Source organism: Mesorhizobium sp. M6A.T.Cr.TU.014.01.1.1 (assembly GCF_004022765.1).
Taxonomy (GTDB): domain Bacteria; phylum Pseudomonadota; class Alphaproteobacteria; order Rhizobiales; family Rhizobiaceae; genus Mesorhizobium; species Mesorhizobium mediterraneum.
Genome location: NZ_RZPG01000035.1, coordinates 1 through 55,900, shown reverse-complemented (window position 1 = coordinate 55,900; position 55,900 = coordinate 1). Strand labels below are relative to the sequence as shown.

57 protein-coding genes and 1 tRNA gene are annotated in these 55,900 nt (G+C 62.7%); 23 read left to right on the top strand and 35 right to left on the bottom strand.

Annotation, left to right across the window (positions count from 1 at the left end; all coding sequences use genetic code 11):
• The first annotated feature begins 119 nt into the window (after positions 1-119).
• Positions 120-668: a gamma-glutamylcyclotransferase gene (locus EN885_RS29470; RefSeq protein ID WP_095485953.1), complete on the top strand. Its 549-nt coding sequence runs from the start codon at positions 120-122 to the stop codon at positions 666-668.
• Positions 669-750: 82 nt separating this feature from the next.
• On the opposite strand, the gene EN885_RS29465 is transcribed toward EN885_RS29470, so the two are convergent.
• Positions 751-1,731, bottom strand: coding sequence for a zinc-binding dehydrogenase (locus EN885_RS29465; protein WP_128243824.1), 981 nt, complete (start codon positions 1,729-1,731; stop codon positions 751-753).
• A gap of 169 nt (positions 1,732-1,900) precedes the next feature.
• On the opposite strand from EN885_RS29465, the gene EN885_RS29460 reads away from it, so the two are divergent.
• From EN885_RS29460 to EN885_RS29450, 3 genes are all read left to right on the top strand, one after another.
• Complete coding sequence (locus EN885_RS29460; RefSeq protein WP_095485955.1) at positions 1,901-2,869, top strand: helix-turn-helix domain-containing protein; 969 nt, start codon at positions 1,901-1,903, stop codon at positions 2,867-2,869.
• A gap of 152 nt (positions 2,870-3,021) precedes the next feature.
• Positions 3,022-3,969, top strand: coding sequence for an aldo/keto reductase (locus EN885_RS29455; RefSeq protein ID WP_128335242.1), 948 nt, complete (start codon positions 3,022-3,024; stop codon positions 3,967-3,969).
• Positions 3,970-4,113: 144 nt separating this feature from the next.
• Positions 4,114-4,731 carry a LysE family translocator gene (locus tag EN885_RS29450; RefSeq protein ID WP_128243825.1) on the top strand — a complete coding sequence of 206 codons (618 nt, stop codon included), beginning with the start codon at positions 4,114-4,116 and terminating at the stop codon, positions 4,729-4,731.
• A 24-nt stretch (positions 4,732-4,755) separates the two neighbouring features.
• Here EN885_RS29450 and EN885_RS29445 read toward each other — a convergent pair whose 3' ends face one another.
• Positions 4,756-5,550, bottom strand: coding sequence for a 1-acyl-sn-glycerol-3-phosphate acyltransferase (locus EN885_RS29445; protein WP_095485958.1), 795 nt, complete (start codon positions 5,548-5,550; stop codon positions 4,756-4,758).
• 81 nt (positions 5,551-5,631) lie between these two features.
• Positions 5,632-6,543 carry a LysR family transcriptional regulator gene (locus tag EN885_RS29440; RefSeq protein WP_095485959.1) on the bottom strand — a complete coding sequence of 304 codons (912 nt, stop codon included), beginning with the start codon at positions 6,541-6,543 and terminating at the stop codon, positions 5,632-5,634.
• Positions 6,544-6,649: 106 nt separating this feature from the next.
• On the opposite strand from EN885_RS29440, the gene EN885_RS29435 reads away from it, so the two are divergent.
• The 3 genes from EN885_RS29435 to EN885_RS29425 all read left to right on the top strand — a co-directional run bounded on the left by EN885_RS29435 (position 6,650) and on the right by EN885_RS29425 (position 8,428).
• A complete protein-coding gene (locus tag EN885_RS29435) occupies positions 6,650-7,201 on the top strand; it encodes a carboxymuconolactone decarboxylase family protein (protein ID WP_128243826.1) in 552 nt (183 codons plus the stop codon).
• Between the two features lie 116 nt (positions 7,202-7,317).
• The gene (locus EN885_RS29430; protein WP_095485960.1) at positions 7,318-7,788 is read left to right on the top strand and encodes a DUF1348 family protein; all 471 of its coding nucleotides are present in this window, start codon (positions 7,318-7,320) and stop codon (positions 7,786-7,788) included.
• A 13-nt stretch (positions 7,789-7,801) separates the two neighbouring features.
• Positions 7,802-8,428, top strand: coding sequence for a pyridoxamine 5'-phosphate oxidase family protein (locus EN885_RS29425; RefSeq protein WP_128243827.1), 627 nt, complete (start codon positions 7,802-7,804; stop codon positions 8,426-8,428).
• 14 nt (positions 8,429-8,442) lie between these two features.
• Here the strand turns inward: EN885_RS29425 and EN885_RS29420 are convergent, their stop codons facing one another.
• From EN885_RS29420 to ftsE, 3 genes are all read right to left on the bottom strand, one after another.
• Positions 8,443-9,165 carry a YdcF family protein gene (locus EN885_RS29420; protein WP_127288543.1) on the bottom strand — a complete coding sequence of 241 codons (723 nt, stop codon included), beginning with the start codon at positions 9,163-9,165 and terminating at the stop codon, positions 8,443-8,445.
• A 77-nt stretch (positions 9,166-9,242) separates the two neighbouring features.
• On the bottom strand, positions 9,243-10,232 hold the full coding sequence (locus tag EN885_RS29415; RefSeq protein WP_127288544.1) for an ABC transporter permease: 990 nt from the start codon (positions 10,230-10,232) through the stop codon (positions 9,243-9,245).
• Positions 10,225-10,884, bottom strand: a complete 660-nt coding sequence (gene ftsE / locus EN885_RS29410) for a cell division ATP-binding protein FtsE (RefSeq protein ID WP_010911739.1) — start codon at positions 10,882-10,884, stop codon at positions 10,225-10,227. The genes EN885_RS29415 and ftsE overlap by 8 nt, the downstream gene beginning before the upstream one ends.
• A 192-nt stretch (positions 10,885-11,076) precedes the next feature.
• Between ftsE and EN885_RS29405 the strand changes: the two genes are divergently transcribed.
• The 3 genes from EN885_RS29405 (at position 11,077) to EN885_RS29395 (ending at position 12,930) form a co-directional block, all read left to right on the top strand.
• On the top strand, positions 11,077-11,718 hold the full coding sequence (locus EN885_RS29405) for a hypothetical protein (RefSeq protein ID WP_128243828.1): 642 nt from the start codon (positions 11,077-11,079) through the stop codon (positions 11,716-11,718).
• Positions 11,719-11,743: 25 nt separating this feature from the next.
• Positions 11,744-12,286, top strand: a complete 543-nt coding sequence (hpt, locus tag EN885_RS29400) for a hypoxanthine phosphoribosyltransferase (protein WP_128243829.1) — start codon at positions 11,744-11,746, stop codon at positions 12,284-12,286.
• Positions 12,287-12,558: 272 nt separating this feature from the next.
• Positions 12,559-12,930, top strand: coding sequence for a response regulator (locus EN885_RS29395; protein WP_095485966.1), 372 nt, complete (start codon positions 12,559-12,561; stop codon positions 12,928-12,930).
• 20 nt (positions 12,931-12,950) lie between these two features.
• Here the strand turns inward: EN885_RS29395 and EN885_RS29390 are convergent, their stop codons facing one another.
• A complete protein-coding gene (locus EN885_RS29390) occupies positions 12,951-13,901 on the bottom strand; it encodes a DMT family transporter (RefSeq protein WP_095485967.1) in 951 nt (316 codons plus the stop codon).
• 228 nt (positions 13,902-14,129) lie between these two features.
• Here EN885_RS29390 and EN885_RS29385 point away from each other — a divergent pair, with 228 nt between their 5' ends.
• A complete protein-coding gene (locus tag EN885_RS29385; RefSeq protein ID WP_095485968.1) occupies positions 14,130-14,987 on the top strand; it encodes a LysR substrate-binding domain-containing protein in 858 nt (285 codons plus the stop codon).
• A 13-nt stretch (positions 14,988-15,000) separates the two neighbouring features.
• On the opposite strand, the gene EN885_RS29380 is transcribed toward EN885_RS29385, so the two are convergent.
• The 3 genes from EN885_RS29380 to EN885_RS29370 form a co-directional block, all read right to left on the bottom strand.
• Positions 15,001-15,369 carry a glyoxalase superfamily protein gene (locus tag EN885_RS29380; RefSeq protein WP_128243830.1) on the bottom strand — a complete coding sequence of 123 codons (369 nt, stop codon included), beginning with the start codon at positions 15,367-15,369 and terminating at the stop codon, positions 15,001-15,003.
• A gap of 41 nt (positions 15,370-15,410) precedes the next feature.
• Positions 15,411-18,041 carry a TIGR02302 family protein gene (locus EN885_RS29375; RefSeq protein ID WP_128243831.1) on the bottom strand — a complete coding sequence of 877 codons (2,631 nt, stop codon included), beginning with the start codon at positions 18,039-18,041 and terminating at the stop codon, positions 15,411-15,413.
• Between the two features lie 174 nt (positions 18,042-18,215).
• On the bottom strand, positions 18,216-19,157 hold the full coding sequence (locus EN885_RS29370; RefSeq protein ID WP_127288548.1) for a threonine/serine dehydratase: 942 nt from the start codon (positions 19,155-19,157) through the stop codon (positions 18,216-18,218).
• A 50-nt stretch (positions 19,158-19,207) separates the two neighbouring features.
• Between EN885_RS29370 and EN885_RS29365 the strand changes: the two genes are divergently transcribed.
• Complete coding sequence (locus tag EN885_RS29365) at positions 19,208-19,510, top strand: metalloregulator ArsR/SmtB family transcription factor (protein ID WP_126104748.1); 303 nt, start codon at positions 19,208-19,210, stop codon at positions 19,508-19,510.
• Positions 19,511-19,604: 94 nt separating this feature from the next.
• Here the strand turns inward: EN885_RS29365 and lysA are convergent, their stop codons facing one another.
• The 3 genes from lysA to argH all read right to left on the bottom strand — a co-directional run bounded on the left by lysA (position 19,605) and on the right by argH (position 22,660).
• Positions 19,605-20,873 carry a diaminopimelate decarboxylase gene (gene lysA / locus EN885_RS29360; RefSeq protein ID WP_128243832.1) on the bottom strand — a complete coding sequence of 423 codons (1,269 nt, stop codon included), beginning with the start codon at positions 20,871-20,873 and terminating at the stop codon, positions 19,605-19,607.
• 111 nt (positions 20,874-20,984) lie between these two features.
• Entirely contained in the window at positions 20,985-21,191 is a 207-nt protein-coding gene (locus EN885_RS29355) for a lipoprotein (protein ID WP_095485974.1), read from the bottom strand.
• Between the two features lie 68 nt (positions 21,192-21,259).
• A complete protein-coding gene (gene argH, locus EN885_RS29350; RefSeq protein ID WP_127288551.1) occupies positions 21,260-22,660 on the bottom strand; it encodes an argininosuccinate lyase in 1,401 nt (466 codons plus the stop codon).
• A gap of 35 nt (positions 22,661-22,695) precedes the next feature.
• Between argH and EN885_RS29345 the strand changes: the two genes are divergently transcribed.
• Both EN885_RS29345 and EN885_RS29340 read left to right on the top strand, forming a co-directional pair.
• Complete coding sequence (locus tag EN885_RS29345; protein ID WP_128243833.1) at positions 22,696-23,382, top strand: TlpA disulfide reductase family protein; 687 nt, start codon at positions 22,696-22,698, stop codon at positions 23,380-23,382.
• A 41-nt stretch (positions 23,383-23,423) separates the two neighbouring features.
• Entirely contained in the window at positions 23,424-23,906 is a 483-nt protein-coding gene (locus EN885_RS29340; protein WP_281035171.1) for a TOBE domain-containing protein, read from the top strand.
• Positions 23,907-24,045: 139 nt separating this feature from the next.
• Here the strand turns inward: EN885_RS29340 and EN885_RS29335 are convergent, their stop codons facing one another.
• The 5 genes from EN885_RS29335 to EN885_RS29315 all read right to left on the bottom strand — a co-directional run bounded on the left by EN885_RS29335 (position 24,046) and on the right by EN885_RS29315 (position 29,966).
• The gene (locus tag EN885_RS29335; RefSeq protein ID WP_127288553.1) at positions 24,046-25,128 is read right to left on the bottom strand and encodes an ABC transporter ATP-binding protein; all 1,083 of its coding nucleotides are present in this window, start codon (positions 25,126-25,128) and stop codon (positions 24,046-24,048) included.
• Entirely contained in the window at positions 25,125-26,711 is a 1,587-nt protein-coding gene (locus EN885_RS29330) for an iron ABC transporter permease (RefSeq protein ID WP_164897939.1), read from the bottom strand. The genes EN885_RS29335 and EN885_RS29330 overlap by 4 nt, the downstream gene beginning before the upstream one ends.
• Before the next feature lie 176 nt (positions 26,712-26,887).
• On the bottom strand, positions 26,888-27,895 hold the full coding sequence (locus EN885_RS29325; RefSeq protein ID WP_128243835.1) for an iron ABC transporter substrate-binding protein: 1,008 nt from the start codon (positions 27,893-27,895) through the stop codon (positions 26,888-26,890).
• Between the two features lie 209 nt (positions 27,896-28,104).
• Positions 28,105-29,310, bottom strand: coding sequence for a cytochrome P450 (locus EN885_RS29320; RefSeq protein ID WP_128243836.1), 1,206 nt, complete (start codon positions 29,308-29,310; stop codon positions 28,105-28,107).
• Complete coding sequence (locus EN885_RS29315) at positions 29,307-29,966, bottom strand: GNAT family N-acetyltransferase (protein WP_128243837.1); 660 nt, start codon at positions 29,964-29,966, stop codon at positions 29,307-29,309. The genes EN885_RS29320 and EN885_RS29315 overlap by 4 nt, the downstream gene beginning before the upstream one ends.
• Positions 29,967-30,052: 86 nt before the next feature.
• Between EN885_RS29315 and EN885_RS29310 the strand changes: the two genes are divergently transcribed.
• From EN885_RS29310 to EN885_RS29295, 4 genes are all read left to right on the top strand, one after another.
• Positions 30,053-31,072 (top strand): hypothetical protein, encoded by a 1,020-nt coding sequence (locus EN885_RS29310; protein WP_128243838.1) that lies wholly within the window; start codon positions 30,053-30,055, stop codon positions 31,070-31,072.
• A gap of 105 nt (positions 31,073-31,177) precedes the next feature.
• On the top strand, positions 31,178-31,747 hold the full coding sequence (locus tag EN885_RS29305) for a sigma-70 family RNA polymerase sigma factor (RefSeq protein ID WP_095485983.1): 570 nt from the start codon (positions 31,178-31,180) through the stop codon (positions 31,745-31,747).
• Position 31,748: 1 nt separating this feature from the next.
• Positions 31,749-32,387: an NrsF family protein gene (locus EN885_RS29300; RefSeq protein WP_128243839.1), complete on the top strand. Its 639-nt coding sequence runs from the start codon at positions 31,749-31,751 to the stop codon at positions 32,385-32,387.
• A 162-nt stretch (positions 32,388-32,549) separates the two neighbouring features.
• A complete protein-coding gene (locus EN885_RS29295; protein ID WP_095485985.1) occupies positions 32,550-34,274 on the top strand; it encodes an adenylate/guanylate cyclase domain-containing protein in 1,725 nt (574 codons plus the stop codon).
• Positions 34,275-34,784: 510 nt separating this feature from the next.
• On the opposite strand, the gene EN885_RS29290 is transcribed toward EN885_RS29295, so the two are convergent.
• The 7 genes from EN885_RS29290 to EN885_RS29260 all read right to left on the bottom strand — a co-directional run bounded on the left by EN885_RS29290 (position 34,785) and on the right by EN885_RS29260 (position 40,352).
• On the bottom strand, positions 34,785-35,663 hold the full coding sequence (locus tag EN885_RS29290) for a 3-hydroxybutyryl-CoA dehydrogenase (protein WP_095485986.1): 879 nt from the start codon (positions 35,661-35,663) through the stop codon (positions 34,785-34,787).
• A 117-nt stretch (positions 35,664-35,780) separates the two neighbouring features.
• Positions 35,781-36,710, bottom strand: a complete 930-nt coding sequence (locus EN885_RS29285) for an electron transfer flavoprotein subunit alpha/FixB family protein (RefSeq protein ID WP_095485987.1) — start codon at positions 36,708-36,710, stop codon at positions 35,781-35,783.
• Positions 36,711-36,868: 158 nt separating this feature from the next.
• Entirely contained in the window at positions 36,869-37,618 is a 750-nt protein-coding gene (locus tag EN885_RS29280) for an electron transfer flavoprotein subunit beta/FixA family protein (RefSeq protein ID WP_095485988.1), read from the bottom strand.
• A gap of 213 nt (positions 37,619-37,831) precedes the next feature.
• Positions 37,832-38,635, bottom strand: a complete 804-nt coding sequence (locus tag EN885_RS29275) for a rhomboid family intramembrane serine protease (protein WP_128243840.1) — start codon at positions 38,633-38,635, stop codon at positions 37,832-37,834.
• A 25-nt stretch (positions 38,636-38,660) separates the two neighbouring features.
• Positions 38,661-39,242, bottom strand: coding sequence for a cob(I)yrinic acid a,c-diamide adenosyltransferase (locus EN885_RS29270; RefSeq protein WP_128243841.1), 582 nt, complete (start codon positions 39,240-39,242; stop codon positions 38,661-38,663).
• 28 nt (positions 39,243-39,270) lie between these two features.
• Positions 39,271-39,462: a twin transmembrane helix small protein gene (locus tag EN885_RS29265; protein WP_095485991.1), complete on the bottom strand. Its 192-nt coding sequence runs from the start codon at positions 39,460-39,462 to the stop codon at positions 39,271-39,273.
• 23 nt (positions 39,463-39,485) lie between these two features.
• Positions 39,486-40,352: an SDR family oxidoreductase gene (locus EN885_RS29260; protein ID WP_128243842.1), complete on the bottom strand. Its 867-nt coding sequence runs from the start codon at positions 40,350-40,352 to the stop codon at positions 39,486-39,488.
• A gap of 57 nt (positions 40,353-40,409) precedes the next feature.
• Between EN885_RS29260 and EN885_RS29255 the strand changes: the two genes are divergently transcribed.
• On the top strand, positions 40,410-41,261 hold the full coding sequence (locus EN885_RS29255) for a YihY/virulence factor BrkB family protein (protein ID WP_127288563.1): 852 nt from the start codon (positions 40,410-40,412) through the stop codon (positions 41,259-41,261).
• Here the strand turns inward: EN885_RS29255 and EN885_RS29250 are convergent.
• Both EN885_RS29250 and gluQRS read right to left on the bottom strand, forming a co-directional pair.
• Complete coding sequence (locus EN885_RS29250) at positions 41,231-42,133, bottom strand: DMT family transporter (RefSeq protein WP_128243843.1); 903 nt, start codon at positions 42,131-42,133, stop codon at positions 41,231-41,233. The genes EN885_RS29255 and EN885_RS29250 overlap by 31 nt on opposite strands.
• A 145-nt stretch (positions 42,134-42,278) precedes the next feature.
• On the bottom strand, positions 42,279-43,154 hold the full coding sequence (gene gluQRS, locus EN885_RS29245; RefSeq protein ID WP_127288565.1) for a tRNA glutamyl-Q(34) synthetase GluQRS: 876 nt from the start codon (positions 43,152-43,154) through the stop codon (positions 42,279-42,281).
• A gap of 92 nt (positions 43,155-43,246) precedes the next feature.
• Here gluQRS and EN885_RS29240 point away from each other — a divergent pair, with 92 nt between their 5' ends.
• The gene (locus tag EN885_RS29240; RefSeq protein WP_128243844.1) at positions 43,247-43,888 is read left to right on the top strand and encodes a DNA-3-methyladenine glycosylase; all 642 of its coding nucleotides are present in this window, start codon (positions 43,247-43,249) and stop codon (positions 43,886-43,888) included.
• A gap of 129 nt (positions 43,889-44,017) precedes the next feature.
• The gene (locus EN885_RS29235) at positions 44,018-44,575 is read left to right on the top strand and encodes an HNH endonuclease (RefSeq protein WP_095485996.1); all 558 of its coding nucleotides are present in this window, start codon (positions 44,018-44,020) and stop codon (positions 44,573-44,575) included.
• 156 nt (positions 44,576-44,731) lie between these two features.
• Here EN885_RS29235 and EN885_RS29230 read toward each other — a convergent pair whose 3' ends face one another.
• Entirely contained in the window at positions 44,732-45,250 is a 519-nt protein-coding gene (locus EN885_RS29230; protein ID WP_128243845.1) for a disulfide bond formation protein B, read from the bottom strand.
• Positions 45,251-45,300: 50 nt separating this feature from the next.
• Positions 45,301-45,888 carry a YqaA family protein gene (locus EN885_RS29225; protein ID WP_095485998.1) on the bottom strand — a complete coding sequence of 196 codons (588 nt, stop codon included), beginning with the start codon at positions 45,886-45,888 and terminating at the stop codon, positions 45,301-45,303.
• 273 nt (positions 45,889-46,161) lie between these two features.
• Here EN885_RS29225 and EN885_RS29220 point away from each other — a divergent pair.
• Positions 46,162-46,246, top strand: a tRNA-Leu gene (locus tag EN885_RS29220).
• A 105-nt stretch (positions 46,247-46,351) separates the two neighbouring features.
• Here EN885_RS29220 and EN885_RS29215 read toward each other — a convergent pair.
• From EN885_RS29215 to EN885_RS29200, 4 genes are all read right to left on the bottom strand, one after another.
• A complete protein-coding gene (locus EN885_RS29215) occupies positions 46,352-46,960 on the bottom strand; it encodes a hypothetical protein (RefSeq protein ID WP_128243846.1) in 609 nt (202 codons plus the stop codon).
• 353 nt (positions 46,961-47,313) lie between these two features.
• Positions 47,314-48,594, bottom strand: coding sequence for a GNAT family N-acetyltransferase (locus tag EN885_RS29210; protein WP_128243847.1), 1,281 nt, complete (start codon positions 48,592-48,594; stop codon positions 47,314-47,316).
• Complete coding sequence (locus EN885_RS29205; protein WP_128243848.1) at positions 48,594-49,994, bottom strand: lipopolysaccharide biosynthesis protein; 1,401 nt, start codon at positions 49,992-49,994, stop codon at positions 48,594-48,596. Before EN885_RS29205 ends, EN885_RS29210 begins: the two co-directional genes overlap by 1 nt.
• Positions 49,995-50,186: 192 nt before the next feature.
• Positions 50,187-51,101: a hypothetical protein gene (locus tag EN885_RS29200; protein WP_128243849.1), complete on the bottom strand. Its 915-nt coding sequence runs from the start codon at positions 51,099-51,101 to the stop codon at positions 50,187-50,189.
• Between the two features lie 206 nt (positions 51,102-51,307).
• Between EN885_RS29200 and EN885_RS29195 the strand changes: the two genes are divergently transcribed.
• Positions 51,308-51,970 carry a hypothetical protein gene (locus EN885_RS29195; RefSeq protein WP_128243850.1) on the top strand — a complete coding sequence of 221 codons (663 nt, stop codon included), beginning with the start codon at positions 51,308-51,310 and terminating at the stop codon, positions 51,968-51,970.
• Here EN885_RS29195 and EN885_RS34400 read toward each other — a convergent pair.
• A complete protein-coding gene (locus EN885_RS34400; protein WP_245493166.1) occupies positions 51,903-52,061 on the bottom strand; it encodes a DUF6471 domain-containing protein in 159 nt (52 codons plus the stop codon). The genes EN885_RS29195 and EN885_RS34400 overlap by 68 nt on opposite strands.
• 748 nt (positions 52,062-52,809) lie before the next feature.
• On the bottom strand, positions 52,810-55,542 hold the full coding sequence (gene secA / locus EN885_RS29185) for a preprotein translocase subunit SecA (RefSeq protein ID WP_128243851.1): 2,733 nt from the start codon (positions 55,540-55,542) through the stop codon (positions 52,810-52,812).
• Positions 55,543-55,900: the final 358 nt, after the last annotated feature.

Below are 55,900 nucleotides of genomic sequence, written 5' to 3'. Positions count from 1 at the left end.
CTGCGGCTCTCGTTAACGCGTGTTGCAGAGGGGACTGTCGTTTCCGGCAACATCGGGTAGACGGAGACGGATTTTAAAAACACCGATTCCAGTGCGGTGCTGCAACCAGGCTTGGCGATATGGGCGATTTTTGGGTTTTTGGCTACGGCTCGCTGATCTGGCGGCCGGGATTTGCGCATGTCGAGACGCGGCGCGCGCGTCTTCACGGCTATCGCCGGTCGCTGTGCGTCTACTCCTTCGTGCATCGCGGCACGCGCGAACGACCCGGGTTGGTGCTCGGCCTCGACCGTGGCGGCTCCTGCATCGGGCTGGCTTTCCGCGTCCCCGGCGATCTGCGCAACGAGGTCATCACCTATCTGCGCGAGCGCGAGCTGGTCACCAATGTCTATCTCGAGCGCACACTTAGCATTCGCCTCGACAATGACGGTATGAACGTGGGCGATACGAACGGGGGCGAGATTGTCCCGGCGGTCGCCTATGTTGTCGACCGCACCCACGAGCAATATGCCGGCGCGCTCGATGCGGCGGATGCCGCGACCGTCGTTCGCGGCGCCGTCGGCCAGTCAGGAAAGAACGAGGACTACGTGTCCAGCACGCTGGAGCACCTCGAGGCGCTGGGGATCCGCGACCACTGGCTGGAAGAGGTGGCGAAACGGATCGGGTCGTGATCGCTTTCGCTGTTGACCATGATCTTTTCCGAAAACCGGTTCCCACTTTTTCGCTGACCTTCGGTTCGGGTGATGGTCCGGGCTACATCCTGAAAATCTGTTTTCCGAGATCGGCGCGGTCCAGGCTGTTTGTCACGGCGAGCTTGAACTCCGACAGCGGATGGATGCCGCCGACAGGGACATGGAAATCGGGTTGGCCGAAGGTATCGACAATCTCGTGCAACACTGGCCGGTCGGCTTCGACAGGCGGCGAAAAGAAGTAGCGGTAGATATTTGCCCTGATCTCGACGCCGCTCAGCAGCACGTCGAAATTGTGCAGTTCGAAACGCTCGGCGCTCATGCCGCCATTGATGACCATCTGCCCGCCCATCGCGAGGGCGCGGATCAATTCGCCACTGACGGGTCCGCCGACATTATCGATGATCCCGTTCAGCCCGGCGCCATCGGTCATTTCCATGACTGCTTCCCTGATACCGACCTTCAAACCAGACAGATCGAGGATGGCCGTGGCACCAAGTCCCTTCAGGTCGAGCCTGTCGTGGGAGCGTCGCACAAGCGCGATCACCTTGATGCCGCGCCGTTGGGCAAACTGCATCACCATCGTCGAAACCGATGAATAGCCGGCCGTGACGGCCAGCCACTGTCCAGGCTGCACGCGGGAGTCCGGCAAGAGGTCCCAGGCGGTGATGGGATTCACCATCTGCCCGGCGCGTTCGAGCGGATAGTCGGCGGGCAGCGGGATCAGCCATTCGGCCGGAACGGCCGCATATTCGGCCCAGCTGTCGTAGTAGCTGAACGCGACAAGCGTGCCCGATTTCAAAGCGACGTTCGCGCCAACGGCCTCGACAACGCCGGCGCCATGGTTTCCGGCCACCTGCCGGGGGAAATGCGGCTTCTTCGGTTCGGGGTAGAGGTTCTGAATGAACAGGAAGTCGCCAGGGTTGACCGAGGCGGAGACCATCTTGACCAGCACCTCGCCGTCGCCAATTCGCGGCATGGGCAGGTCGCCGAGATAGAGCACGTCCCGCGGCGAGCCGATTGCGTCGAATACAATTGCTTTCATCTTGGTCTCCAGTAACGGCGGATCTGGGGCTAGCAGCCTGGACGTCACCAGATTGCAGCACCGGTGTTTGCATCGGTGTCGCGGAACCTAAGGTCGCTGGCAAAAATCGGAATTGGCAGATTTGACAATCTATATGCTAAACTTGCCATAGCTGTTCAAAGGAGGCATCTTGGACAACCGCCCCCTCCATGCCGTGATCTGGCTGCCGTCGACCTTCTATTCGGCCGTCGCCGCGACACTTGTCGAAATGTTCGAGCTGGTGAACACCATTCGCGGCGCGCCGGCGATTTCCTTCGAATTCGTGGCGCGGCAGGCTGACGCCACGACGACGCCTGGGATCTCCTTTCACACCAGACGCGAGCCCTCGCAGCGCATGGACCTGCTGATCCTGCTGGCCATGCCCGGCATGCAAATCCCGGAGCTTGTTGCCGCGCTGGAGGAAGAGAGCCGCCACGCCGCACCGCTTATCGCAAGCGCGCAGCGCGACGGCGCCATCATCGCCGCGCATTGCGGGGCCGGTTACTTCCTGGCAGACGCCGGTCTTCTCGACCGAAAGCGCGCGACGATCTCCTGGTGGCTGAAGACGGATGCCCAGCGCCGCTTTCCAAAAGTGCGGTGGGACGCTTCACGTGTGCTGATCGGGGACGGACGGATCTACACTTGCGGCGGCGGCTTTTCAGGCCTGGAGCTCGGCAAGGCGCTTCTGCGCGATCTTGGCTTCGCCAGGGAGGAGCGCCTGGTTCGCAAATTGCTGGTGCTGCCACCGTCGCGGCAGATCCAGACACCTTACGAGTTCCCGCTCGCCGATCTGCCGCCTACGCAAGAGGCGTTCCGCGACCGGCTCGAAGCCTTGTCCAGGAAACAGCTCGGAGCGCTCGACCTTGCGTTCCTTGGTGCGCAACTCGGTCTGTCGCCGCGAACGCTGGCGCGCCGGTTTTTCGATGAATTGCACACCACTCCCGGCCGATGGATTCAGGACCGGCGCCTTGAGGCCGCGAAAACACTTCTTGAAAGCACCAAGCTCGGCATTGCCGAAATATGTTACCAGGTCGGATACCGGGATACGGCGTCATTCAGCCGGCTTTTCAACCGCGTGGTCGGGTTGCCGCCTGGTGAATACCGGCGCCAAAGCCAGTAGACATCGGCTGGAACGTCGAGCGCGGCGGTCGCGCCTTTGTGAAGGCTGGCTGGTCGGAAAAGTTGGCCAGGCCTTTGACGTTGCCACGCCGCGACATAGGTTAAGCGAGGGCTTCTCGCCCCCATTCTTTCCATTCCCCACGGAGATCAGTCTTGCAGAAACGTCGTCTCGGTCAAACCGACCTGTCCATCGCGCCGCTGGTTCTAGGTGGCAACGTCTTCGGCTGGACCGCCGACGAGAAAACCTCTTTCGACCTGCTCGACCGCTTCGTCGGCGCCGGCCTCAACGCCATCGACACCGCCGATTCCTATTCGCGCTGGGTTCCCGGCAACGAGGGCGGCGAATCCGAAACGATCATCGGCAAATGGATGAAGAGCCGTGGCAACCGCGACGAAGTCGTGGTGATCACCAAGGTCGGATCGGATATGGGGCAGGGCAGGAAAGACCTCTCCGCCGCCTATATCGAGAAGGCCATCGATACGTCGCTGATGCGGCTGCAGACCGATGTCGTCGATCTCTATCTGTCGCACTGGCCGGACCCGACCACTCCCTACGAGGAGACGCTCGGCGCCTACGAAAAGCTGCTCGCCAAGGGCAAGATCCGCCACGTCGGCGCCTCCAATCTCGATGCCGGCCAGTTGCGCGCCGCGCTCGACGTGGCAAGCCTGCGGGGCCTGCCGCGCTACGCGGTGCTGCAGCCGGAGTACAATCTCTATGACCGCGCCGCCTTCGATGGGCCGCTCCGCGATCTGTGCATGGCGGGGGATATCGGCGTCATCACCTATTTCAGCCTCGCCAAGGGGGTTTTGAGCGGCAAGTACCGCAGCGAAGCCGATCTCGGCAAAAGCGCGCGTGGCGACGACGTGAAGACCTATCTGAACGTGCGCGGCATGCGCATCCTGGCGGCACTCGACGCGGTGTCGGCGCGTCACTCGGCCAAGCCGGCGGACGTGGCGCTCGCCTGGGTGATTGCGCGGCCCGGCGTCACGGCGCCGATCGCCAGCGCCACGACGCTGGACCAGGTCGACAGCCTCGTCCGCGCCGTATCGTTGAATCTCAGTCCTGACGATATCGCCGATCTCGACAGCGCGAGTGCATAGAAGCTAGCGCGAAGCGGCGGCCGCTCAAACGCCAGCCAAGGATCGTGCGCGGCCTGCGCCGGACGGCTCCGCACGATCGTTCAAGACGCCCTGGTCTGCCCTGCCATACGATTGGTCGCATCGCGTCGGGATACTGGTATACAGATGGCCGAACAGGTCTTTTCCCATCCGGAACTATGGCAGCAATTGCTCGCGCTCATCCTGGCATCGGCGGTCGTGATGGGCAGTCCGGGGCCGGCGACGATAAGCGTCACCGCCGTTGGTGCGGCCTTCGGTCTGCGCGATTCGCTCCGCTACGCCTCGGGCATTATCCTTGGCACGGTCGCCGTGCTTTTGGTCGTGGCGACGGGCATCACGGCCATGCTTGCCTCTGTGCCGAGGCTCACACCGCTTTTGGCGGTGGCATTCGCAGCCTACATCCTCTACCTCGCCTTCAAGATAGCAACGGCTCCGCCTCTGGCTGCGCGTACCGGCGGGGCGGCACTTCCCACCTTCCTGGGCGGGTTTCTTCTGGCCGTCGCCAACCCGAAAGCCTATGTGGCGATTGCCGCCGTGTTCGCCGGCACGTCGGCCGCCGGTGAGCTCGATGCAGGGCTCAAGCTGGCGGTCCTCGTCTCGATGATCGTCGCCATCCATGTCATTTGGCTTCTCGCCGGTGCCGCGTTTGCGCGCTTTCTGCGCAAACCGCTGGCCTCGCGGATCATCAATCTGACGTTTGCGGCGACACTGCTTCTGACCACGGCGCTGGCCGTGATTCCCTAGGGATCTGCCGGTCAGACGGGCGGTTCAGGCCAGGTTATCGGGGGCCAATTCCCTCAGCCGCTTCACCGCCGTCGGCGGCATGGGCGGCGGGTTCGGCGCACGGGACGCATCGACGAGCAGCTGGTCGCAGGCGGCTTCCGTCTCGCCGATCAGCCGTTCCATGAATTCCTGCTTGTCCAGCCCCGGCGGGATCGGCGGCAGGAACCGGGCCTTGATCGTGCCGGGATAGCGCAGGAATTTCCGCCGCGGCCAGTAGAGGCCGGCGACATGGGCGACCGGCACCACCGGAATGCCAAGCTGCGCATAGATCTCGACGATGCCGTATTTGTAGGCCGGCTCGTCGCCCGGCGCCCGGCGTGTGCCCTCGGGATAGATGATCAGCTGGCGGGGATTGCGCGCCAGCTCCTGTTTGGTCGCGGCGACCACCGCTTTCAACGCCTTCGAGCGGCTGCCGCGGTCGACCGGGATCATCCGCATTTTCAGGATGTACCAACCGAAGAACGGGATCCAGGTCAGTTCCCGTTTCAGGATGTAGATCGGATCCTGCAGGAAGGGGAAGAAGGCGATCGCGTCCCAGAAGGATTGATGCTTGGGCGCCAGGATGAAGGAACCCTCGGGCAGGTTTTCCTGGCCGGTGATCTCGCTTTTGGTGCCGGCGATCTTGTCGTAGAGCCACATGCTGGTGCGCGACCAGAATTTCGGCACGAACCAGGCGCGGTGGCGCGGCGACAGGAAATAGTACGGAGTCCAGATGATCATCTGGACGATCAGATTGACGTAGAAGACGAGGTTGAACGCCAGCGAGCGGATATGGAGCATGTGGGAAGTGCCCGGTGAGGAGGTGTGCGTTGGTTACACCAAGCGCAGGTAAAAAGGAAACGGTGCGAAGGCCCCTGTTCGTCAGGCCTGCCATGTCGCTTGCACGAGCCGCGTCTTCAGGCGTGGGGCGGCGAAGTCGAGGAACGCACGCAGTTTCACCGGCAGCAGACCTTGGCCGGCATGCACGAGGCTGACCGGCCATGGCTGCGGCTCGAATGCCTCCAGCACGGTGCGGAGTGTGCCGGACCGCACCGCAGCAGTGATCTGATAGGAAAGCACCCTCGTTATGCCGACGCCGGCAATCGCGGCATCGATCGCCGCTTCCGCGGTGTTGACCCGAAGCCGTGAGCGGATCGGAACAGGGAGTTCGGTCTTGCCGGTGGCAAAGGTCCACGTGGCGGGAGCGGTGAGCCCCTCGAAGGTGATGCAGCTGTGTGACGCAAGGTCTTTCGGGGTCTCCGGCGTGCCGCGCTCGGCCAGATAGGCCGGCGTCGCGCAGACAACGCGCCGGATCGAGCCGATACGGGTGGCCACCAGGCTCGAGTCGGGAAGCTCGCCTATGCGGACGGCGAGATCGATGTGCTCCTCGGTCAACTGGGTTATCCGGTCGGCGAGCATCAGGCGAATAGCCACGTCGGGGTAGACGGCGAGGAAGCCGGTGACGACCGGCAGCACATGCAGGCGGCCAAAGACGATCGGCGCGGTGATGATCAATTCGCCCGTCGGGGCGCTGTATTCACCGGCGGCGGTCCGCTCGGCCTCGCCGACCTCGTCGAGAATGCGATGGCAGGCAGCGAGATAGGCATGACCCGCGTCGGTCAGCGTCAGCTGGCGCGTCGAGCGGTTCAGGAGACGCGTCTTCAGATGCCGCTCCAGGTCGGAGACCTTGCGGCTGACCGTCGCAAGCGGGATGCCGAAACGGCGTCCGGCGGCCGAAAGGCTGCCGGCCTCCACAGCGGCGACGAAAAGCGACATAGCCTCGAGGCGATCAATGCTTCTCCCGGAAAATGGAAGGATTGATTGCAAATATGACAGCTACATCCAAAACATGGAAGGGGCCATGTTTGACGGCGAAGCTGATCAACGAGAAGGAATGCCGATGCCCCGTATCCCTACACCCGCGTCCATAGAGGCCGCGCCTGCTGCGTCGCGGCCGATGCTGCATGCCGTCGAGAAGCAACTCGGCGTCGTCCCAAACCTCTTCAGGCTCGTTTCCAATAGCCCGGCTGCGCTTGAAGGCTATCTCGGTCTGTCCGGAGCGCTTGCCAAGGGCCGCCTGCCCGCGCCGACGCGCGAGCGCATCGCTCTGGCGGTCGCCGAGATCAACGGCTGCAGCTACTGCCTTTCCGCCCATACCTATCTCGGCAAGAACCTCGCCAAGCTTGACGATGCCGAGATGGTCGCCAATCGTGCGGGCGGGTCCAACGATCCCAAGGCCGCCGCGGCCGTGCTTTTCGCCGCCAAGATTGCGCGCGACCGCGGCCATATCGGTGACGAGGATCTCAGCGCCGTCAGGCTCGCAGGCTACGACGATGCGCAGATCATCAAGATCGTCCAGCATGTCGCTCTCAATGTCTGGACCAACTATGTCAATGAGGTTGCCAGGACGGAGATCGACTTTCCGGTCGTTTCTGTCCGCAAGGCAGCCTGAAATTTCAGCGACCAGTGTGTCGGTTTTGGAAAATCCGATGCTCAAACAAAAGAGATAGAGCGGCGGTACGGTTCGACTTGAAAGCCCGCCGCTCTAGCCCATCACAAGGAGTTCCCATGTCTGAAAGCCGCCCGCCGCTCCCGCCATTCACCGCCGAGACTGCCGCACAGACGGCACGCATGGCGGAGGATGCGTGGAACTCCCGTGATCCGACACGGGTCGCGCTTGCGTACACAATCGACAGCCGCTGGCGCAATCGGGCCGAATTCCTGCAAGGGCGCGACGCCATCCAGACCTTCCTCACACGCAAATGGGATCGCGAACGCGACTACCGGCTCATCAAGGAGGTCTGGGCGTTCCGCGACAATCGTATCGCCGTGCGTTTCGCTTATGAATGGCACGACGACAGCGGCTCGTGGTTTCGCAGCTACGGCAATGAGAACTGGGAGTTCGATGAACATGGATTGATGCGCTTGCGCATCGCCAGCATCAACGACCTGCCGATCCACGAGGCCGACCGCAAGTATCATTGGCCGCTTGGCCGCCGGCCGGACGATCATCCCTCTCTGTCGGAGCTCGGCCTTTGAAGGAGGCTTTTCCATGAATGCTCACGTCTTCACCAGCGATGTCGCCTTTACCCCAACCGTCAAGGCGATCCAGGCCCGCAAAGGCTCACGAGACGCCTATGCCCGTGTCGAGGAGCGTGGCGGCTGGCAAGCTGATATCACGCCCGATCTCGCCGCTTTCATCGAGGCGCAAACCAGCATCTTCTTGTCGACGGCCAATGGTGAGGGCCAGCCCTACATCCAGCATCGCGGCGGGCCGGCCGGCTTCCTCAAGGTGCTCGACGAGCGGACGATCGGCTTCGCCGATTTCTCCGGCAACAGGCAATTCATCACCCAGGGCAATCTGGACGACAACCCCCGCGCATTCCTGTTCCTGATCGACTATGCGCACCGGCAGCGCATCAAGATCTGGGGCAACGCGCGTGTCGTCGAGGACGACGCCGAACTGATGGCGAAGCTGATGCCGGAAAGCTACAAGGCGCGCCCCGAGCAAATCATCCTGTTCACGGTTTCGGCCTGGGATTCCAATTGCCCGCAGCACATACCACAGCGTTTCGAAGCAGCCGATGTGGCGGCGGCGCTGGCCGAACGGGACAATCGTATCGAACGTCTCGAACAGGAGATCGCGCGCCTGCGCGGAGCCTCTAGCGCCAAGGAATGATACCGCTGCCGGTTTCAGATCGGCTCAGCAGCCTCGGCCAGCGCGATGCCGGTTGGCGTTGGCTTCACCGGCACGATGCCCCGCGCCAGCGCCAGCAGATATTTGTTGTATTCGGTGAACAGCACGCGCAGCGCCCTGGGCTTGGTCAGCCAGCCGCCATTGCCAAGATTGCTGTTGACCACCGGATAGGGTTCGAGCTTGGCCTTGTGCAGCAGCCGGCCCATTTCCAGCAGGCTGCGCGGCATGTGATAGTTGTTGGTGACGAGGATCACGGTGCCATAGGCGTGGTCCTCAACCCATTTGGCGCTTTCCTCGGCATTGCCGATCGTGTCGAGCGCGGCGCGGTCGATGTCGACGCAGCAGGAAAACAGTTTCTTGTCGCCACGGGTCGCGACCTGAAGCTGGCGGCGGCTGGCGGAAGGATGCACGCCGCTGATCAGCAGCCGCTCGCCCTTGCCGGACGCAAGCAGACCCATGGCGGCGTCGAGACGCGAATGGCCGCCGGTCAGCACGATGATGGCATCGGCTTTTGCCGGATTGGTAGGCGTCGCGAGACGGCTGACGGTGTTGGCGAACCAGCCGAAGCCGCCGGCAAACAGCGTTGCCAGCACGAGCAGAAAGAAAGCGGAGATGCGCAACGCGCCCGCCAATCGGCTGGGCTTGGCGCGCTCGCGGGAGCGCGTAATTACCAAGGGCAACTGTCCAGCCATTCCGCTCGAGTCGCGCGCGTCCATCATCGTATCGTTAACCCCGAAATGCGGCGTTTAGTAGGTGAAAAAGCACACATTACGTTACGCTAATTCTCTATCCGTGATCACCCCGCGTCGGGTTGGCGGACATCGATGTCGCTGAGATAGGTGACGACGGTGACATGGGAGGTTGCCGCCGTCAGCGCACCGATGACCAGCACCATGAGGACGACGCCGAAATAGCCTGCCGAACCGATGGCGAAATTGCCGAACAGTGCGGTTGCCTGATCGGCCTGCGGTGTTGCCATGTTGCGCGATGACCACCATGAGAAGACGATGAAGACGAGCACCGCCGCCGCACCCCCGGCGGCTGCGCCCTTCATGCCGGTAACAAGAAAGTGGTGGCGGAATTCGCGCGCGATGAAGCGCGCTTCGGCGCCGACGAAATGCAGCACCTCGATGATGTGGCCGTTGCCGGCCATTGCGCCGCGCGTCGCAAACACCACGGTCAGCACGGTTGCCGACAGCATCAGCGCCAGCACGGCGATGCCGATGGTCACCGTGGTGCGGGCCATGGCCACCAGCCGGTCGACCCAGGTGCGATGGTCGTCAAGCGAGGCACTAGGCAGTTTCGGCGTGATCGCGGCGCGCATTGCGGCGAAATCGGGCGGGTTGCTCTCGTCTATGGTGACGATGATCAGACGCGGCACCGGCAAGTCGTCGATATTGAGACCCGAGCCGAGCCATGGCTCCAGTAGCCGCGCCGTGGCGTCGCGGTCGACGATCCTGGCGCTCTTGACGCCAGGAAATTCGCCGGCGATCTGCGAGGCCTGGGCAAGCGCTGCCTCCATGTCGAGGCCGTCTATCGGCTTGATCTGGATCGTCGCCTCGCGTGAGATCTGGTTCTCCCAGACCGAGGCGGTATCACGCACCAGCGTCACCGCGCCGAAGGTCAGACAGGAGAGGAACGTCATGATGGCGATGACCAGGACCAGCGCCCGGCCGGCGATGTTCTGTGCCGGCACGATCGGCGCCATCTTGCGCTGAACGCGCTGCGTCGTCCCCGCCCTCTCGGCGTGTTGGTCTTCGGCGTGTTCAACGGAAAGGTTAGTCATAGATATCCAGCCTTCCGCCGGCCAGGATCATGCGCCGTGCATCGACCTGTTCCATCAGGCCGAGGTCGTGGGTTGCAATCACCACTGCGGTGCCCAGCCGGTTGAGTTCGATGAACAGCCGCAACAGGCGCCGCGCCAGCGGCGGGTCGACATTGCCGGTCGGCTCGTCGGCAAGCAGGATCTCGGGCTGCTCGATCAGCGCCCTGGCGATTGCGGCGCGCTGCTTCTCGCCGCCCGACAGCACCGGCGGCAGCACATGCATGCGCTCGCCAAGGCCGACCCATTTCAAGAGCTCGGTCACGTCGGTGCGATAGCTCGCTTCCTCGCGCCCGCGTACCCGCAACGGCAAGGCCACATTCTCATAGGTCGTCATGTGGTCGAGCAGGCGAAAGTCCTGGAACACCACGCCGATGCGCCGCCGCAGATGCGGCAGCTCCGTGCGCGAGATGCGCGAGCGGTCCTTGCCGAAGATGGTGATCAGCCCGCGCGTCGGCTTGAGCGACATGAACAAAAGCCGCAGCAGTGTCGTCTTGCCGGCGCCCGAAGGGCCGCTCAGGAACTGGAAGGAGCGCTCCGGTATGTGCAAGGAAATGTCGCGGAGGATTTCCGGACCCATGCCATAACGGAGGCCGACATTTTCGAAGCGGATCACGTTCGACGACCTGAAACTTGCGGCGGCGACGAGCCAGCCTTCTCTGAGAAAAGACCATCGGCCGGCATGGTTAACCGGCGGTTAATTCTGGGTTTTTTTGGGCGCGTCACAAGGGTTCCGATGGGGAAGCGTTAACCATTTCCGTTTACGCAAAAGAAACGAAGAGCGAACAAGTGCTGCAGTGCTGGGGCCGTGATGGCTGAGGATCGAACCGCGCGCCCGGTTTCCGGCGAAATCATGGCCGACACGGCCGGCCCGGAACGCATCATGCGTGATCCAGCCGGTGACATCGTCGACGCCGACTACGAGGTGCTGCCGCGCTTTACCGGCAGCATGGAACCTTCACCACCGCTTTCGCGTGTGGTCGCCACGCCAGCGATCGAAGGCATGGAGATGCTGCGCAAGCCCGAAACCGCTACGGGACGGCCGCTGATGTCGCGCGGCGGGCCGATCTTCTGGATCGCCGGCCTCAGTGCCGCGTTTGCAGCCTTCTGGATCTCGGGCGGCCACGCGCTGGTGCGCCAGGCGCCGCTTCTTCTCGCGGCCCAGGAAACGGGCGCTGCACTCACCATTTCAGGCGTCACGTCGCGTATCGATGCGTCCGGGCCGGAACCTGTCCTGTTCGTCGGTGGTGAGGCCGCGAATGACGGCGCCGGCCCGTCGCCGTTGCCGCCGCTGGAGATCCGGGTCACCGGCAATGACAGGCGCACAATCCGCTATACGCTGGGGACATTTAACCGTTCGCTGGCGCCCGGCGAAAGATTTGGCTTTTCCAGCCGGCTCGACGTGCCTAGAAACGGGGTCAAGACCGTTTCGGTCACCTTCGCCAACTAGGGCGATCATTCTGGAAGGCGGCCAAATGCCAGTCGTGCGCGGCAAGGATATCGAGGTTCTGTTTTCGGCGTCGGCGATTGCCCGCCGCAATCTGGAGCTCGCCAAGGAGATCGCCGGGCACGACTATCAGGACCTTTTGGTGATTTCGGTGCTGAAAGGATCGTTCATTTTCGCTGCCGATCTCATCCGCGCCATGCACGATGTCGGCCTGTCGCCCGAGGTCGAGTTCATCTTCATCTCCAGCTACGGCGCCGGCACCACCAGCGGCGAGGTGAGGGTGCTGCGCGATATCGACAATGAGGTCGCCGGCCGCGACGTGCTGTTGATCGACGACATCCTCGAATCCGGCAAGACGCTGTCCTTCACCCGCGACCTGATGCTGTCGCGCGGCGCCAAAAGCTGCGCCATCGCCGTGCTGCTCGACAAGCGCATGCGCCGCCAGACCGCGCTCAACGCCGACTATGTCGGTTTCGATTGCCCCGACTATTTCGTCGTCGGCTATGGCATGGATGTCGCCCACGCCTTTCGCGAACTGCCGTTCGTCGGCGTCGTCAAGGGCGACGCCTAGGGTGTGTTGATATTCAGGTGAGGCCGGCCTGCAAACAGCGGCTTCCTGCGCTTCCGGTGCTCACGTACCCAAAAGTACGCTCCGCTCCGGTTCTCGGAAGCCGCTGTTTTCGACTCGGCCTGACCTGAATCTCAACACACCCTGGTGCTCGATCCCGGTGCGCGGGCTTGGAATCGCTGTACGCAACTTTTCGATGCGGCGCGCTCCGGATTTCTCCCTGATCGCGTTTGCGGTTCAGGAAAAGTCAACTTTTCCCCGCCAAACATTCCGCTATGGCAAAGCTCCTGATCGTCGAGGACGATGAATCCGTCCGCACTCTCGCCGCTCGTGCGCTCGAACGCGCCGGGCATATGATCGACATCGCCGCCGACGGCGCGCAAGGGCTTGCCCTGATCCGCGCGGCACGTGGCGGCTACGATCTTGTCGTCTCCGATATCCGCATGCCGGAGATGGACGGCATCGCGATGGCCAAGGCGGCGGCGTCGCTTTTCCCGGCGATGAAGATCTTGCTGATGACCGGCTATGCCGATCAGCGCGAGCGCGCCGAGGAATTGAATGGCGTCATTGTGGACGTTGTGCAGAAACCGTTCACGCTGGCCGAAATCCGCGCGCGTGTCGAACAGGCGCTCGCCTGCTTTGCCTAGAGCCTAAGGCCTGACCGCGGTCAGGCCGGATCGCAGGTCGCCGCGATTGCCGGCGCGCTGCTTCGGCGCCGGCTGGCATCGAGCGCGAACAGACCGGCGCCGATGATGAGCGCAGCGCCGACGACGGTGGTCGATCGCGGCACTTCGGCAAAGAACAGGAAACCCCACAGCGGCGACCAGATGATGCCGGTATACTCGAAGGTGGCGACGCTGTTGGCGGGCGCCAGCCTGTAGGCTTGCGACAACAGGATCATCCCGGCCGAGGCGACGAAGCCGCAGGTTGCCATCTTGAGGAAATCGATTGGCGTCGGCCAGATCCATGGCCTGACCAGGAATTCGAGGCTTGGATGCGTGGCGTGAGCTATTCCTGCCAGCCAGAACAGCCCGGCGACCAGTGCAGCGCCCAAGAGGTAGACGCCATTCTGATAGAACGCCATGACCGTGGACGATTCGGTGTCGCCGATCTTGCGGGCCATCAGCTGCGAAAAGCCGTACAGCACCGCTGAGGCCAGCGACAGCAGCGCCGCCCAGTCGAACAGCCCGGCGCCGGGCCGCAGCATCACCAGCACGCCCAGCATCCCGACCATGACGGTGACCAGCGTCTGCCATGCCACCCGTTCGCCGAGATAAGGGCCGGCAAGCGCCATGATGAACAGCGGTGCCATGAAATAGAGCGCCACCGCGTCGGCAAGCGGCAGGGCGGCGATTGCCAGGTAGTAGACCGTGTAGGAGGTGAACAGGATCAAGGCGCGCATCGTCAGCATGCGAAAACGCTTCGAAAAGATCGCGCTGAGCCCGACATCGACATGAACGAGCACGAGAAGAATGGGCAGGGCGACGATCGAGCGGATCGCCATCACTTCGGTCACCGGGTATGTGCCCGATACGGCCTTGATCAGCGGATCCTGGAGCGAGAACACCAGAACGCCGAGGCAAAGACTTGCCATGCCGAGAACGATCCGGTTCTGCATGTCGTTCAACGGGCTCCTTGCATGTGCGGCCCGAAAGCCGGGCCTGCGGTTTGGGCAAAAAGAACCCGCCACCGTTTCGGGCAGCGGGTACGAGTGAGGACTCTGTATTGGTCCGCGGCCGATTTCGCAGCCGCATATCCAATGGGTGAAGCAACTATCATCCGACGTTTGACATGTTGCAAACGAATTGGAATGATGCCAGCAATCAGATTTTCTTATGGCGAACAAATGAAGTCCACGCTCGACAGCGATCTGCTGCGCACCTTCGTCGCGGTTGCCGATACCGGCAATTTCACCAAGGCAGCGGAGCAGGCCGGCCGTACCCAGTCGGCGGTTTCGATGCAGATGAAGAGGCTCGAAGGTGTGGTCGGCGACAGCCTGTTCGAGCGCGGCTCGCGTGGTGTGGCGCTGACCCGCCGCGGCGGCGAACTCATCGTCAACGCCCGCCGGATCATATCGCTGCTCGACGAGACGGCGGCATCGATGGTCGCGGCGCCGCTTGGTGGGCCGGTGCGCATCGGCATCCCGGAGGAATATGGCCACGCCATCCTGTCGCGCGCGCTCGGCGCCTTTGCCAAGCGCCATCCTCAGGTCGAAGTCACCGTCCGCTACGCGCATTCCGGCGCGCAGATCGCGGCGCTCGCGGCCGGCGAGCTCGATCTGGCGGTGGTGTTCGAGTGGCAGGATCTCTTCGGCGGCGAGGTGCTGATGCATGATCCGACCGTATGGGTGACGTCGGAGCTTCACCACATGCATGAGGAGCGGCCGGTGCCGATCGCGCTCTACAACCGTGCCGGCTGGTGCAAGGATTTCGCGATAAAGTCGCTGGAACAGCGCGGTCTAGCCTATCGTGTCGCCTATACCAGCGATACCAATGGCGGACTACGGCTCGCCGTCACGTCCGGGCTGGCGATTGCGCCGATCTCGCGCAGCAACATCCCTGCCGGCTGCCGCGAACTTACGGCCGCCGACGGGTTCGGCGACATCGATTCCTCGAACGTGGTTTTGCGGCGCAATCCGAATGCTTCCGGCGAGGCGATCGACGGCATGCAAGAGGCGATCCGCGAGGCGTTCACCAATCGCTAAAGCCTGGCAGCCGCTATGCGACGTTTTCGTAGAAGGTCAGCCGATTGCCGAACGGATCGCCGACGGTGACCTCCCTTGTCTGCCAAGGTGTCTCTTCCACTCCCGGCCTGGCAAAACGGTACTTCTTCGCTATCAGTTCGCGGTGCAGCGCCGCGATGTCGCCCGCTTCGACGCGGATATGAGCGCCCGGCGCGCCGTCGCCGTGATGTTCGCTCAGATGCAGCACGCAACCATCGCGCGAAATTCCCATATAGAGGGGAGCGTTGTCGTCGAAGCGGTGCTCGAACTGCACTTCGAAACCGAGCAAGCCGACATAGAATTCATGCGCCTTGGCGATGTCGAAGATGCGCAGGATCGGAGTGACGGCGCCGAGTTTCACCATGGTAGTCTCAATGGTTCGATGCTTGAGGCGATAGAAGAGGTTTACTTCAGCTCCAGCAGCCGCTCCAGGTAGCTGCGCTCGATGTCGGGGCTGAGCGCGTTGCCGAGCCGCTTGCGGATCGCTTCGAGGATCTGGCGCGCGCGCTGCACGTCGATCTCGTCCGGCACTCTCACCGAACTTCCATCATCAGGCCCCTCGGTGGAGCGTGGCCGGCCGAGCGGATCGCGGTCGGCGTTCTGCTGGCGGCCGCCCCGCTCGCCTTCGCCCTCGTCGCCCTGCATGGCCTGCAGTTGCTTCATCATGTCCTTGGCGCCCTTGCGCAGCGCTTCCAGCGCGCGGCCCTGGTGGCCGACGGCCTGGTCGCCATCGCTGTCGCCAAGCGCCTGTTCGGCACTGCCCATGGATTTGCCGGCGTCGCCAAATCCTTCATTGGGCTCGAGCCCCATACCCTCAAGACCTTTCCTCAGCTGGTCGAGGTCGCCCTGCAGCTTGCCCTGACCTTCCTGCAACTGCTTCAGCGCGTCTGCGAATTCCTCCGGCGTCATCGGCTTCGGCCGGCCGAGCGGATCGCGGTCTTCACCTGGGCCGGGCTCGCCCTGTTCGCCCATTTGGCCCTGCTCGCCGTTCTCGCCGAGCTGTTCGTCGCGGTTCTGCCCGCGCTGTTGCTGGCCGCGCTGCATCTGGTCCATGCGGAAGGTCTCGTTCATCATCTCCTGCTGGCGCCGCATGATCTCGCCGAGCTTGTCCATCTGCTGGCGCATCTCGCTGTTCTGCTGGCCGCCTTGCTGCTGACGTCCGGCCTGCAGATTGTTCATCATGTCCTGCAGTTGCGAAAGCAATTGCTGCGCGCTGTCGCGGTCGCCGGACTTCGCCAGATTCTCGATCTGGTCCATCATGCGTTCGATGTCGCTCTGGCGCAGTTCCTGGCCGTTCTGCTGCATCTGCGGCGCGTTCGGATTCTGCTGCGCACGCTGGGCGAATTCCTGCAGGAACTGGTTCATCGCCTCGCGCAGTTCCTTCATCGCCTTGTCGATTTCCTCGTCGCTGGCGCCGTTCTTGATGGCGTCCTGCAGCGCCTGCTGCGCCTGGCGCAGCCGCCTCTCGGCCTCCGAAAGATTGCCTTCCTCGATGCCGAGCGCGATCTCCCAGAGATAGGCGACCTCGTCGCGCAACTGATCGTCGCTGTCGGCCATCTTCAACCGCGTGCGGGCGCTCATGATGGCGAGGTAGTGTGCCATGTTGTCGAACGTGTCTTCGGGCCTGAGCGTGATCGCGTCCATCAGGTCGAGCACGCGGCTCTTGGCGTTGGCGTCGAGCGCCAGCACGCGGCGCTGCTCGATCACGGCCCTCGCAAGCGGATTGGAGAAAGGCCGCTCCGGCATCACCAGCGTCTTGGTTTCGCTGGTTGCCGTATGTCCGGCATCGTCGGTGGCGACAAGCGTGAGGTTGATGTTGCCGCCGGCCCAGACATGCTCGGTCAGGTCCTTCGTGGTCTTGGCGGCATTCCCCTTGGCGCCGCGGCGCGGCAGCGACAGCGGCATTTCGGGCGGGCCATAGAGCGGATGCGCATTCGGCGCCGGCGGGTCGGCCAATACGAAATCCGCCTTGGCGGAGGCCGCGCCATAGTCGTCGTCGATCTGGTAGTTGAGCTCGAAGGAGCCATTGACGGCGCGTTTGGGCTCGCCGACGAAGCGGATCTGCGGCGGCTTGTCCGGGATCACCGCGAAGGCCCAGTTGCCGAGTTCGTCATTGCCCGAGCTCAGCGTCAGCGTGCCGTTGGCCGTCAGCTTTCCTGTGAACTGGCGCACCGTGGAGGGCGTTGCCGCCGCCGGCTTGGCCTTGTCGGCCTGCTGCCCGGTCGGCTCGATGGTGCGGGCATTGCCGTCGGCGTCGGCGTAGCTCAGCGTTTCCTCGCCCGACCCGCCGGTGACGCGCAGCGACACGTCGCTGCCTTCCGGAACGGTGAAGGTGGACGCAGCCTGATTGCCATTATTGGCGAGGGTTGGGTTGGCGAGGGCTGGGGAGGTGAGGAAGACCGGCGGCCTGCCGGTGTAGGCCGGCGGCGTCACCCAGGCGTCGATGCGCGGCGGGACAGTGTCGCGCGCCGCGTGGGCACTGAACCCGTCTGCTATGCGGCCGCCCGACGGTCCGAAGGAGAAGGCAAAGGCGGTGACCAACAAAAGCGCCGCCACGGCGCGCAGCCCCCACGGGTCGCGCTCCGGGACCCGGGTGCGTGGCAGGTCGCCACCGAGGTCGCCGAGTTTTTCGGCCATGCGTTTCTGGTGCTCGCGCCACAGCGCTTGCGAAAAAATGCTTTCCCTGCCGCTCGGCCGGTCGGTCTGCACCAGCACCGGGCTGTGCAGCAACTGGTTGGCCGCCTCGATGCGCCGATCGATCTCGGCGCTGGTCGGCACCCGGAAGAAACGCAGGGGATAGAGTGCGGCAAGGGCTGCGATGCCGAACGCCGCCACGAGACCGATGCGCGCCATATCGGGCAGCAGATGGAAGAGGCCGAGCCACGAGATGCTGAGGAACAGGCTGGCGACGATGACCAGCGGAAGCAGCAACGGCCAGCCACGCTCGACCGTCATCGAGATCCGCGTCGCCAGCCGGCTCAGAGCAAGGCGCCCGGCCAGGCTGCGATCACTGGTGGAGGTGGGTCGTTGCGTCATCGGCCCTTCCTGATTCGGGCGGGATAACCCGAACCTCACAAATCTATCGCACCGGCCCGAAAATCGGATGCGAAGGACTCAAAGTCTTAGATGCTCGTCGCTCCAAACATACCAAGAAACACGGCGAAGGCGAGGCAGTTCCCTAAAACGTGAACAGGACTGCCCCTGTTATCGTCAGAATTTAGCCGGATTGGCGTTTGCACCGCAGACGAGCACGGCGACACGCTCGCCTGCAGCCGGCGCGTAGCGGCCGGACAGGACCGCCGCGAAAGCCGCAGCGCCGCCCGGCTCGGAGATGATTCGCACCCGGTCCCAAAGCGCCGCCTGCGCGGCGATGATCTCGTCGTCGCTGACCAGTATGGAACGCTCGACGAAAGCCTCGGCGATTGGAAACATCATTTCGCCGACGCGCTTGGGCGCCAGCGAGTCGGCAGCGATGCCTTCCGCCGGCGCGTCGACGGGCCGGCCGGCCTCGAAGGCGCGATAAAGCGTCGGCGCACCTTCGGGCTCGACCGCGATGATCCTGATGCGGCCGGCAAACCAGGCGGCAATGCCGCCGATCAGGCCGCCGCCACCGACGGCGACCAGCAGCGTGTCGAGCTCGGGCAGGTCGGCCTCGATCTCGAGGCCAAGCGTGCCTTGACCGACCAGCGTTTCCTCCTGGTTGAAGGCGTGGATCTGCAGCGCGCCGGACCTTTCGGCAAAGTCTTCACTGGCGGCCAGCGCTTCGGCATAGCGCGCGCCGCCGACGACCAACTCGGCGCCGTAGCCGCGGATGCGTTCCAGCTTGGCCGGCGGGCTCACTTCGGGAACGAAGATGGTCGCCTTGTGGCCGAGCCGCATGGCGGCATAGGCGACCGCGGCACCATGATTGCCGCCCGATGCGGCGACGACGCCAGCCTTGGGAACCGGCCGCTCGAGAAGATTGGTGAACGCGCCGCGAGCCTTGAACGAGCCGGAATGCTGCAGACATTCGAGCTTCAGGTCGAGGCTAAGAGGCGGACGGCCGAAATCGGCCATGTCGACACGCAGCACCGGCGTGTGGCGCACGAATGGCCGGATGCGCGGTTCCATTGCGGCGATGCGTTCGCGTGTGATCATATTGCCGTTCAGCATGGCCTGCTCCCAAGGGTTGACATCACTTAGTAACTTAGCAAAATGGCTAAATGCAAGAGGTTGATGTCTTCAAGGCGATCGCCAACGAGCGCAGGCTGCAAATCCTCGATTGGCTGAAGGACCCGCGCGCGCATTTTCCACGCCAAGCGGATGGCGACCTGGTCGAGGACGGCGTCTGCGCGCTGCTGATCGCCGAAAAGCTTGGGATCACCCAAGCGACGCTCAGCGAGCATATGCGGGTGCTGACCCAGGCGGGCCTTCTCAGCAGCAAACGCATCAAGCAGTGGACATTCTATCGCCGCGACGAGGGCAGGATTGCCGAGACCAGGGCGTTGATTCAGCACCGGCTGTAGCGCTGCCGGCGCTCTATTTTTGTTTGACCATGATCGTTTCCGAAAACCGGTTCCCACTTTTCGCAGACGCGGACCTTCGGTTCGGGATCATGATCTATTCCAGCCAATCTGGCAGCGAATCCAGCCCGATCAGCTCGTCATACGTCTGGCGCGGGCGCACGACATGGAAACGGTCGCCGTCGACCAGGACTTCGGGCACCAGCGGCCTGGTGTTGTAGGTGCCGGCCTGCACCGCGCCATAGGCGCCGGCGGTGGCGATGGCGATCAGGTCGCCGGCCTTCAGCCGGGGCAGATCGCGGTCGAGGCCGAGATAATCGCCGGTCTCGCAGACCGGGCCGACGACGTCGACCGTCATGCGCGGTGCCGCAGGCGGCTGCTGCACCACCGGCTTGATGTCATGGAAGGCGTCGTAAAGCGTCGGCCGGATCAGATCGTTCATCGCGGCGTCGACAACCAGGAAATTCTTGGCGTCGCCCTCTTTCACGAAGATCACTTGCGAGACAAGGATGCCGGCATTGCCTGATATCAGCCGGCCCGGCTCGAACATCACCTTCAATCCCAGCTTCGTGACGTGCTTCTTGACGATCTGGGCGTAAGCGTCTGGCAAGGGAGGCGGGCTGTTATCGACGCGGTAGGGAATGCCGAGGCCGCCGCCGAGATCGATATGCTCGATGGTGTGCCCGTCGGCGCGCAGCACGCCGACCAGCTCCACCAGCAGCGCGAAGGCATCGTCGAAGGGCTGCAATTCGGTGATCTGGCTGCCGATATGGGTGTCGACGCCGGTGACCTTGATGCCAGGCAGTTCAGCTGCGCGGGCATAGACCTGGCGCGCCTTCTGCCAGGGGATGCCAAACTTGTTCTCGGCCTTGCCGGTGGAGATCTTCTTGTGGGTCTTGGCATCCACATCCGGGTTGATGCGCAGCGAGACCGACGCCACCTTGCCCAGTGCCGTGGCGCGGGCCGACAGCAATTCAAGCTCCGGCTCGGATTCGACATTGAAACACAGAATGCCGGCCGAGAGCGCAAAATCCATTTCGCGTGCGGTCTTGCCGACGCCCGAAAACAGGATCTTGTTGGCCGGAATGCCGGCGGCTAGCGCGCGGCGCAGTTCGCCTTCCGAGACCACGTCGGCGCCGGCGCCGAGCTTTGCCAGGATCTTTAGCACCGCTTGGTTGGAATTCGCCTTCATGGCATAGCAGACCAGCGCGTCGAGCCCGGCAAAGGCCTGCGCAAACACGCGGAAATGCCTGGTCAGCGTCGCCGTCGAATAGCAATAGAACGGCGTTCCGACGCTTGCAGCGATATCTGGTATCGCCACGTCCTCGGCATGCAGCACGCCGTCGCGGTAGTCGAAATGGTTCACAAGAGTGGTTCCGGAAGTTGGAGCACGATGAGATCGGCCGATCTCATCGGCTCTAGATCTTGTTTTTTCGCGTGATCTTGTCCGAAAAGTCTGCAACTTTTCGGGATCACGCTAGAGCAGCGGGTCGAGAATGAACTTCTTGTCCTCGACCGGTTTTTCCGGCTCGGGCGGCACGGGCTGCTTGGCCTTTTCGGCGTCCTTGCGAGCCTGCACGGCCGCCTCATAGGGCGTGTCGAGCCCGGACTTCCTGCCACAGGCCGTTACGGTCGCCAGCGCCGCCAGCAGCGTCAGCGTCACCAAAATCCTGCTTGCGGTCATTCGTGCCATCCGTCCGAAACTTTTGCCCGCCGCTTTTAGCTGAGTTTTGCTGGCATTGCACCCCGGCATCACGCCTTGGCGATGCGCTTTTTCCAGTACCGAATCTGCTTCCTCACTTCCGACGGCGCGGTGCCGCCGAAGCTCGTGCGGCTCTTCACCGAATTCTGCACGGCAAGCACCGAAAACACGTCCGCGGTGATGCCTGGGTGAATGGACTGCAAGTCTTCCAGCGGCAGCCTGTCGAGCCCGATCTTCTTCTCTTCGGCCAGCGCCACCGCGCGGCCGGTGACATGGTGCGCCTCGCGGAACGGCAGGCCGAGCGTGCGCACCAGCCAGTCGGCAAGGTCGGTCGCGGTCGAATAGCCGGCACCCGCCGCCTTTTTCATGGTGGCAGCGTTCACCGTCATGTCGCGCACCATGCCGGTCATTGCCGCCAGCATCAGGTCGAGCGTCTCGGCGGCGTCGAACACGGATTCCTTGTCCTCCTGCATGTCCTTGCCGTAGGTCAGCGGCATGCCCTTCATGACAGTCAGCAGGCCGACCAGATGGCCGGTGACGCGGCCGGTCTTGCCGCGCACCAACTCGGCGGCGTCGGGGTTCTTCTTCTGCGGCATGATCGAGGAGCCGGTGGAGAATGAGTCCGACAGCCTGACGAAGCCGAATTGCGGCGTCGACCAGATGATGATCTCTTCGGCCAGCCGCGACAGATGCGTCGCGCAGATTGCCGCCAGCCCTAAGAATTCCAGCGCGAAATCGCGGTCCGAAACGCTGTCCAGGGAATTGCGCATCGGCTCGCGGAAGCCGAGCGCCTTGGCCGTTTGGTGCCGGTCGATCGGAAAGCTGGTGCCGGCAAGGGCGGCAGCACCGAGCGGGCTTTCGTCCATCCGCTCGATGGCGTCACGAACACGCGACAGGTCGCGCGAAAACATCTCGACATAGGCCATGCAATGGTGGCCGAAGGTCACCGGCTGCGCCGCCTGCATATGGGTAAAACCCGGCATCACCGTTGCCGCATGCTCCTCGGCCCGTTCCAGGAACGCCGTGATCAGGCCCTTCAGCGCCTCGGCGACGCGAAAGCACTCGTCCTTGACCCATAGCCTGAGATCGACCGCCACCTGGTCGTTGCGAGAGCGAGCGGTGTGCAGGCGGCCGGCAGCCGCGCCGATCAGCTCGGCAAGGCGAGCCTCGACATTCATGTGGATGTCTTCCAGCCTGGTCGAGAACTCGAACTTTCCCGCCTCGATCTCTGCCAGGATCGTGTTCAGCCCGTGGGCGATTTTTTCTTGATCGGCCGCCGAAATAATGCCCGTTTGCGCCAGCATCTCGCTATGGGCGATCGAGCCTCTGATGTCCTGCGCGTAGAGTTTGCGGTCGAACGAGATCGACGCATTGATCGCTTCCATGATCGCGGCCGGACCCGAGGCAAAACGTCCGCCCCACATCTGGTTGCTGGCCTTCTTGTCGCTCATCGCTATAACCCGTGCTCCGGAGCAGTTTTTAGAAAATGGCAGACGGCAATAAATTTTTCCCGGCCCCGCGCCTCATCCTCGCCGCTTTGGTGGCGGGCGTGCTGGCCGGCGCGGTCGCGGTATATGTCAGCGAGAGCGGTTCTGGCAACAACGCGCCCGCTCAAGTTGCCGTTGGCGACAGCAAGGACGATGTCGCCTGCACTGCCAAGGCCGATCGTGCCAAGACGGTCGCGGCGGCTGCTACCGGCCAGGTTGCCGCACTTTTGCCGGCCGATCCGCCGCAATCGCTGAAAAACCTCGCCTTCAACGACCCCGGCGGCAAGCCGATGACGCTCGCCGACCATGCCGGCAAGACGGTGCTGCTCAATCTATGGGCGACATGGTGCGCGCCCTGCCGAGCCGAAATGCCGGCGCTCGACGCGCTGCAGCAAGAAATGGGCAGCGACGCCTTCGAAGTCATCGCGGTCAACGTCGATGCCGGCGACGACGCCAAGCCGAAAAAGTTCCTCGAGGAAACCGGCGTCGAGGCGCTCGGCTACTACCGCGATTCGACAATGGCGCTGTTCAACGATCTCAAGACGCGCGGCCTGGCTCTCGGCCTGCCGGTGACCATGCTGATTGACGGCGAAGGCTGCCTGATCGCCCATATGAACGGCCCGGCCGAATGGTCAGGGCCGGATGCGAGGCGGCTGGTCGAGATGGCACTCGCCAAGTCGGACTAGGCGCCCCTGGGCGCACGGCAATCGCAACGGATTTGGTGGTGATGAATGGCGGCCGTGTCGAGCAGGTCGGCACGCCTGGCGAAATCTACAAGCGCCCGGCAAGCCGTTTCGTGGCGACCTTCATCGGCGCGCCGGCGATGAATATCCTGGAAGGCGCCGTCGAGCTCGATGGCCTGTCGTTGCTCGGCGGCAGCCGGCGTCTGGCCATTCCGCGGGTGGGCCTGCCGGTGGGGACGCTGGTCGCTGCCGGCATCCGGCCGGAAGCCGTGCGTCTAGTTGCGCCCGGCACGCCGGGCGCGCTCAAGGCCACGGTCGACCTCGTCGAGGAATTGGGTGCTGGCCGGGTGGTTTATGTGGATCTCGACGGGGCATCCTTTTGCGCGGTGACATCGGAAGCCGTCCATCCGGCACCCGGAACGGCGGTCGGGCTCATGTTTTCGCCTGATGAGATGCATTTCTTCTCGTCGCAAACGGGGAGCCGTCTCGATACGTTCAAGGCTTCCGTGCCGGTCCCCGCACACTGATTTGCAATCACCAGCAAGCTCGTTGCCGCCCGCTCCGGGTGGCCGGCAAGCAAAGGGAGGGGACGATGCCGCCGCTGTTTCGGCCAGAACCGTCGAAGTTTGCTGCCGGATAGCGCTAGGGCGCGGGCCGGGCGCCCATTCAGGCGAACACATGCGCCTTGCCGGAAACAGTCAGCAGGACGATCTCGCCAACGGCAGGCGTGTCCATGCCGGGCTTGCGCAGGATCAACGGCGTGTTGCCGATTGCGGCGGCGTCCGGCGGATCGGGGCTGTTCAAGAGCCGCACCGCGATGGTGCACATCGAGCCGGCGAATTCGGACTCGGTCACCTCGCCGAACAGCATATCCGGCGTGCCCGACATGCCTTCACGCGACGTCCGTTTCAGCAGCACCTGTTCCGGCCGCAGCATGATGCGGACGATATCGCGCCGCTCGGTGCTGTCGACGGCGATGCGGCCGAGCGGCGAGCTGGCGAAGCCATCTGATATCTTGGCCGGCAGGATGATGGCATCGCCGAGGAATTCGGCAACCATCCTGTCTTTCGGCTTGAGATAGAGCTCGCGCGGCGTGCCGATTTGCGAGAACTTGCCGTCGCGCATCACCGCGACCTGGCTGGCAAAGGACAGCGCCTCGGCCTGGTCGTGCGTGACCAGGATCGTGGTGATGCCGGCGGCCTCCAGAAGCTCGGCCACAGCCTTGCGCATCGAGGCGCGCAGACCCGTGTCGAGCGCCGAGAACGGCTCGTCGAGCAGCATCAGCCGAGGCTTCATGGCCATGGCGCGGGCTAGCGCCACACGCTGCTGCTGGCCGCCGGAGAGCTCGTGCGGCCGACGCTTCAGGATCGCCTTGTCGAGCCCGACGATATAGGCGAGCTCGACGATGCGCTCGGTGCGCTTGTCCTCGTGGCGTCCCATGCCGAAACCGATATTGGCGGCGATGGTCAGATGCGGGAACAGGGCGCCGTCCTGCGCCACCACGCCAATGCTCCGCCGATATGCGGGCACGGCGGCGCCGCCATTGGCCAGTACCTCGCCGTCGAGCACGATGCGGCCCTGGTCCGGCGGCTCGAAGCCGGCGATCAGCCGCAGCAAGGTCGTCTTGCCGCAGCCGGACGGCCCGACGATCGCCGTGCGGCTGCCACTGGCCACGCTGAGATCGACGCCGGCCAGTGCGGCCACCGGGCCGTAGTGCTTGTGCACATTGGTGAGTTCGAGGAAGCTCATCGTCCGGCCATCCGCTTCGACTGGACATAGAGCAGCCAGGTCAGGGGCAGCGACATCGCCACCATGATGAGAGCGTAGGGTGCGGCGGATGCATAGTCGATCTCGCCGCTGTGGGCCCAGAACGCCATCGCCAGCGTGCGGGTGCCGTTGGGCGCCAGCATCTGCGTGGCGGTCAATTCGTTCATGATGCCGAGCGCCACCAGCGCCATGCCCGCCGCGGCACCCGGCGCCGACAGGCGGATCGTCGTCGACCATAGCGCCTTGAGCGGTGATCGGCCGAGACTTGCGGCGGCGCGTTCGAGCTCGACCGGCGCCTGCGCGATCGATGCCCGCAGGCTGATCAGGGCGCGCGGCAGGAACATCAGCGCATAGGCAACGAGGATCGTGAACAGGGTCTGGTAGAGCGGCAAAGCGATGCGCACCGTGATGGTGACCAGCGCCAGCGCCACGACGACGCCGGGCAGCGATCCAACGATGTAGTTGCAGCCTTCCAGAAGACGCTGCAGCGGTCCGGGCGCGCGGATCGAGATCCAGGCCATCGGCATGGCGGCGACGGTAGCGAGCAGGGCGCCGGCGAGCGCCAGGAACAGGGTCTGGCCGAGCGCCAGGCCGATCTCGTCGAGGCGCCAGACATCGGCACCGCCGGCCACAAGCCAGCGGCCGATGGTGACGAACGGTACGCCCAGCGCCAGCAGTGCGGTGACGACCGGCAGCAGCAGGCACGGGATCGTGGCGCGGCCGAGCCTTGTGCGTTGCAGGGGACGCGCTGCGCCCGAGCCGACGCGGGCATAGCGCTCCTCGCCGCGCACGAGCACTTCGATCCCGAGCAGCACGAAACAGCATGTCACCAGCACCGCCGCCAGCATGTTGGCGGCCGGTCCATTGAAGGTCGACTGGAACTGGTCGACGATTGCCGTGGTGAAGGTGTCGAAGCGGATGAACACGTAGAGGCCGTATTCGGCCAGGAGATGCAGGCCGACCAGCAGCGAGCCGCCGCAGATGGCGAGCCTGAGCTGCGGCAAGACCACCCGCCGGAACACGCGCCACGGCCCGAGGCCGACGGCTGCCGCAGCATCTTCGAGGGCAGGATCGAGCCGGCGCAAAGCTGCCGCCACCGGCAGATAGAGGAACGGGAAATAGGCGACGACGGAAACCAGGACGCCGGCCCACAGGCCGTGCAGTCCCGGGACCAGGGTGATCCAGGCATAGGAGTGGACGAAGGCGGGGATGGCGAGCGGCGCCACCGACAGCCAGGCCCACAGGCGGGCACCGGGAAGATCGCTGCGTTCGGTCAGCCAGGCCAGCGCCACCGACAGCACGATGCAGATCGGCACGGCCAGCGCCACCAAAAGCAGGGTGTTGACCAGGAGTTCGCCGACGCGTGGCCGAAAGACCAGTGCCGATACGGTTTCCCAGCCGGTCTGCACGGCAATCCAGATGATAAAGGCGAGCGGCAGCAGGGAGAAAAGTGAGACCAGGATGGCGGCGAGCGAAATCCAGGATACGGGCCGCCGGCGCGTCCATTGCCCAGCCACCATGCCGGTCGGCGAGCCTGAACGTGCAAGATCGGCCGCAGACTGCATCAGCTCAGACGCCGCGCCGCTGCCGCCCGGTGGCGGAAACGATCGAAGGGTCGCAAACGCGGCCAAAAACGCAGTCTGTCGTCATGGACGAATGCCATCTCGAAAAACAGAGCGCTCCTGCGGAAAGCGAAGTCCCGCAGGAGCGCAGTCGGTTGCCCTTTTAGGACGAACGCCGACTAAAGCAAGCCGGCTGCCGTCATCAGATCGGTCACCTTCTTGGAGTTCAGCGTCGTCGCGTCGACCTTCGGCGCCTGCAGATCGGCTAGCGGCACCAGCGCCGGATTGGACTCCGCGCCCTTGCCGACCGCGTATTCGAAGGAATTGCCGGTCTTCAGCACCTCCTGACCACCCTTGCCGGTCACCCATTTCAGGAATGCCTGGGCTTCCTTCGGGTGCTTGCTGGAGGCCAGCACGCCACCGCCGGAAACCGAGACGAACGCGCCCGGATCCTGGTTCTTGAAATAGTGGAGCCCGATGTTCTTGCTGTTTTCACCGGTCTTGGCCTGGTCGCCGTAGTAGTAATAGTGATAGATCACGCCGCCTTCGACCTCGCCGGCATTGACCGCCTTCATCACCGTGCTGTTGCCCTTGTAGGCGGTGAAGTTTTCCTTCATCGCCTTCAGCCAGTCGGCCGTTGCGGCCTCACCCTTGAGCTGCAAAAGCGCGCTGACGATCGCCTGGAAATCGGCACCGGAGGGCGAAGCGGCCCAGCGTCCCTTCCAGCTTGGATCGGCGAGATCAAGCAGCGACTTGGGCAACTGCTCGGCGCTCAGCTTGGTCTTGTCGTAAACAAAGACGGTGCTGCGCGCGGCGACGCCCACCCAGTTGCCGCTGGCCGGCTGATACTCCTGCGGAATCTGCGCCAGCGTGTCGGCATCGACCGGCGCGAACAGGCCTGATGCCTCGACCAAGGCCATAGCCGGCGAATTCTCGGTCAGGAACACGTCCGCCGGCGAGGCGGCGCCTTCGGCGACGATCTGGTTGGAGAAATCGCTGTCGCCGCCGTGGCGAACGGTGACCTTGATGCCGGTTTCCTTGGTGAAACCTTCCACCCAGGCATTAGTCAGGCTCTCATGCTGGGCATTGTAGACGACGATGCCGCCGTCCTGGGCCATCGCCGGGCCGGTGATCAGGCTGATTGCAAGTGCTGTGGCACCGGCAAGGGCGGAAAGAGCATATTTCATGGACGTCATCCCTCTCGATCTCGATGGTCTTGATTTAGCAAGGCTGCACCTATCAATTCCTGACCGGTGTAGTCAACATTGGCCGCTGCGTTAATCAAGCGTCGAAACGCGAAAGCCACGCCGGACGGACAATTTTGTGTGAGCAGGCACGTGTCTGCTCTGTCCGCAACAAAGCGTCGCCGCGAAGGGATCGTGTTCCCCGGTGTTTTCTACGCGAAAATCAGGGGAGCGGTCTGCAGGCCGTAAAGCAGCACCGAGGGTCGTCTGACAACCCTGAGAAGGTCAAGGCGCCAACCCCCGGCCTTTGTGAACAGTGCCTCCAGCAGGGCGGCTAGCTCCAGCCGGGCGACATGCTGCCCGAGACAGACATGCAAGCCAGTGCCGAAGGTGAGGGTAGCGGAGACGGTGGCGTTCAGGTCCAGCTGGTCGCCTGCCGGAAAAACCGCCGCATCGCGATTGGCGCTGGCAAGCACTGGGACGACAGCCTGTCCGGCACGGATGGCGACACCGTCAAAATCGAAGTCGTTCGCAGCGATCCGTGCTCCGGCATAGTGAACCGGAGCGCAATAGCGAAGTAGTTCTTCCGCTGCGGACAGCCAGCTTATGCGTCCGTCTTCAAGAAGTTTCCGCTGGTCGGGGAAGCATTGAAGAGCAACAAGCGCGTTGCCGAACGTGTCGACAACCGTCGCCTGTCCGGCAAAAAGGAGAAACACGATGTTGGCAACGGCGTCGTCGCGGTGCCAGCGGCCGGCTTCGACCTCTGCTAGCATCTGCGCGGCCATGCCGTTTGGCCGTATCGCACCCTTGTCGATCGCGGACGACACCCAGAGTTCCAGCCGGCGGCAGGCATCATTGGCGTCGGGGTCCACGCCTTCAGGTCTCATCTCCAGTGCTTTGGCCATGCATTGTGCATCCTCTCCCATCGACCACGGGTTATCGATATCAATGCCGAGGATGTTCTCCAAAGTTGAGAACGACAAAGGGACGGCCAGATCGCGCACTGCGTCGAAGTCTGGTTTTTCCGTGGCCTTTTGCGTCAAATGTAATGCTGTGGACAAGAGGCTGTCGAAGAGACGCGCACTCAGGGATGGCGTCAGCGCTCCCGCGAGCGGGCGGCGAAGTTGTAGATGTTGCGGAGGATCCGACAACATCATGGATTTCGTCAGCAGATCGAGCGCGTAATTAGCGGTGATCTTTTGCCGGGTCGCCTGGTAAGCGCCGGGCGGCGCTTGCAAAAGCGACGGGTGTTTCAGCGCCTTCGAAACCAGGGCATGGCTGAACACGTAATACGCTTGGCCCACTTCGGGGTAAGGTGCTTCGCCCCAAGCTGCTCCCCCGGTCGCCCGGCGCCGCGCGAATTCTGGAAACCGATCGTTGCCGAGAGCGAAAGGGTTGAAAAGCTTGGCTGATATCATTGGGTGACATCCACCGCAAAGATAACGCGATAGCCCCCGGAGCTTGCATCCTCCGGCAGAAATCCAGGCGCCAGATGCAGAAATTCGCAGTTCAGTACCCGTCGGTAGAATCGCAGCAGCGGATCCCGGATTATGGATTTCACCGGAGGCGTCACGCCGGTACGGTGCCAGTCGTCGATGGTCGCGCGAAACCTCTGATCCGGAAGCACCTTGTCGGGAGTGTCGTGCTGCGCGCCTGCGTAGGACGGACAGCGTCCGTCTCCCACCAACCAGCGTGCACCGACCCGGCGTCCGTGCTCGATCAATTCGGAAAGCAGACGACGCGCGATATCGGTTCCTCTGAACTCCGGACGCACACCGAGATTATAGACATAGAGCGAAAGCGCAGGATCACTTCGGGCCATCGAAGAATAGGCGGAGAAGGTCTTTGGAAACTTTGCGGTGTCGTGCGGATCCTGATTGGTCTCTACGAAGCAGATTGCGCCTGCGACAAGACTATCAATGGAGGCCGCGATCATCGTATGCCCTAGGGAAAGTCGACGACGGATAGTGTCCGCTCCGGCACCAAGCGGTCCCCATGCGGCATTCTCCATCTCGGCCATCCGCGGCACGTCTTCTTTGTCGAGGGGATGAAATCGGATGTTTTTCGTTGTCATGAAGAGCAGCCCGCCAATGTCGTATAGAATGCATAATCTCTATTTGCTAGTCGTGCATGCGCGACCCCGCAACGGCGGATTTTCCGATGATTTTTTATGTTTGCCATCGCCTGCATACCTACACCCAGGCGAGCTTTCTTCTCTATTATCGAAAAGATATGCAGAACTTTTTTCGCCTGGTTCCCTACGAACAGGCAACTCTTCTAGGGTCGCTTTCTGCGGGAACGGTAATCTGGTCCGACATGGACCGACTGAGCGAGGTTGAAATCGATGCGGCCTCGGAGCTCGGCCGCAAGATGGAGCTGCAACAACCTCACGTCGTTCAGCTCAATCATCCGCGCGAGAGTTTTCAGCGTTTCGACCTGCTGCGCAAACTATTTGCGGATCGCATCAACACTTTCCAGGTCCACCGGCCAGATGCTCTGCCCGACGATATACGCTATCCCGTTTTTCTACGCGACGAGACAGGCGCCGCTTACAAGGCGCCACGGCTATTGCAAGCGCGTCGCGAGCTGGACAATGCTCTCGCCGCCCTGCCTGACATGAAGTTCGTCCGACCAATGGTGGTCGAATTCGGATCGAAGGCCGGCCCCGATGGCCTGTACCGAAAATACGCGGCCTATCGCGTCGGCGATCGGACCTACGCACAGCATTGTTTTGCCAACGAAGAATGGTTCATCAAGGACCCTGGAAGGGGCATTCTGAAAGCTACAAGAAAACAGCACCTGGACTATGTAAGGGACAATCCCCATGCGCCGGATCTGATGGCGATTTTCGAAAAGGCCTCGATTACATATGGTCGGGTCGACTACACGATCGTCGATGGCCGCATTCAGGTCTTCGAGATCAACACCAACCCCACCGTCCTGAGTTATCCGCCAACACCTTTCGACAAATATGATTCAATGCCCTACGCCAACATGCATGCCGATGCTCTTTTGGCGCTGCCGCATGCGCGCGACCCGTCATCGACTGCGGAACTCGATAGAACGCATTTCGAAGTTCTTGCGGTGCTGCGGCGCGAGTACCGGAAAAGGCGCAGGAAGTTGGTCGTCCGAAAAGGTTTGAGGTTTGTCCGGGACGCGGTGCTCGGCTCTAGGCACTGAGCCGTCTGCAAATCTTCGTGATATTCCCATAGTTTGGCTTGGACATTATTTCGCCGGCCACGTAACAAATCAGCGCCGAGGCGCGAATATCGGGAGTGAACTCTTGTGACCGGCAAGGACGAGGCCGAGCTTTCCCGGCTGATGCGGGCCGCGATCGCGGGAGATGAAAGGGCTTACGCCGACTTTCTGCACCGGACGGCTGCTCTCGTTCGCGGCTTTGTCAGGCGCAAGATCGTCCACGGCGGGGTCGATCCCGAGGATGTCGTGCAGGAAACCTTGCTGGCCATTCATGTGAAACGGCATACGTGGCGTCAGGATCTGGCTGTGCTGCCCTGGGTCTACGCCATTGCGCGCTTCAAGCTGATCGACGCCTTTCGGCGGCGCGGGCGGCGTGTCGAGATCGAGATCGACGAGATCGCCGAGACCTTCGCCGAACCGGAGGCCGAGACAGTCAGCGAGCGCGACATCAACCGGGCGCTGGACGGCCTGCCGCCGGCGCAGCGTTCCGTGGTCTCGTCTGTATCGGTCGAAGGCCGTTCCATCGGCGAGACGGCAGCGAAGTTCGGCATCAGCGAGACGGCGGTGCGCGTGTCGCTGCATCGCGGACTTGCCGCCATTGCCAAACGGTTCGGGGCCAAACAATTCGGGCGGGCCAAACAGTTCAAGCGGGAATGACATGAGGACCGACGATCTCATCAAGGCGCTCGACGCCGATGCCCGCAGCACGGCGATGCCGCTTGGCTCGGCCTGGTGGCTGGCCGCCGGTGCGGCTACCGTGATCGCGGCGGTGGTTTTCTGGCTGACGATCGGTCCGCGTGCCGACATCGCGACCGCCATGCACACGATGCGCTTCCTCGCCAAGTTCGTCTTCACGACCGCTCTGGCCGTCAGCGCCTTCGCCTTGATCCGCACCCTGTCGACACCCGGTGCATCGACAAGCAGGGCGGCAGCCTGGATGGTTGCCGCACCGCTGCTGGTGATCATTGCGGTGGTTCTGGAGCTTCTTTCCGTGCCTGCGGCCGACTGGGGCGCGCGGTTGGTCGGCAGCAATATGGTTATCTGTCTGACGTCCATTCCGCTGATCGGCATCGGTCCGCTTGCCGTCTTCATAGCGGTGCTGCGCTATGGCGCGCCGACGCGGCCGGTGCTTGCGGGAACGGTGGCGGGCTTGCTCGCCGGTGGGCTGGCGGCAACTTTCTATGCCGCACACTGCTTCGACGACTCGCCGCTTTTCGTCGCCACCTGGTACACGATGGCGATTGCCGTCCTCGCCGCGCTCGGCGCGCTCGGCGGGCGGCTTTTCGTACGCTGGTAGCGACGGCCCGCGAGCCGAGACTGTGATGCTCTAACGTCAAAACTCATTTCATTTCTGAACGACCTCGTTCGACCCCGTTGGTAGCCGTTCTCGTTGCTGGCCACGATGGACTCTTCCGTGCGGCGCAAATACCATCGATCTAACCAGTGAGGCGATCACTTAATGGCTGATGAACGCGTCAAGCGCCGTCTTGCCGCCATCGCTGTGGCCGACGTGGTCGGCTACAGCCGAATGATGGAGGCGGATGAGGCGGGTACGCTGGCGGCACTGAAGGAGCGGCGCAAGGCGATCCTGGAGCCGATCGTTCGCGATCGCGGCGGGCGGATCGTCAAGCTTATGGGCGACGGCGTGCTGATGGAGTTCACCAGCGCGGTGAACGCGGTCGAGGCTGCAGTCGAACTACAGGCCAAAATGGCGGAGGCCAACCAATCCCTCACCGAGCACCGCCGCATATTGCTGCGTATCGGCATCAATCTGGGCGACGTGATCGGTGAGGGCTCGGACATCTATGGCGACGGTGTGAACGTTGCGGCTCGCCTCGAAGCCTTGGCAGAGCCAGGCGGGGTCTGCGTATCGGCCAAGGTTCATGAGGAATTGCGAGGCAAAGGCAACGCTGCCTTCGAGGACATGGGCGAGGTGGAGCTCAAGAATATCGTCAGACCGGTGCGGGTTTACCGTGTGGAAACGAGTACTGGTCAAGTGGGCGGGCGGGCCGCAACGACGTCTGCTGCCAGGCCCTCCATTGCCGTTTTGCCATTCGACAATCTGAGCGGCGATCCCAGTCAACAATACCTTTCGGACGGCATCACGGAGGACATCACCACCGAGTTGTCGCGGTTCAAAAATCTTACCGTCGCGGCGCGTCACGCTTCGTTCCATCTTGCCAGGATGGGCATCAACCCAATGCAGGCCGCCCGCGATCTGGGCGCGAACTACGTCATCGAAGGTAGTGTGCGGAAGGCGGGCGAGCGGATTCGCATTACTGCACAGTTGATCGACGCAAGGACAGGCAACCACGTCTGGGCGGAGCGGTATGATCGCGAATGCCACGACATTTTTGCTGTGCAGGACGAAGTCGTGGCAGCAATCGTGACGACGCTCGAGGGGCGAATGGTGGCCGCTGCTGCTCTTCAGGTGCGCAAGCGGCCAACGTCGAGCTGGACGGCCTATGACTTTTTCCTGCAGGGCCGGGAGCTGGCCGACGCCAACATGGAGAAGGAGGCCGTTCCGCTTTTTTCCCGCGCGACGGCGATCGATCCCGATTTTGCGCACGCTCACGCCTGGCTGGCGATCGCTCTCCTCGCCCGCTACTGGTTCGACACCGATCCACGAACGCTGCACGAAGCGTCACTTGCCGCACAAAGAGCCATGGAGTTGGACAGCAACGATCCAACGGTCCACCACGCCAACGGCATGGTCATGGTGTGGCTCCGCGAATACGAACGGGCCGGCGTCCATTTCGACCGCGCCGTCGCTCTCAATCCGGCCGATGCGCAAATTCGCGCGGACCGAGCGAATTGGTTGCGATACGCCGGCCGGCCGGAGGAGGCTCTGGCTTCAATCGACGACGCGCTGAAGAGAACCCCGTTTCCACCACACTGGTTCTGGGTAATTCGCGCCAAAATTTTGTTGGAACTGAGGAGATATGGCGAAGTCGTAGCGGCCTTGGACAACATGCCAAAAAAGGATCACCCCGCTTGGCTCACACTGGCGGCCGCCCATGACCATCTCGGCCATGCCGCTCTCGCTGCGAATGCGCTGGCGAAGGCTCGCGAACTTAGACCCAGCATCTCATCGCGGGAACTGATCGCTGTGAATCCTTATGCTCACCGAGATGCGCTCAAACCTCTGCTCGATGGCCTGCGCAACGCCGGATTGCCGGAGTAAGTAGGCCGCCAATGGGACATTGAAAATTTACACCACGCGGCGAGTTCACCGGAACGCATGCGGATGGCTTCGCGGTCGCAAACGATAGTCCGTCCGTTGAGGTTGCGGAACACCGCGCCTCTTGCCCCGGCCGTAGGATACGCGCGGAGTGGGTGACGAATGCGGCGTTTCGCGTTCGTATCGTGAATGCCCAAAGATGGCGCTGCCTACTCGTTCCGATTGGCGAGGCGGAGGGCAGAAACCATCCATCTCGGCTATTGGCGGCATCCCGCTGATTGAGTTTTGACTCTAAAGCGGAATGCGTTTGGATTGATCCGGCATTCCGCTCTATCTTTGTTTTAGTTGCGTTTGTGCGACGCCAAGTGGTTCCTGTTGGCCGCAAAATGCTCGACGTGAAACGCTCTGCCGGGCTGGTTTGAGCCAAATCCATCGGGCTTCGGGCAAGGATCAGCCCGACGCGGTCTTCACTCAGCGCGACCGAGCGCGATGTCCGTTGGCTCGTATCGCCGGTCAGCGCGTCGGAACGGGATGCTCGCCGCGATAGTCGTAGAAGCCGCGCCCGGTCTTGCGGCCGAGCCAGCCGGCCTCGACATATTTCACCAGCAGCGGGCAGGGGCGGTATTTCGAATCCGACAGGCCGTCATGCAGCACCTGCATGATCGACAGGCAGGTGTCGAGGCCGATGAAATCGGCGAGCTGCAGCGGTCCCATCGGATGGTTGGCGCCGAGCCGCATGGCGGTGTCGATCGCGTCGACCGAGCCGACCCCCTCATAGAGCGTGTAGATCGCCTCGTTGATCATCGGCAGCAGGATGCGGTTGACGATGAAGGCCGGAAAATCCTCCGAGACGGTGATCGTCTTGTCGAGATGGTTCACATAGGCCTTTGCCGCTTCGAAGGTCTGGTCCTCGGTGGCGATGCCGCGCACCAGTTCGACCAGCTTCATCAGCGGAACCGGATTCATGAAATGGATGCCGATGAAACGCTCCGGCCTGTCGGTCTGCGCGGCGAGACGTGTGATCGAGATCGACGAGGTGTTCGTCGCCAGGATGGCTTCGGGATTGAGCTGCGGACAGAGTTGGGCGTAGATCTTGCGCTTGACCGTCTCGTCCTCGGTCGCCGCTTCGATCACCAGATCGGCACCCGCAAGGTCGGCCATGGTGGGCGCTGCCGAAATGCGCGCCATCGCGTCATTGCGCAGCTTTTCCTCAAGTTTGCCGGAGCCGACCTGGCGGGCCATGTTGCCGCTGATCGTGGCGATGCCCTTTTCGATGCGGTCGGGTGAGATGTCGTAGACCAGCACTTTGTAGCCCGCAAGCGCAGACACATGGGCGATGCCGCCACCCATCTGGCCCGCGCCGATGATGCCGATCGTCTCGATCTTGCTCATTACACCGATCCCGTCAAAAGGCCTTTGCGGCCTGCTTTTTGTGCGGTGCAAACTAAAAGGGCGGGGTGACTTCGTCTACCCCACCCCTCACTATTTAATACGCTTTGCCAGATAGCGTCAAAGCGCCTTTTGCAGTTCCGGCATAATGACGAAAAGGTCGCCGACGAGACCGTAGTCGGCGACCTGGAAGATCGGCGCTTCCTCGTCCTTGTTGATGGCGACGATGACCTTGGAATCCTTCATGCCGGCGAGGTGCTGGATGGCGCCGGAGATGCCGACGGCGATGTAGAGATCGGGGGCCACCACCTTGCCGGTCTGGCCGACCTGCCAATCGTTCGGCGCGTAGCCGGCGTCGACAGCGGCACGAGAGGCGCCGACGGCGGCGCCGAGCTTGTCGGCGACCGGCAGGATGACCTCCTGGAATTTCTCCGAAGAGCCCAGCGCGCGGCCGCCCGAGATGATGATCTTGGCCGAAGTCAGCTCCGGACGATCGGTCTCGGAAAGCCTGTTCTCGACGAAGATCGACAGGCCGGGATTGGCCGCCGCCTGGACCGTCTCCACCGGGGCGGAACCGCCCTCGGGTGTGGCCTGGAAGGAGGCAGTGCGCACGGTGATGACCTTCTTGGCGTCGCTCGACTGCACCGTCTGGATGGCGTTGCCGGCATAGATCGGCCGCTTGAAGGTGTCTGACGACACCACTTCGATGATCTCGGACACCTGCGCGACATCGAGCAGAGCCGCCACGCGCGGCGCGACATTCTTGCCCGACGAGGTCGCCGGCGCGATGATCGTGTCATAGGCACCGGCTATGCTGACGACGAGCGCCGCCAGCGGTTCGGCGAGGCGCTCGGTGAGCTCGTCGGCTTCGGCGAGCAGCACCTTGCCCACGCCCTTGAGCTTGGCGGCGGCGTCCGCTGCCGGCTTGGCACCCTTGCCGGCGACCAGCACATGCACGTCCGAGCCGACCTGCAGTGCTGCCGAAAGCGCCTTGGCGGTCTGGTCGGAAAGTGTCGCATTGTCGTGTTCGGCAATCAGAAGAATTGTCATCTCTCTATTCCTTGATCCACTTCAGTGGGGACGTCTCAAATTCATGTCAGGCCGAGTCGAAAACGGTTGGGTTCGAGAACCGGAGCGGAGCGTACTTCAGTACGTGAGCACCGGAAGCGGAGACCCCTGCCGTTTGCAGGCCGGCATCACATGAATTCCTACAACACGCCGGCTTCGTTCTTCAGCTTATCGACCAGCTCGGCGACGCTCTTGACCTTGACGCCCGCCTTGCGGCCGCTCGGCTCCTCGGTCTTGATCACCTTCAGCCGCGGCTTGACGTCGGCGCCATAATCGGCGGGCGATTTCTCGTCGAGCGGCTTCTTCTTGGCCTTCATGATGTTGGGCAGCGAGGCGTAGCGCGGCTGGTTGAGGCGAAGGTCGGCGGTGACGATCGCCGGCATCTTCAGCTCCACCGTCTGCAGGCCGCCATCGACCTCGCGCGTCACCTTGGCCTTGTCGCCATCGATAACGATCTTGGAAGCGAAGGTGCCTTGCGCCCAGCCGAGAAGTGCGGCCAGCATCTGGCCGGTCTGGTTGGAATCGTCGTCGATCGCCTGCTTGCCGAGAATGACGAGACCCGGCTGTTCCGCCTCGACCACGCCCTTCAGCACCTTGGCGACACCCAGCGGCTCGGTCTGCTCGTCGGTCTTGACCAGAATGGCACGGTCGGCGCCCATGGCGAGTGCGGTGCGCAAGGTCTCCTGCGCCTGCTGCGGCCCGATCGAGACAACGATGATCTCTTCGGCCTTGCCGGCCTCCTTCAGCCGGATCGCCTCTTCGACCGCGATCTCGTCGAACGGGTTCATCGCCATCTTGACGTTGGCGAGTTCCACCGCCGAACCGTCAGCTTTCACACGAACCTTCACATTCGCATCCACAACCCGCTTCACGGGCACAAGGATCTTCATTTGCCTGTCACCTCTTTCACGATAGCAACCTCTTCCAAGATAAATTGAGCGCGCTATAGCAGCGTACGCCCCTTCAGAGTTGTCGAAAGCCGACATTCCGGGCGGAATTCTAGTCTCCGACCGCCTAGTGTGGGAAAGCTTCCGTAGTTGCGGCGACCCCGCACGTCAATATCTGGGGCGCGCGCAAATCATCCGCGACGCACTCAAATCGGTTCAGTCCGGACTGGAGGCGCTTCCCCGTCCCCAGCGCGGCGCCGGCTGCGCCGGCAGCGGGTCGCTTGGCGTCGGCTCTGCGGCAACAGGCACCTGGCCGGCGACCACCACTGCCTCTTCGTCCGCGCCGGCAAGCAGTGGTACGGCGCGGTTGCGCAAGATGAGCACCAGCACGGCCCCGGCGATGATGCCGCCGACATGGCAGGCCCAGGAAACCTGATCCTCGCCGCCGGCCGCGAACATCACGATCTGGAACAAGATCCACAGGATGAGCGGTATGAAGGCCGGGATGCGCAGCGGGATGCGGGCGAAGGCCAGCACCCATACCTTCACCCTGGGGTAGAGGATCAGATAGGCGGCGACCACGCCGGCGATGGCGCCAGAGGCGCCAATCAGCGGAACCTGCGAATCCCAGGCGATCAGACCCTGGAAGAAGGCCCCGGCGATGGCGCAAAGCAGGTAGAAGACGAGAAAGCGGACATGGCCGAGCGCGTCTTCGACATTGTCGCCGAACACCCAGAGGAACAGCATGTTGCCGCCGAGATGGAAAATATCGGCGTGCAGGAAGGAATAGGTGACGTAGCTCAGGCTCTCGGGGATCACGACAAACTGTGGGGCGAGCTCGACGCTGTCGTGGACGACCGACGGGATGAAGCCGAGGCCCAGCACAGCAGCGTTGGAAAACTGCTCGCCGCCAAGCGCGGTGGCGAAGTAGATGAGCGTGTTGAGCGCGATCAGGCTGATCGTCACATATTGCAGCTTGATGTGGCGCAGCCTGTTGGTGTCGTAAAGCGGGATGAACATCGGACCCCCTCCCGCCTCGGCAGATTCAGCGGTTCTTGCCGGGAACCCATAGCACGTCGGCGTTTCCATTGTCATTGACCGCGCGCGCGGCGACGAACAGAAAGTCCGACACGCGGTTGATGTATCTTATCGCCTCGCGGTTGACATGCTCGCCTGGGCCCTGCGTCAACGCCACCATGATGCGCTCGGCCCGCCGGGCCACCGTGCGGGCGAGGTGAAGGGCAGCCGCCGCCGGCGTGCCGCCGTTGAGCACGAAGGATTTGAGCGGCTGCAGATCCTTGTTGAGCAAGTCGATGTCCTTTTCGACACGGTCGGTCTGCACTGCGGTGATGCGCAGCGGCTCATAGCCGAGCGGCTTGCCGTCGTCCGGCACGGCCAGATCGGCGCCGAGGTCGAAAAGGTCGTTCTGGATGCGGCCGAGCATCGCGTCGATCGCCGGATATGTTGCCGCGGTGTGGATGCGAGCAATGCCGATGCAGGCATTGGCTTCGTCGATCGTGCCGTAGGCGTCGATGCGCAGATCGGATTTCAGCCGCCGTTCGCCGGTGCCAAGGCCGGTGGTGCCGTCGTCGCCGGTGCGGGTGTAGATCTTGTTGAGCTTGACCACGCTCAGCCTCCTGAAATCGCGGGTCGCCTTATTTGCGGGTGAACCAGACGGCCAGCATGATCAGCACCAATGCCACGAACTGCAGCAAGACGCGCGTCTGCATCAGCTTGTTGGAGGTCATGGCGGAGCCGCCGCGCATCATGTTGATGAGGCCGCGGATCAGCACGATCACCACGGCGACCATGACGAGGACAGCGAGGATGTTGAAGACGGTTGCCATAGTGTGTTTCCAGTCGATTGCGTTCAGGCGCGTTTGGCAAGCAGGCGATAGAGCATCGCTGCCGGCAGAATGCGTTTGAGGATCACGCCGATCCTGGCCGGCACCGTTACCACATAATGCGGTCGCGGGCGCCGCGACAGAAGCGCATGGCGCAAGGCCGCATGAACCACCTCCGGCCCGGGCTTCAGCCGTGATGTGCTGCCGCCAGCCCGCAGGCGCTGCAACTGCGCCTCGTAGGCGAGGCGGTGCACGGAATTCTCATGATCGATATTCCTGAGAAACCACACAAGGCCGTTGCTGGCGATCTTCGATGTCACCGGCCCCGGCTCGATCAGCGAGACATGGATGCCGCTGCCCTGGAGTTCCTGACGCATGCACAGCATCAGCCCTTCGATCGCGTGCTTGGATGCCGAATAGGCGCCGCGAAAGCGCAGCGGCGCCAGGCCGAGGATCGAGGAGCAATGGACGAGACGGCCATGTCCCTGGCGGCGCATCACCGGCACGACACGACGGGTGAGGTCATGCCAGCCGAAGACATTCGCCTCGAATTGCTCCCTGAGTGCTGCGACCGGCAAGTCCTCGACGGCGCCGGGCTGTGCGTAGGCGCCGTTGTTGAACAGGGCATCGAGCCGTCCGTCCGTCCGCTCCAGCACCGACGCCACCAGCGTCTCGATCGATACGGGTTCGCGGTAGTCCAGATAGAAGGCCTCGATGCCATCGGCTTCGAGGGCAGCGATATCCTCTGGCTGACGCGCCGTCGCGAAGACCCGCCAGCCTTCCGCCTTCAGCGCCCGGGCGCAATAGGCGCCTATCCCGGAAGAAGCACCGGTGACGATGATGGTGCGCGACGCTTCTCCAGGAGGAAGCGTGGTTTGACCTAGGCTTGCCATTTGCCGCAATCCCTTCCCATATTCGCGGCGTCGAGACAATCGAAGGGAACGCGGTTCTTGTTGCGGAAGATCGTAGCCCTCAAACGCGTGCTCTATGACGCGCTCGGCCATTTCAACGCAGACGATGGCTGGGCGATGGCCAGTCATCTGGCGATCACGGCGCTGATGGCGCTTTTCCCCTTTTTGATTTTCGCCACGACACTGGCCAGCTTTTTCGGCGCACAGGCTTTTGCCGACACGGCCGTGCATCTCGTCTTCGATACCTGGCCCGAGCAGATCGCCAAGCCGATCGCGCGCGAAGTGCTCAATGTGCTTACCGTGCGGCGCACCGACCTGTTGACCTATGGCGTGCTGCTCGCCGCCTTCTTCGCCTCGAACGGCATCGAGGCGCTGCGCACCTCGCTCAACCGCGCCTACCGCGTCTCCGAAACGCGCGGCATCATCTATCGCCGGGTGCAGAGCATCGTCTTCGTGCTGATCGCCACGGCGGGTTTTCTGGTGATCAGCGTGCTCGTGGTCTTCGCGCCCTTACTGGCGCGGCTGGCCGAGACCAATTTCGAATGGATAAAACCCTATATGGGCACGATCACGCTGTGGCGTTACATCATCGCCTCCATCGTCATCGTCGGTGGCCTGTTCGCGGTGCATTACTGGCTGCCTGCGGGCAAGCGCCGCTTCGTCTCGATCATACCGGGCATCATCTTCACGCTGATTGCCTGGCTCATCGGGTCGACCATCTTCGCCGCCTATCTCGACCGTTTCTCGTCCTATGTGACGACCTATGCCGGCCTTGCCTCGATCATGATCGCGGTCGTCTTCCTCTACATCGTCTCGGCGATCTTCATCCTCGGCGGTGAGCTCAATGCCGCGATCAGCCGCTATCTGGAGGCACGCGCCCGCGTTGGCTGATTCTTAGTTGGCTGAGCGGTTGCCAGCCCGACGCCGAGCGTCGCGATCGCCATGCCGACGATCTGAACCAGGCTCAACTGCTCGTCGAACAATATCCAGGCGATGACCGCGGTGACGGCCGGGACCAGATAGAACAGCGAAGCGACTTTCGACATCTCGCCGTCGCGGATCATCACCATCAAGAGGAAGATGGCACCGATCGACAGAACCAGCACCAGCCATGCCATGGCAAAGATCAGCTCGCCATTGATGACGACGGTGCGTGTCTCGAAGGCGAGCGAAGCCAAGGCCATGACCGATGCACCGCCGACATATTGCCATTTGGTGGCCGCCACGAGATCGCCGCCGGAGGCGAAGCGCTTCTGCCAGATCGTGCCGGCGCTCATTCCAAGCACCGAGACAAGCGCGGCAGCAAGCGTCTCAGTCGTCACGCCGCCGCCGAGTGCGCCGAGCTTCGGCCAGAGCACGATGACCACACCGATCAGGCCGATGCCGAGACCGGCCCAATGGCGCGGCAGGATGGCTTCGCCGAGGAATCTGCCGGCGAGTACCGCCGTGATCAGCGGCTGCAGCCCGACGATCAGGGCGGAAAGCCCGGCCGGCATGCCCCTGTGAATGGCCCAGAAGACGCCGCCGAGATAGACGCCATGCATCAGGATGCCCGCGCCCGTGGCGTGCAGCGCCTCGGCGCGGGTCGCTCTCTTCGAGCTGAGAACGATCATCAGAACGGCCAGCAGGATCGCCGCCAGAACGAAGCGCGCGGCGAGGAAAGTGAAGGGCTCCGCCCATGGCATGGCGTAACGCGCGCCAATGAAGCCGGTCGCCCACAGGACGACGAAAGAGGCGGGGATGAACCGCTTGATGCTGTGCATTTTCGGAAGGCTGCCGTGTGGTCGGTGAGGGGTTGAGTGTGCGATTGCTGTAAAGTGGTTCAACCTGGCAAGCAAAACCAAACGGTTGATCCATGGGCTCATTCGAATTGAAGAGGCGCTCGTATTTGTGAGCGTGTGCGCTGATCTACATCCCAATCAGCCGCCTGACATCGGCCGGAGATGTGCCGGCCTCGCGCAAGGCGGCAAGGCCGGTATCCGCAAAACTCTTCGACAGCTTTCGTCCGTCCGGGCCGAGGACGAGGCGATGGTGGAAGTAGCTTGGTTGCGGCAGGCCGAGAACCTCCTGGAGCAGGCGCTGCACGCCGGTGGCGAAATAGAGGTCTTGCCCGCGCACCACATGGCTGATGCCTTGCAGCGCGTCGTCGACGACGACGGCGAGATGATAGCTTGTCGGGATTTCACGGCGCGCCACGATCACGTCGCCCCAGTCCTGCGGCCGGGCGTCTACCGCGCGTGTTGCGGAAAGCCTCTCATCCGAAAATTCCAGCCATGACAGATCCGTGCCGACGCGCGCCATCGCAGCGCCAACGTCCAGCCGCCAGGCGAAAGGCGCATTCTCGGCGATCCGTCGCTTGCGTTCCCTGGTCGGCAATGCCTTGTCGATGGCGGGATAGAGCGGCACGCCGTCCGGGTCCCGCGGCCAATCGCGACCACGCTTTTCGCTATCGGCAATGAAGGCTCTGATATCACCACGGCTCATGAAGGCGGGGTAGACGAGCTCTTCGCGAATCAGCCGATCGAGCACCGCCTGATAGTCCGCGAAATGCTCGGACTGACGGCGCACCGGTTCTTCCCAGCCAAGCCCGAGCCATTTGAGATCGCGAAAAATGCCAGCCTCGAATTCCGGCGTGCAGCGCGTCGTGTCGATATCCTCGATGCGCAGCAACAGGCGTCCGCCCGTTGGCCTCGCCAATTTCTGATTGAGCAGCGCCGAATAGGCATGGCCGAGATGCAGTTCGCCATTCGGGCTCGGCGCGAAGCGGAATGTCAGGAGTGTCATCCTTGGGCGGCAATCGGGTTGTGCGGCGCTTTCGCCAGTTGCTACTTTGAGCCTGATTACGAATTGCCATTTTGCGCTGGGAACAAGCAAGCATGCAACGCATCGCCACGCTCGACGACATCTCACAGGGGCTCGACGCGCTTTGTCTGCTCGACCCGCGCCTCGAAAGGGTGCGCGGCATGGCCGGCGAGGTGCCGCTTCGGCTCTCCGAGCCGGGGTTCAGAAGCCTTGTCTCGATCATCGTCTCGCAGCAGGTTTCCCGTGCCAGCGCCGACGCTATCTTCGGGCGGCTGACAAAACTCGTCGATCCGCTGACGCCACAAGCGATCCTTGCTGCGGACGAAGCCATTTTTCGCGAGGCCGGACTGTCGCGGCCAAAGCAGCGCGGCCTGATCGCCGTGGCCCAGGCGGTGGTCGATGGCCTCGACCTCGATCATCTCTGCTTGCTCGATGCCGCGGAGGCGATCACAGCCATGACCAAAGTGTCGGGCATCGGCCCGTGGACGGCGGAAGTCTATCTTTTGTTCGCCGCCGGCCACCCCGATGTCTTCCCGGCACGCGACGTTGCCCTGCAGAGCGCGGTCGGTCACGCGCTCGGCATCGACCCGCGTCCGCCCGAGAAAAGACTGATCCAGCTCGCCGAATCATGGAGCCCGTGGCGAGGTGTCGCATCGCGGCTTTTTTGGGCCTATTATCGCGAATTGAAGGGCAGGGACGCTGCACCCCCTGCCTAAATCCGCAAAAAAGCATGAAAATCATCCAGTTTTGGCACTTCGTTTGATCGACAAGCCGCTTCACATCCCTGTCATGTCGGGCTTACAGTATCCGCGCCGACCGGTTGTAGAGCCAAGGAGGTCAATGACGTGACGGTTGCCGTGTCTCCGGATGGGCTTCCAGCGCTGGTGCTGAACGCGGATTACCGTCCGCTCAGCTATTACCCCCTGTCGCTCTGGTCGTGGCAGGATGCCATCAAGGCGGTGTTCCTCGAGCGGGTGAATATCGTCGCCGAATATGAGCACGCCGTGTCGTCGCCGACCTTCTCGATGAAGCTGCCGAGCGTCGTCAGTCTGAAGGCCTATGTGAAGCCATCGCGGCATCCGGCCTTCACCCGCTTCAACGTGTTCCTGCGCGACCGTTTCCAGTGCCAGTATTGTGGCACGCCGGAGGATCTGACCTTCGACCATGTCATTCCCCGCCATCGCGGCGGCGCGACGACGTGGGAGAATGTCGTCGCCGCCTGCTCGCCCTGCAATCTGAGGAAGGGCGGCATGATGCCGGCGCATGCCAAGATGTGGCCGCTGCAGAAGCCGTTTCAGCCGACGGTGCATGATCTGCACAACAATGGCCGCCTGTTCCCGCCCAACCATCTGCATGAAAGCTGGATGGATTATCTTTACTGGGATGTCGAACTGGAACCATGAGATCGTTCGATAATTCGGGAGGCTGGCCGCCTGAAGCGATTTTCTGCGCTTCCGGTGCTCACGGACTTAAATGTCCGCTCCGCTCCGGTTCTCGAAAATCACTTCATACGACTCAGCCTGCCGAATTCTTGAACGATCTCGCGTCGGCTCGGCAGCTCAGTCGCGGGCAAAGGCGCCGCGGAACGCTATGACCGCCAGGACAAGGCTGGCGATGGCGTTCCAGCCGGCCAGCGACAGGCCGAGAATGCGCAGGGCCGCCTTGTCGCAGGAGGGCGGCACGAATTTGTCGAGCGCGTCGAGCACGCCCTTGCCGCCGGTGTCCACCGGTCCGGCAGCCGCCGCACAATCGGTCGGGCCGGCCCACCACGCCCATTCGACGCCGGAATGATAGACGCCGAGATAGACGCCGTAGACCATCAGCAGGCCGCCGACGGCCAGCAGGCTACGGGTAACCCATGCGGGGGCGCGGAGTGTCGACGCTAGCGCCGCAAGCAGCATCAGCGGCACGCCGATGTAGTAGGGGGTGCGTTGCTCCAGGCAGAGCTTGCACGGGATGTAGCCACCCAGATACTGGAAGGCCAGCGCCGAGCCGACGGTGGCGGCCATGGCGACGGCGAGGAACAACGCCGTCCGCATGCGCTGGCGTCCAATGTCGGCATTCACGGTCGCTGTCATCGATCTATCGTCCGTTCTCGCTCAGAGCAAAGGATTTGAACATCCCTGCTCTAGAAAGCGTATTTGACGACGATATAGAGCGAAATCAGGGCAGCGGCGGCGGCGCCCGCGATCAGGCCAAGGCGCTTTTCGATGAATTCGCGGATCGGTTCGCCATAGCGGCGCAGCAGCCAGGCCAGAAAAAGGAAGCGGGCGCCGCGCGCCACGATCGCCAGCACGATGAACAGCAGGAGATTGACGCCGATGACGCCGGACAGGATCGTCACCACTTTGATCGGCGGCAGATGGGCGAGGCCGGAGGTGATCAGCATCAGGATGATGAAGCCGATGCCCGACGAGACGCGCAGCGCCTCGAAGTCGTCATACTTGCCGTAGAATTCGAGGATCGGCCGCGCCACCGTGTCGTAGGCATAGTGGCCGATGTACCAGCCGGCGATGCCGCCCAGAACGGATGCCAGGGTGGCGATCAGCGCGTAGCGATAGGCGCGGTCCGGCCGCGACAGCGCCATTGGCAGGTACAGCACGTCGGCCGGCACCAGGAACACCGAGCTTTCGACGAAAGCGATGAAGGCCAGCCACCATTCGGCGGATTTCTTTGCCGCCAGCGACAAGGTCCAGTCGTAAAGTCCGCGAAGCATTGGCACTCCTAATGCACGTCGCCCAAAATGCTCAGCGGTTTTGGGATAACAATGCATAAAAACAAAGACCAAAAGCGCGCCACATGAATCTCTCCAGACGCGACGCGCTTTAATGCGTCGCCTGTCTAGAAAGATTTTTCGCGCCGCACAATGGCCGCAGCTTCACGAAATCGAAGGCTGGGGTTGAGCGAAGGCCGGGATGCCGGGAATTGGCCAGTTGACGAACAGGCCTCCAACCGTATAGTCCGCGCCCATCCAGGCCGCCCGGCCTGAGCCCCTATGGCGGAATTGGTAGACGCGCTCGACTCAAAATCGAGTTCCGCAAGGAGTGCTGGTTCGATCCCGGCTAGGGGCACCATTTGCCATCCGAGCACCTTGAAAGCTCGGTTCGGCGCTGCTGGGATAACCACCATCGAGGCGCGGGCCTTCCCGACACCATCGGACCGCGTAGCTCAGGTTGCCATCACATCGGACCCGGCACCATCTTGGTCGGCTGCTCCGGCATCGGAAACGCGTAATTTTCGCATTTCACGTCGGGATTCGTCGGACTGAACATTCCGAGCGGGTTGTCCTTGAACAGCCAGGCGTGAAGATCGTAATGATGGAACTCCGCCGGAATGAGCGGATAGTGCCCTTCCATCGGCCCCTGGAACGTCTGTCCAAAGAGTTTCGGCGGCTCCTTGGTGTCAGGCGTCAACGGTACAAGCCATTCCACGGCCACCAGGCGCAAGCCGCCGTCGACCGGCTCATAGATAAGCACATTGGGGCGCGTCGGATCTGGTGTCGGGCTGACGCTCCCGACGTTGACGAAATGAATGCCCATCGCGCCCTTCGGGTAATCCATAGCCCCAGCCACTTTTTCGCCGCTGTAATAAACGCATCCGACCGTCGACAGATAGAGGTCGCGGATGGCGGCCCTGTAGTCTTCGTACTTGGTTAGCGATTCTTTCAGGGCATCGATCTCGGCCTTGTCAGGCTCGGCGGCCTGAACTGCGGCCGCGGTCAGACAGCCGCCAACAAGGCCGATCAAAGCGAGAACGCTGCGACGCCTGAAGTGAGTTGTTTTCGTCATGCATTCCTCCCAGTTTTTTGTTGGCCGGCAGACCGAGGCGGCAATGATGCTGGTTGCGCGGCCCAGATTATCGCCGATGCTAATCCTTTCCGCTGGTTGGGAGAATTAACCCTCATGAGCTAGGCCCTCGGCACAGTGATTTGACAGCTCGGGCCGATCGGCCGCGAACGTCCACAGTCCCGCTCTGCGGCGAATTTCAGGGGCAGATCGCAAACCTTTGAGGTTGGCCGAAACACCCCCTCTTCGTCATCCCAGGGTCTGCGCGACGTCGCTTCGCTCCTGCTCCGCCCTGGGATGACGAAGGCATGGTGGCTCATAGCTAATCGCAAGCCTGGAGATTGGCGGCTGCAAGCCTACCGCCGCCCCAGCAAGCTCTTCATCCGGTTGCGCAGGATGCGCGCCATGTTGCGGGTTTCGCGGTAGAGGTGAAGCTGCGACGCCGCCTGGCGGGTGAGGCGGTCGGCGTCCGGCGTCAGGCCGATGACCAGAGTGCCGATCGGCCGGCGCTCCATCCATAGCCGGCTCATCACCGGATGGTCGGGCACGGCGCAGGAATCGGTCATCATGATGTTGGGATCGTCGAGATGCTGCCTGGTCACCTCGATCATCAGGAGCGTGCCAGGCGAATAGGCGGCGAGCGTCTCGTCATAGGCCGTCTTCCAGGTGTAGGCGACGCCGGCCTCGACGAAGACGACCAGGCAAGCGATGGTGCGGCCGTCGAGCGTCAGCGAATGGATGCGGCACAGATCCTGTTCGGCCAGCCGGTGCACGGCTTCGCGGGCAAAGGCGGCGCGGTAGCGGTCGATGGCCATGGCGGTACGCTCGCGGCCCTTCCAGCCGGCTGCCTCGAGCGTCAGGAAACGTTCGATGGCATGACGGATTTCGTCGGGCCCGCGCGCCACGACATGCTCCAGCCTGCCCAGATCGGCAAGGCGGCGCTTCAGGCGGCGGAACTCGCGATAGTGGTGCGAGCGCAGCGAGGCCTTCAGATACTCATCGCCGTCGATCTCGCTTTCGAGCATCGGGCGTTCGGCCTTGCCGGTGGTGACCAGCGTAAGGCCACGCGTCTCGGCGACGGTGGCCAGCAGGCTGGCCACCGGGCCGTCGAGCCGGATGTCAGGCAGGACAAAGACCTTCGGCAGCTTGAGATGCGGCCGCGACAGCATCGAGAAGAAATCCTCGACGACGCCGACGGGATCGTCACGGTCGACCAGCGGCGTGCCGATCGGGCCAAACGGGCTCGACCATGTGCGCATGACCCGCACGCCAAGCGGCACCGCCGGCCGCTCCACCGAGAACGGCACCAGCAAGCGCAGCCGGCTGCGGTATTCGTCGCCGTCACGGATGACCGCCAGCCGCACCTCGCGGTCTTCCAGCCTCGGCATGGCGGGCGCCAGGAAGCGCGGGTTGAAGAAGACGTTGGGCTCGATCGTGCGGGTGCAGAGATAGTCGAGCTCCTCGACCAGATCGAAGCCGGCGGAGGCCGGGTAAATGGCCAGTTTGCGCTCGGGCCGATCGTTGGCCAAGAGTTCGATATGGGCGGGATCGGCTTCGCGGGCCAGCCCCGCGAGGCCGATCACCATGGCGCCGGCCGGGCCGCCGCTGGTTTCCTCGAGCAACGGGACAGCGGCCATCACGCGGCTCCTTCGGCGGCTACGAAAATGGCCATGACGATGCCGAGCTTGCGCCAGACCGTGAAAGACAGCGCGCCGGCCTCGAAGATCATCGCGAAGGCGGTGGCCATTGCCGCGCCCCACAGGCCGAAAAGCGGGATCAGCACCAAATTGAGGCCGATGTTGAGGACCAGCGTCATGGCGTAGACGGCGGCGCAGATATTCTGGTTGCCGCTCATGGTGAGCAGGCTTTCGCAGGGCCCGACGGCGGCGCGGGCGACGACGCCGAACACCAGCAGGAACAACAGCGGATAGCCGGCGCTGAATTCAGGCCCGAACAAGCTCAGCATCGGCTCGCCAAGCACCAGCACCATCAGCGCCATGAACAGCGAAGGCCAGAAGGTCCAAGACACCGTTTCGCGGGCGAAGGCGGCGAGCTTTTCCGGCTCGCCATGGGTGAATTGCGCATAGCGCTGGGCGACGCCTGCCTTGACCGCGAAATAGACGAAATGCACCAGCGCCAGCGTCTTGACCGTGGCGAAATAGACGGCGACGTCGTTGGGGCTCATATAGGCGCCGACCATCAGCACGTCGGCATTGGTGAGCAGGAAGAAGAAGCCTTCGACCAGGAAGATCGGCAGCGACACGAGGAACCACTGCGCGAAATGCACCTTCCTCGGCCCGGCCGGGATATTCCTGTCCATCCGCGCCGTGACGCCGATGAGTTGACCGAGCGTGGTGGCGTAGGCGGCGGCAATCGAGGCGAAGATCGCGGTCCTGGCGTCGGGCGCAAAGCCCGCCAGAAGCATCAGCGCCATGAGCGCCAGGATCAGCACCGGCCGCACCAGATAGGTCGGCGCCAGCGCAAACAGCGCCCATGAATTGGCCCGCGCCAGTCCCTGCAACAGATCGGACATCGCGATCATCGGCATGCAGATGAGGCCGAGAATGAACGGCACGACATAGTAGTTCTCGATAAAGGGCGAGAGCAGCCAGACGCCGAGCGCGCCGAGGCCGGCGATCGCCGTCGAGGCAACCAGCACGAACAGGCGGCTGGTCAGCACGATGCCGCGCAGCTCGGCCAGCAAGTTGCGCTCGCGATATTCGGGAATGAAGCGGATGACCGAGGTGTGGAAGCCGAGGCAGGCGACATTGCCGACGATGACCATCGTCACCCAGACGAGGACGAAGATGCCGTATTCGAACGAGCCCATCCAGCGCGCCATCAGCACCTGGCTAATGAAGGCGATGACGGCGCTGACGATGCGGATGGAGAAGGCGATGAGCGACATGCGGCCGGCCTCGCCGCGCTCGTCGGCGGTGAACAGCACGGCATCGACGCGGCCAAGCAGCGGCTTTACGCGCAGCGCAAGGCGCTGCGGCAAGAACCGCCCGGCTGTCGTCGCCGCGGAAAAGCGCACCCACTACTCTCCGTTTTCCGCCTCTTTTCAGGCTATGCGTCTAACGAAAACACATTAAGAAACGGTTGGGTGAGCTTTCCTTCGCCTCGGCCTTGTGTAGCAAAAGCACCAAGCCCCGACGATGGGAGGCGACCGTGAGCTAGGCAGCGCGCCGTGTGGGCGCGGGCGGCGCTGGCCGCAATGGTTATGGTGTCATCGCCCGTGGGGGCCTCGATTGTATGCGGTCAAGACGCCAGACCGGGAAAACTCTTCTTGGAAATGGGGGGCGAGTTCTCTTTGGCCTTCATGCAAGGAGAACGACGCTTTTTGGGGCTCGTTGAAAACATCCCTCCACTCGACAACGCAATCGATGTTGAAGCCGGACTTCGTTTTGGCCAGGATATCGTGAGCATCCGTGCCAATGGATTCGTGCTCCCACACTACGAAAATGGTCGCATCGCCACCGGCTTGGATCATGCCGCCAATCCCCTCAGACATCTTACCGTCTACGCGTTTCCAACTGGGAAACTCGTCCTCGGGTTCGCTGTGATCCCGAATCATTGTGCTGACTGCGGCCTTCAAGAATACGTAAAAAGCGGGAGATTGGCCCTTGTTGACCAAGTGGACACGGCACGTAAACCAGTTCTTTTCGATGCCGAAATCGCCGCCAGTGCAACTCAAATAGGCTCTGACTTGGGCTTGGCCGATAGACCGCGTGTCAAGCATGGCGCGTCGGGTTACAGCGAGCGTGTCTCTGATGTAGTAAAGACCGATAGCGGTAATGCCGAGAGTGGCGAAACCGACTACCCCGCTTACAACGAGCATCCAAAGAGCCCAGCGGGCCATCTCCTTTTGAGCGCTTACGTCTTCCTCGGAGCGGCTGGGTTCGCGGGCGGTTTCTATCTGCTCTTTAAGGCAGTCGAAGATTTCTTTGCCTTCAAGACCCGCGCATCGCTGCTCAAGTTGGCGGCGAGTTTCGTCATATGCGCGGCTTGTCTGGTAGTCCTTGGTAGCGCGATCGTAGGCGCGGGTTGATAAGAAGCCCAACGCCGTGACGAAAAGTAAGAACGAGCAGATTGCAATCGTAGCCCAGAGCGAAACGGTTCCGTCCCAAACACGCTTCAACATCGCAATCCCCCCAGAATGCACAGGCATTCATCTTGCGGGAGAAGTGAAGACTCCACAACCGGAAGGATTCCGGTCATTGTTCCCCGATGGGCTATTTGGGGAAGTGTATCCGGCGCGCGTTTGCGGGCTCCGTGCTATTCACGGACAAACTTTCAATCGTCGGCGGTGTGTTAGTGCCGGCCTTATTTTCGGTCCTAGGTGACGCCGTGGACGCGGCGGTACAAGCCTATGTGGCGTGGACGATAATTATTATCGTCGGTGGTGGCGTCGGCCTTCGGCTTTTGACTGCGCCGTATTTCATTTGGAAGGATGATCAAAGGGAATTGGCAGAGCTTCGTGGGATCATCGCCGACACCTCCGTTAAGAGGCGGCAGTTCTTTGAGGAATCATTTCTGGCAGAGCGGGCAAACCTGGCCAAGGCAATGGCCAAATTCGCGGCGCTCGACCTCCCTATCGTCCAGATAGCCACGATCAATCCCGATGCCGAATTGAAACCGGTAACGGAAACCGCCGTGTTATTTTTTGCCGATGATCACTTTAAGCAATATTGGAGGAACTTTTGTTCCGGTCTTCGGTGGACCGTGGATGGTTCAAAGTTCTTCGCGGGAGCGGGCGACAAGATCCCGCAACCGCAAAAGCTTGAAGTTGTGGACCGGATTATCTTCGATATGGCTAACATGAGAGCGGCCGCAATGGCCATGGTTGCCATCCTAACCGAAGGCCATAAGCACTCCGAAGATTATCAGCAGAACGTTAAGGAGCTTCAGGACCGATACTCCCATCTGGACAAAGACCTGATGCCTAACGAGCGATGGAAATTGCCGCCGTCCCTATCGCCTCCAGACACTGGAGAAGAAAGGCAGCCGTGAACTTGCCCCTCGCAAGCTTGTTGCGAATGTTCACCTCTTTCTCATCCACGCCAATCGCATTCAGCTTTTCAACGAGCTGGGCATAGGTCACGCCCTTGCGCTTCAATTCGGCTTTCAGGAGGTTTGCCGCTAGGGCTTCGTAGTCTCAATCATTCGGTCAGCCGCGTTTGGGCTGGATACTGGCAGCGCTAGCTGACTTTGACCAAGCATGCGCGCACAATTGCTGCATGCGCCGCTGGAATATCATCACTTATTAGGGCGCATTCTTGCAGGTCGCGGATAGCCGAAGATCGCCATCGCGTGGGTCTATGTGGCCTAGCTTGTCTATCAAGGCGGCTTTCTGCCGCTCCAAGTCGAGAACCTGGCCCGACAGTTTTGCCCGCTTGGTGATCAATGCGTATATGACGAGCGGCTGTCCCATGGCCCGGATTTTATGGGAACCCACCCTTTAGGTCGTGCCGGAAGTTGGTGCTTTTGCTACATAAGGCCGCTTCGCCCCGTCACTATACGGGGAGACGGTGCCGGCAAGCGGTTGAGGGGCGGCGCCGGCGTTGCTTCATATTCACCATTCGCGGCAGAACGCGACGAAACGACAGGCCAGCTGATGGAAGTAAAACAGTCTGGAAAGCCCACTAAGGGCGTTGCCAAAGACCCTGACTGTCGAGATACGGAAAATTCGTAATAGGTATTTCCGGTGTCGGCGGGACAGCGCCCCCCTCTGGCCTGCCGGCCATCTCCCCCTCAAGTGGGGAGATTGGCTAATCGCTGGCGTTGGCGCCGCCCCTAATCCGCCCTTCGGGCACCTTCTCCCCGTTCACGGGGAGAAGGAAAGCTGCGGCTTACGCAAACGCCCCGTGGCAATGCTTGTACTTCTTGCCTGAGCCACACGGGCAGGCCTCGTTGCGGCCGACCTTGCCCCAGGTGGCGGGGTTGTTCGGGTCGCGGTTTTCGGGGGCGACGATGGCGTGGGTCTCCTGGCGAACCAGAAGCCCGGTCTCGCCGCCGTTAAAATCGTCCTCGCCGGTGGTGCCGTCGATATGGCTGCCGAACATGTCGGGCGCCTCGGGCGGTGGCGCTTCGGCGGCCTGGCGAACCAGCTCGACGCGCATCAATTGCGCGGTGACGGCCTGGCGCAGATTGCCCAGCATCGCCTGGAACAGCTCGAACGCCTCGCCCTTGTATTCCTGCAGCGGGTCGCGCTGGGCATAGCCGCGGAAGCCGACGACCGAGCGCAGATGGTCGAGGTTGACGATGTGCTCGCGCCACAGATGATCGAGCGTCTGCAGCACGACGGAGCGCTCGACATAGGTCATCACATCGGGGCCGAAGCGCTCGGCGCGCTCCTTGGCGGCATTCTCGGCGGCCTGGGCGATGCGTTCGCGGATGTCGTCCTCGGCAATGCCCTCTTCCTTGACCCAGTCCTCGATCGGCAGGTCGAGATTGAGGAATTCGGCGACCTCGGCCTTGAGGCCAGCGACGTTCCACTGCTCGGCATAGGCGTTTTCGGGAATAGCCTTGGCGACGATCTCGTCGATGACGCCCTCGCGCATCTCGGCGATGGTCTCGGACAGGCCTTCACCGTCCATCAGCTCGAGGCGCTGCTCGAACACCACCTTGCGCTGGTCGTTGGAGACGTCATCGTACTTCAGCAGGTTCTTGCGGATGTCGAAGTTGCGGGCCTCGACCTTCTTCTGCGCCTTTTCCAGCGCCTTGTTGATCCAGGGGTGGATGATCGCCTCGTCTTCCTTGAGGCCGAGCTTCTGCAGCATGCCGTCCATGCGCTCGGAGCCGAAGATGCGCATCAGATCGTCCTGCAGCGACAGGAAGAACTTCGACCGGCCGGGATCGCCCTGGCGGCCGGAGCGGCCGCGCAATTGGTTGTCGATGCGGCGCGATTCATGGCGTTCGGTGGCGAGCACGTAGAGGCCGCCGGCGGCCAGCGCCTTTTCCTTCAGCCGCTGCACGTCCTCGCGGATTTCCTTTTCCTTGGCTTCGCGCTCGGGACCTTCAGGCATGTCGCCAAGCTCCTCGGCGATGCGCATGTCGGCATTGCCGCCGAGCTGGATGTCGGTGCCGCGGCCGGCCATGTTGGTGGCAATGGTGATGACGCCGGGTTTGCCCGCCTGGGCGACGATCGCCGCCTCACGCTCGTGGTGGCGGGCGTTCAGCACCTCGAAATCTTTGAAGCCTTCCTTGCGCAGGCGCTCGGCCAGCTGCTCGGATTTTTCGATGGAGGTCGTGCCGACCAGTGTCGGCTGGCCCTTGGCGCTCGCCTCCCTGATCTCCTTGACGATCGCCTTGTACTTCTCCTCGACGGTCCGGTAGACCTCGTCGTCCTCGTCAATGCGGACGACCGGCAGGTTGGTCGGGATCTCGGTGACTTCGAGGCCGTAGATGTTGCCGAATTCCTCGGCCTCGGTCAGCGCCGTCCCGGTCATGCCGGCGAGCTTCTTGTAGAGGCGGAAATAGTTCTGGAAGGTGACGGAGGCGAGCGTCTGGTTCTCCGGCTGGATCGCCACATGCTCCTTGGCTTCGAGCGCCTGGTGCAGGCCTTCCGAATAGCGGCGGCCGGGCATCATGCGGCCGGTAAACTCGTCGATGATGACGATCTCGCCGTTGCGGACGATGTAGTCCTTGTCCCTCTGGAACAGCTGGTGCGCCTTCAGCGCATTGTTGACGTGGTGGACGATGGCGACGTTCTCGACGTCGTAGAGCGACTCGCCCTTGAGCAGGCCGGCGTCGCGCAAAAGGTTTTCGAGCTTTTCGGTGCCCTCCTCGGTGAAGATCGAGGTCTTCTGCTTCTCGTCGATCTCGTAGTCGGCCGGCTCGAGCTTCAGCATGAAGGCATCGATTGTGTTGTACATTTCCGAGCGGTCCTCGAGCGGACCGGAAATGATCAGCGGCGTGCGTGCCTCGTCGACCAGGATCGAATCGACCTCGTCGACGATCGCGTAGCTGTGGCCGCGCTGCACCATCTGGGCGCGCTCGAATTTCATGTTGTCGCGCAGATAGTCGAAGCCGAGCTCGTTGTTGGTGGCGTAGGTGACGTCGGCGGCGTAGGCGGCGCTGCGTTCCTCGTCGGACAAGCCATGGACGATGACGCCGACGGTAAGGCCGAGGAATTTGTAGACGCGGCCCATCCATTCGGAGTCGCGCGTGGCCAGGTAGTCGTTGACGGTGACGACATGGACGCCCTTGCCGGCGAGCGCGTTGAGATAGACGGGCAGCGTGGCGACCAGCGTCTTGCCCTCGCCGGTGCGCATCTCGGCGATGCCGCCATTGTGCAGCACCATGCCGCCGATCAGCTGCACGTCGAACGGGCGCATGCCGAGCACGCGGCGCGCTGCCTCGCGCACGGTGGCGAAGGCCGGCACCAGCAGATCATCGAGGGAGGCGCCGTTGGCGACGTCCTGGCGGAATTTTTCCGTGCGGGCCGTCAGCTCGGCGTCGGAGAGCGCCCGCATCTCGTTTTCCATGGCGTTGATCGCCTCGACGCGCGGCCGGGTCGATTTGACCCGACGATCGTTGGAGGAGCCGAAAACCTTACGGGCGAGACCGCCAAAACTGACCATTCAATGGCCCTTTCGATAGCATTCCAAGTCGTTGCGACGGGTACCGGCCGGCCCCATCAAATCCACGTGAAACGCGGACAAACGCAAGTAGCGCCCGGAAAACGGTTCTGGACGCAAAGTCGTTGGACAGATAAGAGGGGGCTCAATCGATGTCAACGCCGCGCTCGCCCTGTCGACCGCGCCAAATTCCGCCACAATCTGGCTGGTCTTGAAGCCATCCCGCTCTAGCTATCCCCCATTGGAGTTAATCGTATGTCCTTATTGTTCCGCCGCGCGTCGCTCGCCAGCCTCGGCCTGGCATTCGGGCTGTCGGCCCTGTCGCTGTCGCCGCTGATGGCGCAGGACACCGCCCCCGCCC

Coding starts and splice junctions, on each gene's coding strand:
- EN885_RS29470 (WP_095485953.1), top strand. CDS start 120: ATGGGCGATTTTTGGGTTTTTGGCTACGGCTCGCTGATCTGGCGGCCG.
- EN885_RS29465 (WP_128243824.1), bottom strand. CDS start 1,731: ATGAAAGCAATTGTATTCGACGCAATCGGCTCGCCGCGGGACGTGCTC.
- EN885_RS29450 (WP_128243825.1), top strand. CDS start 4,114: ATGGCCGAACAGGTCTTTTCCCATCCGGAACTATGGCAGCAATTGCTC.
- EN885_RS29445 (WP_095485958.1), bottom strand. CDS start 5,550: ATGCTCCATATCCGCTCGCTGGCGTTCAACCTCGTCTTCTACGTCAAT.
- EN885_RS29435 (WP_128243826.1), top strand. CDS start 6,650: ATGCCCCGTATCCCTACACCCGCGTCCATAGAGGCCGCGCCTGCTGCG.
- EN885_RS29430 (WP_095485960.1), top strand. CDS start 7,318: ATGTCTGAAAGCCGCCCGCCGCTCCCGCCATTCACCGCCGAGACTGCC.
- EN885_RS29425 (WP_128243827.1), top strand. CDS start 7,802: ATGAATGCTCACGTCTTCACCAGCGATGTCGCCTTTACCCCAACCGTC.
- EN885_RS29420 (WP_127288543.1), bottom strand. CDS start 9,165: ATGATGGACGCGCGCGACTCGAGCGGAATGGCTGGACAGTTGCCCTTG.
- EN885_RS29415 (WP_127288544.1), bottom strand. CDS start 10,232: ATGACTAACCTTTCCGTTGAACACGCCGAAGACCAACACGCCGAGAGG.
- hpt (WP_128243829.1), top strand. CDS start 11,744: ATGCCAGTCGTGCGCGGCAAGGATATCGAGGTTCTGTTTTCGGCGTCG.
- EN885_RS29395 (WP_095485966.1), top strand. CDS start 12,559: ATGGCAAAGCTCCTGATCGTCGAGGACGATGAATCCGTCCGCACTCTC.
- EN885_RS29390 (WP_095485967.1), bottom strand. CDS start 13,901: ATGCAGAACCGGATCGTTCTCGGCATGGCAAGTCTTTGCCTCGGCGTT.
- EN885_RS29385 (WP_095485968.1), top strand. CDS start 14,130: ATGAAGTCCACGCTCGACAGCGATCTGCTGCGCACCTTCGTCGCGGTT.
- EN885_RS29380 (WP_128243830.1), bottom strand. CDS start 15,369: ATGGTGAAACTCGGCGCCGTCACTCCGATCCTGCGCATCTTCGACATC.
- EN885_RS29375 (WP_128243831.1), bottom strand. CDS start 18,041: ATGACGCAACGACCCACCTCCACCAGTGATCGCAGCCTGGCCGGGCGC.
- EN885_RS29370 (WP_127288548.1), bottom strand. CDS start 19,157: ATGCTGAACGGCAATATGATCACACGCGAACGCATCGCCGCAATGGAA.
- EN885_RS29365 (WP_126104748.1), top strand. CDS start 19,208: ATGCAAGAGGTTGATGTCTTCAAGGCGATCGCCAACGAGCGCAGGCTG.
- EN885_RS29355 (WP_095485974.1), bottom strand. CDS start 21,191: ATGACCGCAAGCAGGATTTTGGTGACGCTGACGCTGCTGGCGGCGCTG.
- argH (WP_127288551.1), bottom strand. CDS start 22,660: ATGAGCGACAAGAAGGCCAGCAACCAGATGTGGGGCGGACGTTTTGCC.
- EN885_RS29345 (WP_128243833.1), top strand. CDS start 22,696: ATGGCAGACGGCAATAAATTTTTCCCGGCCCCGCGCCTCATCCTCGCC.
- EN885_RS29340 (WP_281035171.1), top strand. CDS start 23,424: ATGAATGGCGGCCGTGTCGAGCAGGTCGGCACGCCTGGCGAAATCTAC.
- EN885_RS29335 (WP_127288553.1), bottom strand. CDS start 25,128: ATGAGCTTCCTCGAACTCACCAATGTGCACAAGCACTACGGCCCGGTG.
- EN885_RS29330 (WP_164897939.1), bottom strand. CDS start 26,711: ATGCAGTCTGCGGCCGATCTTGCACGTTCAGGCTCGCCGACCGGCATG.
- EN885_RS29325 (WP_128243835.1), bottom strand. CDS start 27,895: ATGAAATATGCTCTTTCCGCCCTTGCCGGTGCCACAGCACTTGCAATC.
- EN885_RS29320 (WP_128243836.1), bottom strand. CDS start 29,310: ATGATATCAGCCAAGCTTTTCAACCCTTTCGCTCTCGGCAACGATCGG.
- EN885_RS29315 (WP_128243837.1), bottom strand. CDS start 29,966: ATGACAACGAAAAACATCCGATTTCATCCCCTCGACAAAGAAGACGTG.
- EN885_RS29310 (WP_128243838.1), top strand. CDS start 30,053: ATGATTTTTTATGTTTGCCATCGCCTGCATACCTACACCCAGGCGAGC.
- EN885_RS29300 (WP_128243839.1), top strand. CDS start 31,749: ATGAGGACCGACGATCTCATCAAGGCGCTCGACGCCGATGCCCGCAGC.
- EN885_RS29295 (WP_095485985.1), top strand. CDS start 32,550: ATGGCTGATGAACGCGTCAAGCGCCGTCTTGCCGCCATCGCTGTGGCC.
- EN885_RS29290 (WP_095485986.1), bottom strand. CDS start 35,663: ATGAGCAAGATCGAGACGATCGGCATCATCGGCGCGGGCCAGATGGGT.
- EN885_RS29285 (WP_095485987.1), bottom strand. CDS start 36,710: ATGACAATTCTTCTGATTGCCGAACACGACAATGCGACACTTTCCGAC.
- EN885_RS29280 (WP_095485988.1), bottom strand. CDS start 37,618: ATGAAGATCCTTGTGCCCGTGAAGCGGGTTGTGGATGCGAATGTGAAG.
- EN885_RS29275 (WP_128243840.1), bottom strand. CDS start 38,635: ATGTTCATCCCGCTTTACGACACCAACAGGCTGCGCCACATCAAGCTG.
- EN885_RS29265 (WP_095485991.1), bottom strand. CDS start 39,462: ATGGCAACCGTCTTCAACATCCTCGCTGTCCTCGTCATGGTCGCCGTG.
- EN885_RS29260 (WP_128243842.1), bottom strand. CDS start 40,352: ATGGCAAGCCTAGGTCAAACCACGCTTCCTCCTGGAGAAGCGTCGCGC.
- EN885_RS29250 (WP_128243843.1), bottom strand. CDS start 42,133: ATGCACAGCATCAAGCGGTTCATCCCCGCCTCTTTCGTCGTCCTGTGG.
- gluQRS (WP_127288565.1), bottom strand. CDS start 43,154: ATGACACTCCTGACATTCCGCTTCGCGCCGAGCCCGAATGGCGAACTG.
- EN885_RS29240 (WP_128243844.1), top strand. CDS start 43,247: ATGCAACGCATCGCCACGCTCGACGACATCTCACAGGGGCTCGACGCG.
- EN885_RS29230 (WP_128243845.1), bottom strand. CDS start 45,250: ATGACAGCGACCGTGAATGCCGACATTGGACGCCAGCGCATGCGGACG.
- EN885_RS29225 (WP_095485998.1), bottom strand. CDS start 45,888: ATGCTTCGCGGACTTTACGACTGGACCTTGTCGCTGGCGGCAAAGAAA.
- EN885_RS29215 (WP_128243846.1), bottom strand. CDS start 46,960: ATGACGAAAACAACTCACTTCAGGCGTCGCAGCGTTCTCGCTTTGATC.
- EN885_RS29210 (WP_128243847.1), bottom strand. CDS start 48,594: ATGGCCGCTGTCCCGTTGCTCGAGGAAACCAGCGGCGGCCCGGCCGGC.
- EN885_RS29200 (WP_128243849.1), bottom strand. CDS start 51,101: ATGTTGAAGCGTGTTTGGGACGGAACCGTTTCGCTCTGGGCTACGATT.
- secA (WP_128243851.1), bottom strand. CDS start 55,542: ATGGTCAGTTTTGGCGGTCTCGCCCGTAAGGTTTTCGGCTCCTCCAAC.